The sequence below is a fragment of the Roseibium sp. QJM3NY_11 genome (genome assembly GCF_056173175.1).
Genome location: NZ_CM149660.1, coordinates 1,299,421 through 1,355,704, shown reverse-complemented (window position 1 = coordinate 1,355,704; position 56,284 = coordinate 1,299,421). Strand labels below are relative to the sequence as shown.

54 protein-coding genes and 2 pseudogenes (1 of these 56 cut by a window edge) are annotated in these 56,284 nt (G+C 62.3%); 21 read left to right on the top strand and 35 right to left on the bottom strand.

The features are described 5' to 3' along the window. From AC0VX3_RS06205 to AC0VX3_RS06195, 3 genes are all read left to right on the top strand, one after another. Positions 1-582, top strand: the 3' portion of a protein-coding gene (locus AC0VX3_RS06205; protein ID WP_475523975.1) for a tetratricopeptide repeat protein. It extends 528 nt beyond the left edge of the window; only the last 582 of its 1,110 coding nucleotides appear in the window; its start codon lies beyond the left edge, outside the window; its stop codon occupies positions 580-582. Between the two features lie 240 nt (positions 583-822). Further along, on the top strand, positions 823-1,386 hold the full coding sequence (gene efp, locus AC0VX3_RS06200) for an elongation factor P (RefSeq protein WP_342893015.1): 564 nt from the start codon (positions 823-825) through the stop codon (positions 1,384-1,386). Positions 1,387-1,459: 73 nt separating this feature from the next. Continuing rightward, positions 1,460-2,266, top strand: coding sequence for an inositol monophosphatase family protein (locus tag AC0VX3_RS06195; protein ID WP_475523974.1), 807 nt, complete (start codon positions 1,460-1,462; stop codon positions 2,264-2,266). Positions 2,267-2,892: 626 nt separating this feature from the next. On the opposite strand, the gene AC0VX3_RS06190 is transcribed toward AC0VX3_RS06195, so the two are convergent. From AC0VX3_RS06190 to AC0VX3_RS06165, 6 genes are read right to left on the bottom strand one after another with little or no spacing between them, the layout of a single operon-like run. After that, positions 2,893-3,789: a DMT family transporter gene (locus tag AC0VX3_RS06190; RefSeq protein WP_475523973.1), complete on the bottom strand. Its 897-nt coding sequence runs from the start codon at positions 3,787-3,789 to the stop codon at positions 2,893-2,895. Next, on the bottom strand, positions 3,786-4,580 hold the full coding sequence (locus AC0VX3_RS06185) for an ABC transporter permease (RefSeq protein WP_475523972.1): 795 nt from the start codon (positions 4,578-4,580) through the stop codon (positions 3,786-3,788). The genes AC0VX3_RS06190 and AC0VX3_RS06185 overlap by 4 nt, the downstream gene beginning before the upstream one ends. After that, the gene (locus AC0VX3_RS06180) at positions 4,573-5,508 is read right to left on the bottom strand and encodes an ABC transporter permease (protein ID WP_475523971.1); all 936 of its coding nucleotides are present in this window, start codon (positions 5,506-5,508) and stop codon (positions 4,573-4,575) included. The genes AC0VX3_RS06185 and AC0VX3_RS06180 overlap by 8 nt, the downstream gene beginning before the upstream one ends. After that, positions 5,505-6,230: an ABC transporter ATP-binding protein gene (locus AC0VX3_RS06175; RefSeq protein WP_475523970.1), complete on the bottom strand. Its 726-nt coding sequence runs from the start codon at positions 6,228-6,230 to the stop codon at positions 5,505-5,507. Before AC0VX3_RS06175 ends, AC0VX3_RS06180 begins: the two co-directional genes overlap by 4 nt. Then, entirely contained in the window at positions 6,224-6,907 is a 684-nt protein-coding gene (locus AC0VX3_RS06170; RefSeq protein WP_475523969.1) for an ATP-binding cassette domain-containing protein, read from the bottom strand. Before AC0VX3_RS06170 ends, AC0VX3_RS06175 begins: the two co-directional genes overlap by 7 nt. Next, positions 6,904-8,427: an ABC transporter substrate-binding protein gene (locus AC0VX3_RS06165; RefSeq protein WP_475523968.1), complete on the bottom strand. Its 1,524-nt coding sequence runs from the start codon at positions 8,425-8,427 to the stop codon at positions 6,904-6,906. The genes AC0VX3_RS06170 and AC0VX3_RS06165 overlap by 4 nt, the downstream gene beginning before the upstream one ends. Positions 8,428-8,911: 484 nt before the next feature. On the opposite strand from AC0VX3_RS06165, the pseudogene AC0VX3_RS06160 reads away from it, so the two are divergent. Next, positions 8,912-9,115: pseudogene (locus AC0VX3_RS06160) on the top strand (inositol monophosphatase family protein); the annotation flags it as partial. 51 nt (positions 9,116-9,166) lie between these two features. On the opposite strand, the gene AC0VX3_RS06155 reads toward AC0VX3_RS06160, so the two are convergent. The 9 genes from AC0VX3_RS06155 to AC0VX3_RS06115 form a co-directional block, all read right to left on the bottom strand. Further along, entirely contained in the window at positions 9,167-9,868 is a 702-nt protein-coding gene (locus AC0VX3_RS06155; RefSeq protein ID WP_475523967.1) for an ABC transporter ATP-binding protein, read from the bottom strand. Beyond that, the gene (locus AC0VX3_RS06150) at positions 9,865-10,611 is read right to left on the bottom strand and encodes an ABC transporter ATP-binding protein (protein WP_475523966.1); all 747 of its coding nucleotides are present in this window, start codon (positions 10,609-10,611) and stop codon (positions 9,865-9,867) included. Before AC0VX3_RS06150 ends, AC0VX3_RS06155 begins: the two co-directional genes overlap by 4 nt. After that, positions 10,611-11,585 (bottom strand): branched-chain amino acid ABC transporter permease, encoded by a 975-nt coding sequence (locus AC0VX3_RS06145; protein WP_475523965.1) that lies wholly within the window; start codon positions 11,583-11,585, stop codon positions 10,611-10,613. The genes AC0VX3_RS06150 and AC0VX3_RS06145 overlap by 1 nt, the downstream gene beginning before the upstream one ends. 5 nt (positions 11,586-11,590) lie before the next feature. Beyond that, positions 11,591-12,538 (bottom strand): branched-chain amino acid ABC transporter permease, encoded by a 948-nt coding sequence (locus AC0VX3_RS06140; RefSeq protein WP_475523964.1) that lies wholly within the window; start codon positions 12,536-12,538, stop codon positions 11,591-11,593. Between the two features lie 42 nt (positions 12,539-12,580). Beyond that, on the bottom strand, positions 12,581-13,762 hold the full coding sequence (locus AC0VX3_RS06135) for an ABC transporter substrate-binding protein (protein WP_475523963.1): 1,182 nt from the start codon (positions 13,760-13,762) through the stop codon (positions 12,581-12,583). Positions 13,763-13,889: 127 nt separating this feature from the next. Continuing rightward, entirely contained in the window at positions 13,890-15,125 is a 1,236-nt protein-coding gene (locus AC0VX3_RS06130) for a flavin-dependent oxidoreductase (RefSeq protein ID WP_475523962.1), read from the bottom strand. Beyond that, positions 15,122-15,586 (bottom strand): cupin domain-containing protein, encoded by a 465-nt coding sequence (locus AC0VX3_RS06125; protein WP_342893023.1) that lies wholly within the window; start codon positions 15,584-15,586, stop codon positions 15,122-15,124. The genes AC0VX3_RS06130 and AC0VX3_RS06125 overlap by 4 nt, the downstream gene beginning before the upstream one ends. A gap of 63 nt (positions 15,587-15,649) precedes the next feature. Further along, positions 15,650-16,501, bottom strand: a complete 852-nt coding sequence (locus tag AC0VX3_RS06120; protein ID WP_475523961.1) for an alpha/beta hydrolase — start codon at positions 16,499-16,501, stop codon at positions 15,650-15,652. A 114-nt stretch (positions 16,502-16,615) separates the two neighbouring features. Continuing rightward, positions 16,616-17,056, bottom strand: a complete 441-nt coding sequence (locus AC0VX3_RS06115) for a cupin domain-containing protein (protein ID WP_475523960.1) — start codon at positions 17,054-17,056, stop codon at positions 16,616-16,618. 233 nt (positions 17,057-17,289) lie between these two features. Here AC0VX3_RS06115 and AC0VX3_RS06110 point away from each other — a divergent pair, with 233 nt between their 5' ends. The 7 genes from AC0VX3_RS06110 (at position 17,290) to ptsP (ending at position 25,969) form a co-directional block, all read left to right on the top strand. Further along, entirely contained in the window at positions 17,290-18,228 is a 939-nt protein-coding gene (locus AC0VX3_RS06110) for an AraC family transcriptional regulator (RefSeq protein WP_475523959.1), read from the top strand. Between the two features lie 277 nt (positions 18,229-18,505). Continuing rightward, the gene (locus tag AC0VX3_RS06105; protein WP_475525151.1) at positions 18,506-19,495 is read left to right on the top strand and encodes a flagellar motor protein MotA; all 990 of its coding nucleotides are present in this window, start codon (positions 18,506-18,508) and stop codon (positions 19,493-19,495) included. A 35-nt stretch (positions 19,496-19,530) separates the two neighbouring features. Beyond that, on the top strand, positions 19,531-20,565 hold the full coding sequence (locus tag AC0VX3_RS06100) for a peptidoglycan -binding protein (RefSeq protein WP_342893027.1): 1,035 nt from the start codon (positions 19,531-19,533) through the stop codon (positions 20,563-20,565). 316 nt (positions 20,566-20,881) lie between these two features. Then, entirely contained in the window at positions 20,882-21,727 is an 846-nt protein-coding gene (locus AC0VX3_RS06095) for an MIP/aquaporin family protein (RefSeq protein WP_475523958.1), read from the top strand. Continuing rightward, positions 21,724-22,791: a dihydroxyacetone kinase subunit DhaK gene (gene dhaK / locus AC0VX3_RS06090; protein WP_475523957.1), complete on the top strand. Its 1,068-nt coding sequence runs from the start codon at positions 21,724-21,726 to the stop codon at positions 22,789-22,791. The genes AC0VX3_RS06095 and dhaK overlap by 4 nt, the downstream gene beginning before the upstream one ends. A gap of 2 nt (positions 22,792-22,793) precedes the next feature. Beyond that, complete coding sequence (gene dhaL, locus AC0VX3_RS06085; protein ID WP_475523956.1) at positions 22,794-23,453, top strand: dihydroxyacetone kinase subunit DhaL; 660 nt, start codon at positions 22,794-22,796, stop codon at positions 23,451-23,453. Continuing rightward, entirely contained in the window at positions 23,450-25,969 is a 2,520-nt protein-coding gene (gene ptsP, locus AC0VX3_RS06080; RefSeq protein WP_475523955.1) for a phosphoenolpyruvate--protein phosphotransferase, read from the top strand. The genes dhaL and ptsP overlap by 4 nt, the downstream gene beginning before the upstream one ends. A 40-nt stretch (positions 25,970-26,009) precedes the next feature. Here the strand turns inward: ptsP and AC0VX3_RS06075 are convergent, their stop codons facing one another. Continuing rightward, positions 26,010-26,930 (bottom strand): DMT family transporter, encoded by a 921-nt coding sequence (locus AC0VX3_RS06075; protein ID WP_475523954.1) that lies wholly within the window; start codon positions 26,928-26,930, stop codon positions 26,010-26,012. A gap of 86 nt (positions 26,931-27,016) precedes the next feature. On the opposite strand from AC0VX3_RS06075, the gene AC0VX3_RS06070 reads away from it, so the two are divergent. Both AC0VX3_RS06070 and AC0VX3_RS06065 read left to right on the top strand, forming a co-directional pair. Then, positions 27,017-27,391: a winged helix-turn-helix transcriptional regulator gene (locus AC0VX3_RS06070; protein WP_475523953.1), complete on the top strand. Its 375-nt coding sequence runs from the start codon at positions 27,017-27,019 to the stop codon at positions 27,389-27,391. Between the two features lie 31 nt (positions 27,392-27,422). After that, positions 27,423-28,100: a M50 family metallopeptidase gene (locus tag AC0VX3_RS06065; protein ID WP_475523952.1), complete on the top strand. Its 678-nt coding sequence runs from the start codon at positions 27,423-27,425 to the stop codon at positions 28,098-28,100. Positions 28,101-28,232: 132 nt separating this feature from the next. On the opposite strand, the gene AC0VX3_RS06060 is transcribed toward AC0VX3_RS06065, so the two are convergent. The 11 genes from AC0VX3_RS06060 to AC0VX3_RS06010 form a co-directional block, all read right to left on the bottom strand. Continuing rightward, positions 28,233-28,556 carry a TOBE domain-containing protein gene (locus AC0VX3_RS06060; protein WP_475523951.1) on the bottom strand — a complete coding sequence of 108 codons (324 nt, stop codon included), beginning with the start codon at positions 28,554-28,556 and terminating at the stop codon, positions 28,233-28,235. A 4-nt stretch (positions 28,557-28,560) separates the two neighbouring features. Continuing rightward, complete coding sequence (locus AC0VX3_RS06055; protein ID WP_475523950.1) at positions 28,561-29,340, bottom strand: ABC transporter ATP-binding protein; 780 nt, start codon at positions 29,338-29,340, stop codon at positions 28,561-28,563. After that, a complete protein-coding gene (locus AC0VX3_RS06050; RefSeq protein WP_475523949.1) occupies positions 29,337-30,131 on the bottom strand; it encodes an ABC transporter permease in 795 nt (264 codons plus the stop codon). Before AC0VX3_RS06050 ends, AC0VX3_RS06055 begins: the two co-directional genes overlap by 4 nt. Continuing rightward, positions 30,128-31,135: an ABC transporter permease gene (locus tag AC0VX3_RS06045; protein WP_342893036.1), complete on the bottom strand. Its 1,008-nt coding sequence runs from the start codon at positions 31,133-31,135 to the stop codon at positions 30,128-30,130. Before AC0VX3_RS06045 ends, AC0VX3_RS06050 begins: the two co-directional genes overlap by 4 nt. A gap of 274 nt (positions 31,136-31,409) precedes the next feature. Beyond that, the gene (locus AC0VX3_RS06040; RefSeq protein ID WP_342893037.1) at positions 31,410-32,516 is read right to left on the bottom strand and encodes an ABC transporter substrate-binding protein; all 1,107 of its coding nucleotides are present in this window, start codon (positions 32,514-32,516) and stop codon (positions 31,410-31,412) included. Positions 32,517-32,592: 76 nt separating this feature from the next. Next, positions 32,593-33,687, bottom strand: a complete 1,095-nt coding sequence (locus AC0VX3_RS06035) for an NAD/NADP octopine/nopaline dehydrogenase family protein (protein WP_475523948.1) — start codon at positions 33,685-33,687, stop codon at positions 32,593-32,595. Positions 33,688-33,698: 11 nt separating this feature from the next. After that, on the bottom strand, positions 33,699-34,286 hold the full coding sequence (locus AC0VX3_RS06030; protein ID WP_475523947.1) for a peroxidase-related enzyme: 588 nt from the start codon (positions 34,284-34,286) through the stop codon (positions 33,699-33,701). Beyond that, positions 34,283-34,780, bottom strand: a complete 498-nt coding sequence (locus AC0VX3_RS06025) for a hypothetical protein (RefSeq protein ID WP_342893039.1) — start codon at positions 34,778-34,780, stop codon at positions 34,283-34,285. Before AC0VX3_RS06025 ends, AC0VX3_RS06030 begins: the two co-directional genes overlap by 4 nt. Continuing rightward, entirely contained in the window at positions 34,777-36,264 is a 1,488-nt protein-coding gene (locus AC0VX3_RS06020; protein WP_475523946.1) for an NAD(P)-binding domain-containing protein, read from the bottom strand. The genes AC0VX3_RS06025 and AC0VX3_RS06020 overlap by 4 nt, the downstream gene beginning before the upstream one ends. 35 nt (positions 36,265-36,299) lie before the next feature. Beyond that, positions 36,300-37,535, bottom strand: a complete 1,236-nt coding sequence (locus tag AC0VX3_RS06015) for an MFS transporter (RefSeq protein ID WP_475523945.1) — start codon at positions 37,533-37,535, stop codon at positions 36,300-36,302. Positions 37,536-37,614: 79 nt separating this feature from the next. Further along, positions 37,615-39,120, bottom strand: coding sequence for an aminotransferase class V-fold PLP-dependent enzyme (locus AC0VX3_RS06010; protein ID WP_475523944.1), 1,506 nt, complete (start codon positions 39,118-39,120; stop codon positions 37,615-37,617). An 88-nt stretch (positions 39,121-39,208) separates the two neighbouring features. On the opposite strand from AC0VX3_RS06010, the gene AC0VX3_RS06005 reads away from it, so the two are divergent. Further along, positions 39,209-39,685, top strand: a complete 477-nt coding sequence (locus AC0VX3_RS06005; RefSeq protein ID WP_475523943.1) for an Lrp/AsnC family transcriptional regulator — start codon at positions 39,209-39,211, stop codon at positions 39,683-39,685. Positions 39,686-39,744: 59 nt separating this feature from the next. Here the strand turns inward: AC0VX3_RS06005 and AC0VX3_RS06000 are convergent, their stop codons facing one another. The 4 genes and pseudogenes from AC0VX3_RS06000 to AC0VX3_RS05985 form a co-directional block, all read right to left on the bottom strand. Continuing rightward, positions 39,745-41,538 (bottom strand): TRAP transporter permease, encoded by a 1,794-nt coding sequence (locus AC0VX3_RS06000; RefSeq protein ID WP_475523942.1) that lies wholly within the window; start codon positions 41,536-41,538, stop codon positions 39,745-39,747. Between the two features lie 93 nt (positions 41,539-41,631). After that, positions 41,632-42,588, bottom strand: a complete 957-nt coding sequence (locus AC0VX3_RS05995) for a TAXI family TRAP transporter solute-binding subunit (RefSeq protein WP_475523941.1) — start codon at positions 42,586-42,588, stop codon at positions 41,632-41,634. A gap of 372 nt (positions 42,589-42,960) precedes the next feature. Beyond that, positions 42,961-43,680 (bottom strand): annotated as a pseudogene (locus tag AC0VX3_RS05990) (DUF1013 domain-containing protein); the annotation flags it as partial. A gap of 154 nt (positions 43,681-43,834) precedes the next feature. Continuing rightward, a complete protein-coding gene (locus AC0VX3_RS05985) occupies positions 43,835-44,839 on the bottom strand; it encodes an NAD(P)H-quinone oxidoreductase (RefSeq protein ID WP_475523940.1) in 1,005 nt (334 codons plus the stop codon). Positions 44,840-44,987: 148 nt separating this feature from the next. Here AC0VX3_RS05985 and AC0VX3_RS05980 point away from each other — a divergent pair, with 148 nt between their 5' ends. Beyond that, positions 44,988-45,185, top strand: coding sequence for a DUF1192 domain-containing protein (locus tag AC0VX3_RS05980; protein WP_342893047.1), 198 nt, complete (start codon positions 44,988-44,990; stop codon positions 45,183-45,185). A gap of 411 nt (positions 45,186-45,596) precedes the next feature. Further along, on the top strand, positions 45,597-46,136 hold the full coding sequence (gene rcdA, locus AC0VX3_RS05975) for a protease adaptor protein RcdA (protein ID WP_475523939.1): 540 nt from the start codon (positions 45,597-45,599) through the stop codon (positions 46,134-46,136). Between the two features lie 546 nt (positions 46,137-46,682). Here rcdA and rpmE read toward each other — a convergent pair. After that, the gene (gene rpmE / locus AC0VX3_RS05970; RefSeq protein WP_094074805.1) at positions 46,683-46,907 is read right to left on the bottom strand and encodes a 50S ribosomal protein L31; all 225 of its coding nucleotides are present in this window, start codon (positions 46,905-46,907) and stop codon (positions 46,683-46,685) included. Between the two features lie 524 nt (positions 46,908-47,431). Between rpmE and AC0VX3_RS05965 the strand changes: the two genes are divergently transcribed. Continuing rightward, complete coding sequence (locus AC0VX3_RS05965) at positions 47,432-49,135, top strand: ABC transporter transmembrane domain-containing protein (RefSeq protein WP_475525150.1); 1,704 nt, start codon at positions 47,432-47,434, stop codon at positions 49,133-49,135. A 58-nt stretch (positions 49,136-49,193) separates the two neighbouring features. Here the strand turns inward: AC0VX3_RS05965 and AC0VX3_RS05960 are convergent, their stop codons facing one another. Together AC0VX3_RS05960 and AC0VX3_RS05955 are read right to left on the bottom strand one after the other, a co-directional pair. After that, on the bottom strand, positions 49,194-49,985 hold the full coding sequence (locus AC0VX3_RS05960; protein WP_348151963.1) for an SDR family NAD(P)-dependent oxidoreductase: 792 nt from the start codon (positions 49,983-49,985) through the stop codon (positions 49,194-49,196). Positions 49,986-50,119: 134 nt separating this feature from the next. Beyond that, a complete protein-coding gene (locus tag AC0VX3_RS05955) occupies positions 50,120-52,027 on the bottom strand; it encodes a propionyl-CoA synthetase (RefSeq protein WP_475523938.1) in 1,908 nt (635 codons plus the stop codon). A 202-nt stretch (positions 52,028-52,229) separates the two neighbouring features. On the opposite strand from AC0VX3_RS05955, the gene AC0VX3_RS05950 reads away from it, so the two are divergent. Both AC0VX3_RS05950 and AC0VX3_RS05945 read left to right on the top strand, forming a co-directional pair. Further along, positions 52,230-52,991, top strand: coding sequence for a sulfite exporter TauE/SafE family protein (locus AC0VX3_RS05950; protein ID WP_475523937.1), 762 nt, complete (start codon positions 52,230-52,232; stop codon positions 52,989-52,991). A 206-nt stretch (positions 52,992-53,197) separates the two neighbouring features. After that, positions 53,198-54,832: an acyl-CoA synthetase gene (locus AC0VX3_RS05945; protein WP_475523936.1), complete on the top strand. Its 1,635-nt coding sequence runs from the start codon at positions 53,198-53,200 to the stop codon at positions 54,830-54,832. A gap of 63 nt (positions 54,833-54,895) precedes the next feature. Here AC0VX3_RS05945 and AC0VX3_RS05940 read toward each other — a convergent pair whose 3' ends face one another. Next, entirely contained in the window at positions 54,896-55,075 is a 180-nt protein-coding gene (locus AC0VX3_RS05940; RefSeq protein ID WP_342893054.1) for a YdcH family protein, read from the bottom strand. A gap of 354 nt (positions 55,076-55,429) precedes the next feature. Between AC0VX3_RS05940 and AC0VX3_RS05935 the strand changes: the two genes are divergently transcribed. Further along, positions 55,430-55,636 (top strand): YdcH family protein, encoded by a 207-nt coding sequence (locus tag AC0VX3_RS05935; protein WP_342893055.1) that lies wholly within the window; start codon positions 55,430-55,432, stop codon positions 55,634-55,636. A 143-nt stretch (positions 55,637-55,779) separates the two neighbouring features. Continuing rightward, entirely contained in the window at positions 55,780-56,271 is a 492-nt protein-coding gene (gene purE, locus AC0VX3_RS05930; protein WP_475523935.1) for a 5-(carboxyamino)imidazole ribonucleotide mutase, read from the top strand. The last annotated feature ends 13 nt before the right edge of the window (positions 56,272-56,284 follow it).

Sequence of the window (56,284 nt, the reverse complement as noted above, 5' to 3'; positions counted from 1 at the left end):
GCCGCCGAAACCGGCAATCCATCCGCGCTCTACAATCTCGCGCTGCTGTACCAGGAAGGCGAAGGCCGGCCGTTTGACGAGAAAAAGGCCCGGGAGCTTCTGGAGGAAGCAGCCGGTCTCAACGATCCGGAAGCCCAATATGCGCTCGGCCTGTCCTATATCGAAGCCCAGACCGGATTGAACGACCCCGGTCAGGGGGCCTTCTGGATGGGCCGCGCGGCCCGGCGCGGGCATACCTCCGCGCAGGTCTATTACGGAATTCTGAGGTTCCAGGGCAAGGGGGTCGATCCGGACGAGGCCGAAGCGTCCGACTGGTTCGAGCGGGCCGCAACGGCGGGCAATCCGGTCGCCATGAACCGGCTGGCGCGGGTCTACGCCTATGGGCGCGGCCGGCCTCAGGACTTTGCCGCGGCCGCCGGCTGGCACCTGATCGCCAGAACCCTCGGCGTCTCGGACCACAATCTCGACCGGATCGTGGAGAGCCTCGACGAGACCACTCTGGCCGAGGCGCGCAAGCTCGCCGAGTATTACTCGGCCACCCTGATGGCACCGACAGAGGATCCTGAGCGGGAGTCTCCCTGAGATCGCTTCAGACGGACCCCAGTCGCCGAGACCCGTGGATCCGGCCCGTTCCTGACGATCTGCGTTCCTGGAACGGTGGCAGCAGCCCCCGGTGGCGGCCCTATTTGCGCACTGAATCGCCTTTTTCCTTGAACTTGACGGACATTTGTGGTGGACAGGCGCGAACAAATTTCCGGCGCTCCGGCCTTTGCAGGCATCCGCGCCGCTTGTGATCCAAACCAATCAAAAGTCGGTCGTTCCATGAAAATCAACGGAAACGAAATCAAACCCGGTAACGTGCTTCAGCATCAGGATACGCTCTGGGCGGTTGTCAAGGTCCAGCATGTCAAGCCGGGCAAGGGCGGTGCCTTCGCGCAGGTCGAGATGAAGAACCTGATTGACGGCCGCAAGCTCAACGAGCGTTTCCGCTCCGAGGACAAGGTCGAGCGCGTCCGCCTGGAACAGAAGGACTTCCAGTACCTCTACACCCAGGACGACATGCTGATCTTCATGGACACGGAAACCTACGAGCAGCTTGAATTGCAGGCGGACTTCGTCGGCGACCGCGCCGCCTTCCTGCAGGACGGCATGATGGTCACCGTGGAAATGCACGAGGACCGGCCGATCGGCATCACCTTGCCGCAATTCGTCACCTTGCAGATCAGTGAAGCCGATGCGGTCGTCAAGGGACAGACCCAGTCCTCGTCCTACAAGCCAGCGCTGATGGAAAACGGCGTGCGCGTCATGGTGCCGCCGTTCATCAAGGCAGACGAGAAAATCATCGTCGACACCGGCACGCTGGAATATGTGCGCCGCGCGGACTGATCCGCGGCACTGAAAAAATCAATTTGGCGCGCCCGGACACCTTCGGGACCCGCCCAACAACAAGAGACAATCGATGGCCCGCACGGCAATCCTCAATGTGATGGTACAAGCAGCGATCAAGGCCGGCCGGTCTCTGGTGCGCGATTTCGGCGAAGTGGAAAACCTGCAGGTCTCGCGCAAGGGGCCCGGAGATTTCGTCTCCGCCGCCGACCGCCGCGCCGAGGAAATCGTGAGCGCCGAATTGACAAGGGCGCGCCCGACCTTCGGTCTCGTGATGGAAGAAAGCGGCGAGGTCAAAGGCACCGACGGCCAGCACCGCTGGCATATCGATCCGCTCGACGGCACCACCAACTTCCTGCACGGCATTCCGATTTTTTCGACATCCATCGCGCTTGAGCGTTCGGGCGAGATCGTCGCCGGGGTGATCTTCAACCCGGTCATGGACGAGCTTTACACCGCCGAACGCGGCCGGGGCGCCTTTCTCAACGACCGCCGCCTGCGGGTTGCGGGCCGCGCCAACTTGCCTGACATGGTGTTCGCAACCGGCCTCCCCTTCATCGGCCAGGGCGACCACGGCCGCTCCTTGCGCGAATTGCGCTACATCATGCCGGAAGTGGCCGGCATCCGCCGCGCCGGTGCCGCCTCGCTCGACCTTGCCTGGACCGCCTCCGGCCGCTTCGACGGCTACTGGGAGCGCAATCTCAATTCCTGGGACATCGCAGCGGGCCTTCTGATGGTGCGCGAGGCCGGCGGTTACGTCAGCGATCTTCAGGGCCGAGCCAAGATGCTGGAAAGTGGCAACGTCGTCGCCGGCAACGAGGACGCCCACAAGCATCTCCTGCGGCTGCTGAAGAAAGCCGAGGCCCCGGCGGAGGGGTGAGGCAAATGGCAGCGTCGGGAGGACTGCCCGGGGCTGAACGTCACGACGTGTCGAGATCCAGGACAGCCTTCGCCCTTGTCCTGAGGAAAACCGCATTCGCCACGCACGGTCCCGCCGGATCGGGCTGCAAGTACCATGGCGCACACCTCTCTCCTGCACTCACCAACGCATCGTTCGGCACCAGGGGCACAGCGATGTCTCCCCGGACGCGGCGCAGCAGAGCGCTCGGGCCCACACATTCCCGCAGCGCCTGAAGGAAACCGCGACCACCCCCGACCTCGTCCCCGCCGCTTCCGCAACCGGCCCGGCGGGTGGGCCCCTGTTCTCCCTGCGGTCGGCCGGGGTGACGCTCGGGGGGTGGCACGGCTCCCACTATCTGCTTTCATTTTCCCAGAGCTCTGCCTTACCCCGGATGCCGCCCTCCCACACACAGCGTCACCCCGGACAAGCGCAGCGCAGATCCGGGGCCTACTCGCATCGCAAACTGCTGAAGCGAATTTCTGTTTCGGCTCAGGGCTGCCGAAACCGCTGGCTTCGGTGCGCGATGCGCTCGTCCTCAATCCGCAGGCTTGTATGGTCTGTTCGACGCTGTTGAAAACCCAGTCTCTTGCGATCGACGTACAGTGTCAGGCTGCGACCCGTTTCAGCCGGTTGCGCTCCATCGCCGCCAGCGCCGCGCCCGAAAGAACCAACGGCAGAGCCCAGAAGAACGCCGGCGCGACGGGAAGGCTGAATATGAGAAGATCGGCCATGATGGGCCAGATCAGAGCAAGATACTCGATTGGCGCAAGGCGCGATGCTTCAGCATAGCGGAAGGCAAGGGTCATTGCGATATGGGCCGCGCCCCCAAGCAACCCCGCCAACACGAGGAGAAAGAGCATGAAACCATCAGGCCAGACCCAGCCCAGGGGAATTGTCGCCATGCCGCCGATCATGGAAGCCGCGACAAAATAAAGTGCAATCGCCCCGGGGCTTTCCGTGCGGTTCAACGATCTGACCATCAGAAGGGCACATGCCGTGAGGACGGCCGTTAACAGGCCGAGACCGTATCCGACGAGCTGGGTCCTGTTCATCTGGCCTCCCCCAAGCTCCGGCCAGACCAGGACGACAACGCCGCATACTCCGAGCAGGATCCCACCGACCCGCCACACCGTCAGACGTTCCGACAGAAATGCCGCGCCGGCGAGCGCCATGATCAGCGGAGCCATATTGGCGATCAGGGTCGCTTCCGCCATTGGCAGGCGTGCCACCGAGGCGAACGACGTGAACATTGCCGCAGCTCCAATGCCCGAACGCAGCAAGTGTCCGAGAGGGCGCTTCGTGCGCAGACCGTACGGAAACTCCGATCTCAGCCAGAGAAAGACAACCAGCGGGACAAAAGCGAACAGGGAGCGAAAAAAAACGATTTCGCCGAGTGGAACCGCTTCACTCGTTGCCTTCACACAGACAACCATGGCCGCAGAGAGAAATCCGGACAGAATGCGAAGCCCGATCCCGTGATAGGGGCGATCCACCTGTGTCACGCTTCGGCTTCTCCTTGCGCGACGGCATCACGCAACGCGTCGCCGGCGAGATTGATCGTCAGGACCGTGAACATGATGGCAAGGCCCGGCCACACCATTTGCAGGGGCGCCGAGCGCAGATGCACCCTGGCATCGAGCAACATGGTGCCCCATTCCGGGGTTGGCGGCTGGACACCGAAGCCCAGAAAGCCGAGCGCTGAAATGCCTAACACTGCTCGTGCGAACATACCGGTCCAGACGACTGTCAGAGAGGGAAGAAGCGCGGGCATGTAATGCCATCCGGCCATTTCCATCGAGGACAGGCCGGCAAGCCGGGCCTGCACGACATAACCACGATCGGCCACGGAAAGGCCTATGCCTCTTGCGACGCGCGCATAGCGCATCCAGCCGGTGACGGACAGGGCAAGGATCAGACTGCCGGTCCCCGCGCCGAGGACACCGGCAATCACCACCGCGGCGACGAGATCCGGAAAGGCAAGAAACGTGTCGGTCACCCTCATGATTGCCCAATCGGCGCCACGCCCGCCCAATGCGGCCACGAGGCCTGCGGCACTGCCGACGACCAGGCCGATGACAGAGACCAGGAAGGCGAGCCCGAGCGACCAGCGCGCACCGTGAAGCAAACGCGAGAGGATGCATCTGCCCATCGCGTCCGTGCCCAGCAGATAGTCTCTTCCGGGTCCGGAAAGACGGTTCGGAATATCGATGGCCGACGGGTCGTATGGTGCAAGATACGGCCCCAGCACGGCGAGAGCCGCGAAGACAACGGTGATGATCACGCCACTACGCATCGCGCGCGCCCATGCGTGGATCGATCAGCCTGTAGGCGAGGTCCACCAGAAGATTGACCGACACGAACAAAAGCGCCGTCAACAGGACAACCGCCTGCACTTTCGGAAAGTCCCGCGCGGACACCGCATGGATCAGAAACCCGCCGAGACCCGGCCGCGCAAAAATGACCTCGACCATGACGGCTCCCTCAAGAAGGAACGCAAGTTCGAGGCTGAATACGGTGATAACCGGAATGGCGGCATGGGGAAACACATGCGCGATGGCGATTTCTCGGCGCGAAACACCCCTGCGTGCCAATGCGGGCAGGAAAGCCGTGCTGCGGGATTCCAGAATTCCGGACCGCAGGATGCGCGTGAAAACCGCGGCAACCCCAAGTCCGAGCGTTAGGGCCGGCAAAACCAGGTGTGCGGATGTGCGCGCGCCCATGGCAGGAAGCCAGGCCAGCTCGACAGCAAACAGCAGGATGAGCAGCAACCCAAGCCAGTATCCTGGTATGGCTGCCCCGAGTGTTGCCAGCGCAACCGCCCCCCGGTCGACAAGACCACGTGGTTTGCGGGTGGCAATCAGCGCGAGAGGAATGGCAACAGTCAATCCTGTTGCCAGACCGGCAAGCGCAAGCGGAACCGTGTAGGACATTGCGTCGACCAGTTCCGGCCAGACCGGACGTCCGGAAACGGACGAGTTGCCGAAGTCCCCGCGCATGATCGGCTCGAACCAATGATAGAAGGCGGGCCAAAAACCCGCATCCAGCCCCGTTTCGGCCCGAATCCGGGCAACCACCTCCGGCGGCACCACGGAATCGTAGCGGGCGACGGCGATCGTCATTGCCGGATCACCCGGCGCAAACCAGAGAAGGGAAAACGTTGCAAGCGCCGTCCCCGCGAGCACAACGGCCGCACGAAGCAACAATCCGTAGAAAACCTTCATGCGGCACGCCCCAATGCCCCGAGCGACATCGCCGCATCGCGCAGCTGACGCCCGTAGCCGGACTGCGGCGCGCTGAAGAAAGAGCGTGTCGAAGCACGCTCCTCGATCCCACCCGACTTCAGGATGACCAGGTCGTCGGCGTGGGCGGCCGCGTAACCCAGATCGTGGGTCACAATCAGCGAGGCAAACCCTTCTTCCGCCTGAAGACGGCTGATCAGCCTCGCCGTGTGTTTCTGGGTCACCGCATCAAGCGCGGACAAGGGTTCGTCAAGGAGAATGAGCGGCGGGCTTGCGATCAGGGCACGCAGGATGCCCACCCGTTGCGCCTGACCGATGGAGATCTGGCCGGGGCGTCGATCGAGAATGCCCGGATCGATTTCGAGGCCTTCACACAGGCGCTCCAACCGCTCGGGGCTGAGACCGGAGCGGTTGCGTGCCAGCGGCTCCATGACGGAGCGGCGCAGGTTCAAGGCCGGATTGAAGGCCGACCGCGGTTCCTGCATGACCAGGGCAGGCCCTGGCCTTTGCAGCGGTTTGCCGCACCAGGTGACTGTGCCGAGCTTTGCCGGAAGCAGTCCGAGTATGCCCGCTATCAGCGTGGATTTGCCGGCGCCGCTCTCACCGATGACGGCCAGGGCCCTGCCCTTGGAAACGGTCAGCGAGATGTCCTTGACAACAGGCTTGCCTGCCCTGTGCACCGTGAGATTTTCAACGCTCAGCACGGCAGGTCCACCCAGCTCTTGTGCGCGACCAGAGCGCGGGCCGCGCTGCTTTGCGGCCGATCGAGCAACGCTGCGGTCGGCGCGTTCTCCACGATCCGGCCACCGTCCATGACAAGCACCCGGTCCACCCGCGCGGCCGCAAGTCCCAGATCATGCGTGATCAGCAAAAGCCCCGTCCCCGTGCTCTTCAGAAAACGGCCGAGCAGGTCCATCGTCGAAGCGGCGATGACTGGATCCAGAGCCAACGTCGGTTCGTCCATTATGAGCAAGTCGGGCTGTCCGATGAACGCCATTGCAATCACGAAGCGCTGCAGCATTCCCCGGCTCCAGTTCGATGGTCTCGCACCGAGCTTGTCCGGGTCCAGCTTCATGGCGGCGAACACTTCATCGCGGCGAGCGGGCTCCGGCAGGACACCGAGGACCCGCTCCGCCTGGTGCCAGTGAAATGCAAGCGTACGCAGCGGGTCGAGCGCCTCATCGGGGCTTTGTGCGACATGCGCAACGGCGACACCTTCCGTGCGGAGCCTGTCGCACAGAAGGTGCCCCAATGTCGACTTTCCCGAACCGGACGATCCGACCAGGCCAACACGCTCGGACCGGTCCAGACGAAAATCGGTAGGATGCAGGATGGTGCGGCCCGCCCGCGTTGCGGACAGGCCTTGAACTTCTATCGTCATTCCGAACGGGACACCCCGCCGTTCATCCAGTAGGTCATCGCGGGATGGATCTGATAGCCCTTCAGATCCGGGCGCGCGACACTGACCTGCGTTCCGTGAAAGACCGGGATCAAGGGCGCATCTTGTTGAATGATGGATTGAACCTCGTCATAGACGGCCTTGCGCTCAGCGTCGTCGAAAGTCTGGCGGCCCTTTTCAAGCAGCGCGTCAAACGCGGCGTTGGAGTAGCCGCCGATATTGGAACCCGACCCTGTCTTCAGGACCGTTTCGGGGAAGTATGCCGGGTCACCTGAAGGGGCCACGCCCCAGGCCTGCAAATGCAGATCGGCTTCGCCCGAGGCAATCGCGTCGTTGTTGGCGCCCCATTCACCGATACGCACCTGGGTTTCAATTCCGATGGCGGTCAGATAGGCCTGTATCAATGCTGCCGTCGGCGGGAGCGCCGCCCGGGAGGAGTAGGTGACGATATCGAGTTTCAGAGGCGCTCCGTCCAGCGTCCATTTCCCGCCGGTCTTGACAGCACCGGCCTCGGCCAGGAGCGCCTCGGCTTTTGCCGGATCATATGTGGGCGCGATATCGGCAGCCCAGGGCATGAGCGCCGGATAGATCGAACCGGCGGGAACGCCTCCGACACCGGACAGGGCGGCCTCTATGATGCCGGTTCTGTCGATGGCCAGCGAAACGGCCCGGCGGATGCGCCCATCCTCAAGCGGCCCGTGCACCTTGTCGATATCGAGCCAGTAAAGCTGAACGGTCGGCGCCGTCAGCCCCTGCGCACCCTGCGCGACAATGCGCTCATAGTCGGTTTCGGGGTAGTTGATGACAAGATCGACCTCACCGGCCTCGAACGCGAGCGCGGCTGCCGCCGGATCGGCGGACTTGACGACCCGCACTTCGGCAATGGCGGGCGGACCGTCACGATACTCCGGATTTGCCTCGACCCGGTAAGACTGGTCGGGGACGGCCTCACGAAACACAAACGGGCCGGTCGCATTGATCGGAAACGCTTCAGAAGCCGGCCCGAGCACAACGACACCCGGCTCTGTCAGGATCCAGGGAAAGGCCGCGTCCGGTGTCTTCGTTTGAAAGACAACCGTGTCGGCACCCTGCGCCGCCATGCTTTCCAGATTGAGCAGTCTTGCGTTGCGGGGATTATGCGCAGGGCTGTTTTCATCGATGATCGGCGCAAGACTGTCCAGCACCGACTGTGCGGTCACCGGGGACCCATCATGGAATGTCAGCCCCGGCCGCAGCTTGACCGCCCAGGTTGTCGCTGTCTTGCGCTCTATCGATTGAGCCAGACGCGGGTACAGCTCCATTTCGACCGTCAGCCCCATAAGGGTTTCGGTCACGCCGGCCTGGTTGGACAGCCACCCGTTGTAGCGCACGCGCGGATCGGGCGTTTCATTTGTGGGTCCTGTCAGATAGGCAATCGTCAGGCTGCCTTCCTGGGCAGCCACGGGCGTTAAAAACAAAAAGGCGAGGGAGAGTGCAATCAGGAAACGCTTGAAAACGACCATTTAGGTGTCCTTTTGAGAACCGGCAGCAGATCGGAACCACCACCACGCTGATGTTTGAAGCCCGCCTCATGTGTTTGGAAGCAGCTTTTGCAGGCGAATCTGTCTGCGCTGGCAGAGCCCCCGAACGACCACCTCACTCGAACGCCTTCGAACCGACTGAATGTTATAAAATAACATCTCATATCTCGATATATGTTATATTATTACATTTCAAGTGTTTTTTTGCACTGCAATGGAACCACCGCGCGCACAGGATCACCCCTTTCAGGCTATACGACCGGCCTAATACCAACCTCGACAAATAGGAACAGTGCCATCAGATGGGTTCTTATTTGTTGAGGTTGGTATGAAACCAACGGCCGCATTGCGGACCGGGACGCGATCTGGGAAATGAGCGGCTTGGGGTGGCGCGACATTGAAAAGACTTGGGGCCGCGCGTGCCGTCATCCTGCGCGGGACCCCGTGTGGGGCACACGGATTCCAGATGCACCGGGTTGCGGGTGACAGGGCTGTCTCGCTCGACCTTGCCTGGACCGCCTCCGGCCGCTTCGACGGCTACTGGGAGCGCAATCTCGATTCCTGGGACATAGCAACGGGCCTTCTGATGGTCCGCGAGGCCGGCGGTTACGTCAGCGATCTTCAGGGCAGAGCCAAGATGCTGGAAAGCGGCAACGTCGTCGCCGGCAACGGGGGACCAGCATCCACCTGGGCCGCCAGGTCCGCACTGTGCCCTTCCACATCAAAAATGCAGATACGTCTCCACATGCGCCCGATTGGCGTCAAACTCCTCGGCCGTGCCGCTCCAGACGATCTCGCCCTTTTCGACAACGTAGTACCGGTCAGAGATCCTTGAGAGTTCGTCCAGGTTCTTGTCGATCAGCAGGATGGACAGGCCGCCTGCCTTCAAGCGGGCAAGCATGGACCAGATCTCCTCGCGGATGAGCGGCGCCAGTCCTTCTGTGGCCTCGTCGAGGATCAGAAGGTTCGGGTTGGTCATCAGGGCCCGCCCGATGGCCAGCATCTGTTGCTCGCCGCCCGACAACTGGAAACCGAGATTACGTCTGCGCTCCGCAAGGCGCGGAAAGGCTTCGAAAACCTTCTCGACCGTCCAGCCGCCCGGTGTGGGACGCGCGGTTGCCAGCAGGTTTTCAACGACGGAGAGCGAGGGAAAGACCAGCCGCCCCTCCGGCACCAGCCCCAGCCCCGCCTGGGCAATCCGGTAGGGAGGTTCGCCCGTCAGGTCTTCGCCCTTCACGAGGATCCTGCCTTCGCTGGGCTTTAAAAGACCCATCAGGCATCGCACCGTGGTCGACTTGCCCATGCCGTTGCGGCCCATGAGCGTGGTCACCTGGCCTTCGGTCAGGTCGAGATCCATTCCGAAAAGGACTTCGGCATTGCCGTATCCGGCATGCAGGTTCGTAACGCTCACGAGCGCGCTCATTGTGCCGTGTCTCCGAGATAGGCCGCCCGGGCCGCAGGGTCGTTTCGCACGTGATCCGGGGCCCCCTGTGCCACGACCTTTCCATCGACCAGCACCGAAACCGTATCCGCCAGCTGAAAGATCGCATCCATGTCATGTTCCACCAGAAGCATCGGAACGCTGCGGCGTAGATCGGCCAGAATGTCGATCAACATGACACTTTCCACCCGCCCCAGGCCGGCCATGGGTTCGTCCAGGAGCAGGAACCTCGGAGCCCCCGCCAGTGCGATGGCCAGCTCCAGAAGCCGCCTTTCGCCGTGTGAAAGATCGGTGGCGGGCACAAATGCCCGCTCTTTCATTCCAAGGCGCTCCAGCATCGCCATGGCTGTTTCGTTCAGGTCCTTTTCCCGCGCGGCCGGGCGGAAAAAGCGGAAACTTGATCCGGACTTCGCCTGGGCCGCCAGCGCCACGTTTTCCAGAACGGAGAACGACGGCAGAACAGAGGTCAGCTGAAATGTGCGACCGAGACCGGCTTGCGCGCGCTGCCATGTCTTCCTGGTCGTGATGTTCTGTCCTGCAAGAACGACCTCGCCTGCGTCCGGCTGCAGGACGCCGGAAATCTGGTGGATCAGCGTTGTCTTGCCCGCGCCGTTCGGCCCGATGAGTGCGTGGCACTGACCATCCGGAACAGACAGCGAAATGTTCCGACTCACATGCACCGCGCCGAAGTGCTTGTTCAGATTGCGGATTTCCAGAACATTCATCACGCCTGCTCCCCGTTCGCCCGGGTCACGCCTGCCTTCTCGGTTCTGTTCGCCGGAAAAAGCAGGTGGCTCAACCCACCCTTGGCGTGGAGTGCCATGAGCACCAGCAGCGGGCCGTAGATCAGCCGCCATTCGTGAAGGAACGAACCAAGGACTTCTTCGACGATGACAAGGAACAACGCCCCGAGCAGCGCACCGTTGCGCGTGCCCAGCCCTCCCAGAACCACGATCACAAGGAGGTCGCCGGAGCGCTGCCAGGCAGCCATCGCGGGGCTGACGAACTCCGCATGCTGCATTGTCAGAAGGCCGGAGACGGCGGCGATCATCCCGGCGATGACATATGCGGTCAGGCGGAAGCGGAAGATCGAAAAGCCCATGATCTCCGTGCGGTCGGGATTGTCGCGCGCTGCGCGCAGCACCCGTCCGAACCGGGCATTGCTCAAGCGGTGAACGCCCCACCAGCTGGCCAGCAGCGTCAGCAGGATAATCAGGTAAAGCTGACCGCTGCCTTGGACCACATCGCTGCCAAAAAAGGTTGCCAGGGACCAGAGCGTCAAGCCGTCGTCTCCGCCGTAAGGGGCAAGGGACGTCAGCGTGAAATAGATCATCTGGCCAAAGGCCAGCGTGATCATCAGAAAGTAGACCCCGGTTGTTCTGAGCGCCAGTGCACCGGTGACCAGAGCACAGAGCCCGGAGACCAATAGCGCCAGCAGCAGCAGAACCAGGATGTTCTCGATGCCGCTTTCCAGACCGATGGCCGCCGTATACGCGCCAATCGCGACGAAGGCCGCATGGCCCAGACTGATCATCCCGCCGTGGCCGACCAGCAGATCGAGCGATATTGCGGCGATGGCCAGCAGCATCGCCTTGATCAACAGGCTCAACAGGTAGCTTTGGCCCAATGGCGGCAGGACGAACGGAGCGGCCAGCAACAGCACGAAGACAAGCGCCATCACCAGGAGGCTGCGATCCATCCGCATCAATGAGCTCCCTTCGCCGGCAGCAGACCTTGCGGACGGACAACCAGCACGGCCGCCATCAGGATGTAGATCAGCATCGACGCCAGCGCAGGCCCCACCTGATTGGAGAAGGACGGCGGGAAGACCACCTCCAGCCCCTCGGTCAGGAGTGTGCGCCCGACCGTGTCGAACAGGCCCACCATCAGGGCACCCAGGAAAGCGCCCCGGATCGATCCGACACCGCCAATGATGATGACCACGAAGGCGATGATCAGGATATTGTCTCCCATGCCCGGCTCGATCGCAAAAATCGGGGCGGCGATCACGCCGGCAAAGCCGGCAAGCATCGCGCCGACGCCGAAGACAATCATGAACAGTCTCTGGATGTTGACACCAAGCGCGGAAACCATCTCCGGCGTTGTTGCGCCGGCACGGATCAGCATTCCCACCCGTGTCCGGGTCACTGTGATGTAGAGCAGGACGGCAACGGCGAGGCCGGCCAGGATCGTGACGAAGCGGTACACGGGATAGCGCAATTGCTCTGTCAACTGGACAGACCCGGAGAGAACCTCGGGCGGTTCGATCGACAGCGTTCCAGGCCCGAAGATGACCTTGGCCAGCTCGTTGAGAAAGATGATGATGCCGAAAGTCGCCAGCACCTGGTCCAGGTGATCGCGCCCGTAAAGATGCCGGAAAACAAAATACTCCAGCAGCAGCCCGAGCAACAGCGCGGCGACCAGTGACAGGACAACCGCAACGAAAAAGTTGCCTGTCAGTTGGTGAAAGGCAAAGACCAGATAGGCTCCCACCATGTACTGCACGCCATGGGCCAGGTTGATGAACCCCATGACCCCGAAGACAAGCGTCAATCCGGCTGCGATCAGAAACAGGAGCGTTCCGTACTGAAGCCCGTTCAGGCACTGGATCAGAAAGAGGGTCAAGGACACCGCGTCTGCCTTTCCATACATCGAACTCGCCCGCTCCCTGACGGGGCGGGCGCAATCCGGATCCTACATTTTGCACTCGGAATGGAAGCTGTCGGCGTAGTCGGTGACGATGGTCTGCTTGGCCGTGGTCCAGAACTTGCCGTCGTCGCGTTTCGCCACTTCCAGCAGATGGAAATCCTGAACCGGATAATGGTTGTTGCTGAAGGCGAAGGATCCGCGAACGGATGTGAAGTCCGCGGCCTCGAGGGCTGCGCGCGTTGCGTCCTTGTCGCCCATGTCGCCGCCGGTCTTTTCCAGCGCGCTGGCAATCAGGTTCGCCGTATCAAAGGCCTGGGCGGCATAGGACCCCGGCACATAGCCGTATTTTTCCTCGAAGGCCGAGACAAAGGCAAGATTGGCTTCATTCTTCATGTCCGGAGCCCAGGCGCCGGCCGACAGGAAGCCGACAGCCGCATCCTTTTGGCCCGGCAGCGTGGTCTCGTCGGTTGTGAAGACAGACGTGAACTTGACGCTTTCATCAAGGCCCGCAGCTTCGAACTGCTTGACGAGGCGCACGCCCATGCCACCCGGCATGAAAGTGAAGAGCGCGTCCGCGCCCGAGGTGGAGATCTGTGCCAGCTCGGACGAGAAATCCTGATGGCCGAGGGGGGTGAAAATCTCGTCAGCAACCGTGCCCTTGAAGGTCTGCTTGTACCCGGCGATGTTGTCGCGCCCGGCCTGATAGTTGGGCACCATCAGGACGACGTTCTCGAAGCCCTCCTCATTGGCGATCATGCCGCTCACTTCGGCGTTCTGGTTGTTTTGGTAAGAGGTGACAAAGAAATAGGGATTGCAGTTCTTTCCGGCGAAGGTCGACGGCCCTGCATTCGGGCTGATCAGGAAGGTGTCGGATTGGACGATCGGCTTGAAGATCGCCTGCAGCATGTTCGAGAAGACGGTCCCGACGACAAAATCGACCTCGTCACGCTCGACCAGCGACTTTGCCTTGAGCAGCGCCACGTCCGGCTTGAGTTCGTCGTCCTCGACGATCAGGGAAACGGACTGGCCGCCCAGTTTGCCGCCGTTCTGGTCCAGTGCGAGCTGGAAACCGTCCACGATCTGCTGGCCAAGCGCGGCCGGCGGACCGGACAGTGTCACGACCATCCCGATCTTGACATCCTCGGCAAGAGCCGCCGAACACAATGCCGTATTCATCGCCAGCATGGTCGCAAGGCTTGCAATCGTGAATTTCGAGTTTGCTTTCATGATCATTTTTCCTTTTCTGCCCCCCTCCGGGGCTGGTTGAGTGCGGATAGGCAATTGTCGGGACCGGCTTGTTTTTGTTTTCCCCTGATCCCGGACGGGCGTTCTTATACCATTAAGCGGTCATGCCTCAGGCGTCTTCCTTCGTGGCGAAACCGGCCATCTTCGCGTAGCCTTTTACTATCGCCTTGCGGTCTTCATATCCCAAAATGTCGTCCACGTTCTCAAAACGGCGCGGGCTCAGCTTCTCGACCTCGTCGATCACCCGTTCGGGCCCGCCGATCCGGTTGGTGCGCACGACTTCTGCGGTTTTGGGCAGGCGGTCCCGTTCGTACCGATAGAGTGCTTCGCGCGGATGTTCCGCGGCGGCCAGTTCGTCGGCCAGACAGCGTGCATCCAGAATGGCCTGCGCTGCGCCGTTGGAGCCTACCGGATACATCGGGTGCGCCGCGTCTCCCAGCAGCGTGACCCGCCCATGGGTCCAGCGCGGCAAGGGATCGCGGTCGGCCATCGGGTATTCGTAAATCGGCCCGCTGGCGCGTACGAGCGCCTCAAGGTCCATGCCGGGCACGTTGAAACGCCTGGCGTAAGGCAGCACCTTGGCAAGAGACGCCTGTTTCGACCAGCTTTCCGGCGGTGGCGGCGAAACCGAAGCGTCGGCCATGCGCACGTTCACCACCCAGTTCATCAACTGCCGTCCGTCCCTTGCGGGCGCGATCGGATAGAGCACCAGTTTCCCGCTCAAGCCCCCGGCGATGGCCATCGTCTCGCCATCCTCCCAGACCGGCCACTCCGCTGCGCCGCGCCACATCACGACACCGGCCCAGCTCGGCACGCCCTCGTCAGGATAGAACTGGCGACGGCCAACGCTGTGAATACCATCCGCGCAGATCAGCACTTCACTGCGTATCGTTGTCGAATTGAGCCCGTCAACCGTATTGGTGAAATGCGCCGTGACACCGGCCTCATCCTGAATGAAGCCGGACAGGCGCAGACCCGTCAGAACGGCATCCGGCCCCATGCGTTCGACCGCTGCATCGAACAACACCTTCTGCAGCCGGCCGCGATGAATGGAAAACTGAGGGTGTTCGTGCCCGGCATGAAGGCCGCGCGGCTCACGCCAGACCTCCTGACCGATGCGGGTCAGATACCTCAGTTCACGGGTCCGCAACCCCACCTCGTCCAACCGCTCCAGCAGGCCGAGTTCGGCAAGTTCGGCGATCGAATGAGGCAGCGTGTTGATGCCGACCCCGACTTCGCGAACCTCCGGAGCCTGCTCCACAACCCGGACCCTGATACCGCGCTTGTGCAGCATCAGGGCCGTGGCCAGCCCGCCGATCCCGGCACCCGCGATCAGCACGGTCATTGCGCCGTCTCGTCTTCGGGCGGCAGAAAGTCGATGGCATGGGCCGCGGAGACGGCCACGATCTCGGCGGGGTCTGCCTCGGGACCCAGATTGTGCAACGCCCAGAACAGGTCATAGAGCTGGGCGGACGGCGTCACCCAGAACAGCGTTTTTATCGTGTTCCCGGATTTGTTGAAGATGCCATGCGGAATACCGCGCGGCAGTTTCACCAGGTCTCCAGGCTCACCTATGGCTTCCTGCCCGTCCAGAAGGAAGTCGAAACGGCCTTCCAGAATATAGAGAAATTCGTCCTGGTCCGGATGGATATGCGGCGGCACGAAGGTTCCCGGAGGCAGGGTCGCATGCCAGGAAAAGCACTCCTCGGTCATCTGCTTGGGCACATAAGTCTGACCCAGGATGTTCCAGCTGATCTCATCGAGACCGTGACGGGACTTGACGATCCCGGGAGCCATGGCTGTCATTTTGTTTCCTCCGTCTCTCGACCGGCTGCAGGTTGAAATTCGAGCGCTCACGCAAGCTTACCGTCACGGTCCCTCTTGCGGAACAGGACCGACAAAGGCGGTCGTGATCGGCGAGCCCGGTTGCTTGAGGCCTTCAAGAATCGTGAAGTGGTTGTGATTGCCGTCAATTTCGCAACGCACAGGCACGTCCAGTCCCGTCCACATGTCGCTCAGGAGGCGTGCCTGGCGGATGAACTCGGGCCGTTCACCGCCCCCGACCCAGCAGGTCAGCGGCGCGGCTGCCGCCGGCTGCGCCAGAACCGCACTTTCAGCACGGGCCTCCTCCAGATCCAGGTTGAGTGTCCGGTTCATCCCGGTATGCATCAGCGGCCGCAGGTCGTGAAGACCGCTGATTGACAGGGTATGGGCGATGCGCTCGGAAACGCTGCCCGACAGCGGGCTGTCGGAGCAAAGCATGCGCGTTGCCAGATGACCGCCTGCGGAGTGCCCGGACAGGCGGATGGGGCCGTCCACCAGTCCGGCCGCAGTCGATATGGCCTGGCCGATCTGCGCGGTGATCTCATGGATGCGCGCCTCCGGCGCCAGGGTGTAGCTGGGCACGCAGACGGCCCAGCCTTTCGCCCGCGCGCCTTCGGCGAAATCCGTCCAGTGTGCTTTCTCCAGCCGCATCCAGTAGCCGCCGTGTATGAAGACCGCAAGTCCCTTCGGTGTGCCGTCCGGCCAGACAATGTCGAACTTTTCCCGCGGATGACTGCCGTAGGCGATATCCAGGTCCAGCCGGTGTCCGCTCCTCGTCAGGTCTGCCCTGTAGCCGGCGGCGCGCGCGGCCCAGAAGTCTGGCAACTCTGCGGAATTTTTCACATGTTTCATGTTCGCGAAGGCGTCGTCCCAATCGCACAGAGGTGACAAACTCATTCTGGCCTTCCTGCCGGGCGCGCGGCCTTGTTCTTGTGTTTCGCACGGTTGACCAACCGCAAGGCACCCGGGCCAATTTCAGGCCCGGTGCCGGTGTTGAAAGAGTGACCGGGATCAGCCGGCATCCGGGGGCGGCAGGAAGTTGACTTCGCGCAATGCGGAAAGGCGCACCAGTTCCTGCGGGTCGCTCACGCCATCCAGTTCGGTGAACAGCTTGTAGAGTTCACGCGCCGGCGACACCCCGAACATACATGCCGCAGTCGCGCCGGAACGGTTGAAGATGCCATGGGCGATGCCTCGCGGCATCCTGATCGTGTCGCCTGGCCCGGCCTTGCAATGCTCATCGGGAAATTCGATTTCCAGTTCGCCTTCCAGGAGATAGATCCACTCATCCTGTGTCGGGTGGATATGCGGCGGCACGAACGTGCCCTCGGGAAGGGTCGCGTGCCAGACGAACGCATCTTCCGTCAGCAGCTTGGGGACATAGGTCTGCCCCACGACGTTCCATGTCAGACCGTTCATGCCGACATCGGCCTTCAAGACGCCTTTTTCCATTGTCCGGGTTCCTGTTGTTGCAGTTCGGGACTTGATGCCCGGACTACACTGCAATGATTTAGCTCAATCAGTTATCCGAAAAACGAACCCGTCTTCCGGTATAAATTTTAAGCTTGAAGCAAATTGGCAGTCATGCACTAAATCGAGTTGGATCAACCTTGAACCGCCCTGCAGGGAAATCGATGGCCCCACACGAGGCTTTGCCAACGAAAGAATATTTTGCGCAGAATCCGGTGGTTCGAACCCGCGATCTGGATGAAGCACGGCACATCACGTCCGCAAAGCTCTGTGATCACAAGCTCGAGCTCGTCGGCGGCCGGTCCGATCTCTTCGTCCGCCACAATGCGGTACGCGGGCAGAGCATCTCCGCGAACTACCTGCACTATGGAGCCGATGTGACGGTCAATCCGGGACAGCTGGGCTCTTTCTATCTGTTTCAGGTGCCGCTGTCCGGATGTGCGAAAATCCGGCACCGGGGCGAAGAAATGACGGCCACCACCCAGATGGGCACCATTTTGAACCCGGATCGGGGCGCGCTGCTGCATTGGACGCGCGACTGCAGCAAGCTTTTGCTCCAGGTCGACAAGAACCAGCTGGAAGCGGTTGCCCGGTCGATAACGGGTGCGCCCCTGCCCGGCCCCATACGCTTTGAAATGCAGGTCGATCTGACCAATGGAGCGGGACGCCAGCTGAAGCGGTTGGTCATGGCCTGCGCCCAGGGCATTGAGAACGGCGACCTGTTCCAGGGTCAACTGGCGGCACGGGACCTCAGGGCGGAGGAGGATCTGGCGCACGCGTTGCTGACCCTTCAGCCAAGCAACATCTCGCACATCATCGCGCGTTCGGACCGTCGGGCAAACTTGCGGGAAATCCGGATCGCGCTTGAGTATATTCACGCCAATCTGGCAGAACCCATCACCCTGGCCGACATCTCGAAGGCGGCGCGCATGAATGTGCGCACACTTCAAAAGGGCTTCCAGCGCATTTACGGCCAAAGCCCGATGCAGGTCCTGCGCAATGCACGGCTGGATACGGCGCATTACCTGCTGGCGGCGCGGCGGAATCCACCCAGCGTGAGCGAAGCGGCCTATTCCTGCGGCTTCTCCCATCTTGGCCGGTTCTCCAGCTTCTACAAGGAGCGCTTCGGACATTTGCCAAGCGAGCAGCGCTGAATTGCTGCCCGGCCTCCGCATACACCGATCCTTCCGCTTGCACCCACATGCAAACCATGGGCGGGAGATCCGTGCCCGTGCAAAGTGAATGCCCCCTGAGCGCGTACGGGACCGAAGTCCGCCCGTCCGGTAACGGCCCCCGGTTCCCGCCCAGCAAACGCTCCTCTTCCCCCTTTCCCACCTTTATTCCCGCTTTCCCTCCGATAAGAGGTTTCCAAGGCGTTAAAAATCACGCTATCAATCGGTTAGCTCCTCAACAGGTGACTGATTGCGCAATATGGCCCGTGAATTCGACCCCTACAGCCTGTCCAGCCCCAGGGCGTATCTGACCTTCATGATCATCTTCCTGGTGATCGTCGCCTTTATCGCCTTCATCCTGTTTCCGCAGATCTCCACCGCCTTCATGAGCAATCCGGGCCTCAACGGGCTGATTGTCCTGGTCGGCGTTTTCGGCGTGCTGCTGCTGTTCGGACGGGTGATCCGGCTGTTTCCGGAAATCACCTGGGTCAATTCCTTCCGGATCGGCGATCCGGCGCTGGACACGCGCGCGCCCGTTCTTCTGGCCCCGATGGCAGCCCTCCTCGGCAACAAGGCCGGCGACATGGCGCTGACCCCGACCACCGCCCGCTCGATCCTCGACAGTATCGGCATGCGCCTTGAGGAAAGCCGCGAGATGTCGCGCTACCTGACCGGCCTGCTGGTGTTCCTCGGCCTGCTCGGCACCTTCTGGGGCCTGCTGCAGACCGTCAGTTCGGTCGGCGCCACCATCCAGTCGCTGGATGTCGGCTCGGGCGATGCCAACGTGATCTTCGAGGATCTCAAAGCCGGGCTGGAAGCCCCGCTCTCGGGCATGGGCACGGCGTTCTCGTCCTCGCTGTTCGGTCTGACCGGCTCGCTGGTCCTGGGCTTCCTCGACCTGCAGGCGGGTCAGGCCCAGAACCGGTTCTACAACGAACTGGAGGACTGGCTGTCCACGGTCACCGACATCGATCCGGAAGAAGGCCTGCTCGGCGGGTCGGAATCTTCCGGTGTCGAACAGATCCGGGCCTCCCTGAGCTCGCTGCAAAAGAGCGTCGAGGAAGGCGGCAGCAAGAACGCCTCGCAGGCCATGGCCAATCTCGCCGAGGGCATCCAGGGCCTCGTCAAGCATGTGCGCTCCGAACAGCAGATGATGCGTGACTGGGCCGAGTCCCAGGGCGAACAGCAGAAGCGGATCGAGAGCCTGCTGACGTTTATTTCGGCGGCCTTCGACCGGGCCAAGGAGTAGGCGCGGTGTCTCAGGCTGATCAGGGAGCGGTTTGAATGGCTGGAGGACTGCGCGCCCGACGCCGGGGACAGACGACCGACTACTGGCCCGGCTTTGTCGATGCCATGGCGACGCTGCTGCTCGTCATCATCTTTCTGCTGTCGATCTTCATGATCGCCCAGTTTTTCCTGTCCCAGCAGCTCTCCGGCCGTGACACGGTGCTCAACCGTCTCAACATCCAGATCAGCGAACTGACCGAGTTGCTGGCGCTCGAGCGCGCCAATTCCGGCGAGCTGGAAGACACCATTCTCGGCCTTCAGGCAAGCCTCAGCGATGCCCAGTCCGAACAGACCCGCCTGCTCGGCCTGCTGGAAAACAGTGCCGGAGCGGCCGATGCCGCGGGCGGGCGCGCGACCCGACTGGACAATCTGCTCGACGACGAACGCCAGATCAGCCAGGAAGCACTGGCGCAGGTCGAACTGCTCAACCAGCAGATCGCCGCCCTGCGCCGTCAGATCGCCGCCGCCAATGCCGCCCTCGAAGCCTCGGAAGCCAAGGAAGCCGACAGCCAGTCCAAGATCGCCAGCCTGGGCAAGCGCCTCAACGCGGCCCTGGTGCAACGGGTCCAGGAACTGTCGCGCTACCGGTCCGACTTCTTCGGCCGGCTGCGCGAGATCCTGTCCCAGCGCTCCGACATTTCCGTGGTCGGCGACCGCTTCGTGTTCCAGTCCGAGGTGCTGTTCGACAGCGGCCAGGAGGACATCAATCCGGACGGCGAGCAGGAACTCGACAAGCTCGCCGCCGCGATCCAGGAACTCAGCGCCCAGATCCCGGACGAGATCAACTGGGTGCTCCGGGTCGATGGCCACACCGATGCCCGGCCCCTTTCCGGCACCGGCCGCCTGCGCAACAACTGGGAACTGTCGGCAGCCCGTGCCATTTCCGTTGTCCGCTACCTGATCGAAAAGGGTGTCGACCCCAAGCGCCTCGTCGCCGCCGGCTTCGGCGAATTCCAGCCTCTGGAAGACGGCGAGACGCCCGAGGTGCTGGCCAAGAACCGGCGCATCGAGCTGAAACTGACGGAACGCTGACGCGGGTCGCCGCCGCCCCCCTGCCCACCTGATGCCCATCCTTCGCCGCCCTGCCATGGCATGACCCGTTGCTGACCGGTCAGGTGGCAGTCTCATCCCTGATCAGGCACCCGCCGCCGGCGGCCGCGCCAGGGACCGCAGGGCCCACCGCCCCCAAAACTAAGAAATTTTTACAGTGTTGATCGGGATCAACTCGCTGCCCGGCCTACCTGTTACTGTTTCTGCGAGCAGCATTGCTTCCATCAGAAGCGGCTGCTCCCGGCTGAAACATTCGGCCCCAGAACACGAATTTCATAGTCAATGGGAGCAGGAAGCAATGAGCAAGGGTATCATTCCTGAAATGGTTGCCGAGGGCATAGGAACGTTCATTCTCGTTCTCTTCGGCGTGGGATCTGTCGCGGTGTCCGTGTGGACCGGTGGCCTCAGTCTTTGGCCGGTATCGATGATGTTCGCGCTTGGCGTGGCGCTCGGCGTCTATGCCTCTGGCAAGGTCTCCGGCGGCCACATCAATCCGGCGGTCACGCTCGCCCTGGCCGTCTTCACCGGCTTTCCATGGGCCAAGGTTGCGCCTTACATCGTCGCGCAGTTCATTGGCGCCATGCTCGCTTCCGCAGCCATCTACGGCTTTTATTCCGGCATCATCGAGAACTATGAACTCGGCGCCGGCCTGGTTCGCGGTGCTCCGGGCAGCCAGTTGAGCGCCATGGGTTTCGGCACCTATGCGCCGAACCCCGCCTTCTTCGGCACAACCCAAGAAGCCTTCACCCAGGTCTCCCTGACGAAATGGTTCCTCTCCGAGGCCTTCACCACATCGATCCTCGTGTTCGGCGTGCTGTTCCTGACCGACCAGCACAACACTTCCGCGCCGTCAGCCAATCTGGCCCCGTTCTTCATCGGCCTGCTGGTTGCGGCGCTGGTTGCCTATGAGGCGCCGATCTCCATGACCGCCATGAACCCGGCAAGAGATCTCGGTCCGCGTTTCATCTCGTTCATCTTCGGCTGGGGCGAGATGGCCATTCCCGGTCCCCGGGGCGGCTGGTGGATCCCTGCCGTTGCATCTGTTGCGGGCGGTCTGGTCGGCGGAGCCTTCTATCGCGGCTACTACCGCGCGGTCTTCCAGACCTACGATACGGAAACACCCGAATGGGAGAAGAGGCCATGAAAAAGCTGATCAACAATGCCGAGGACGTCACCGTCGAACAGCTCAGGGGCTTCGGGCTCGCCCATGACGACATCGACGTGAATTTCGACCCGAACTACGTGCGTGTGGCCGGCGGCGTGCAGGACCGTGTCGCCATCATGTCCGGCGGCGGATCCGGACATGAACCGCTGCACGGCGGATATGTCGGCGTGGGCATGCTGGACGCGGCCTGCCCCGGCCAGGTGTTCACCTCGCCGACCCCCGACCAGATGTTCGAGGCGGGCAAGGCCGTGAACGGCGGCAAGGGCATCTTGCAGATCGTCAAGAACTACACCGGCGATGTCCTGAACTTTCAGATGGCGGCAGACATGCTGCGCGATGAGGGAATAGAGGTGCGCAATGTCATCATCGACGACGATGTGGCGCTCAAGGATTCCCTTTACACGGCTGGCCGCCGCGGTCTCGGCACAACGGTGATCGCCGAAAAGGTCTGCGGAGCGGCCGCCCGCGAAGGTTATGATCTCGACCGGCTGGCCGCGCTCTGCAAGAAGGTCAATATCCACGGCAAGAGCATGGGCATGGCGTTGACGTCCTGCACCACGCCGCAGAACGGAACGCCAAGCTTCGACCTGCCGGAGGACGAGATGGAGATCGGCGTCGGCATTCACGGCGAGCCGGGCATCATGCGCGACAAGATTAGGAGTGCGGATGAAGTCGCCGGGATACTGACGGACCATATTCTGGATGACGAGGCCTACAAGCGCTCGTTGAGTGAATGGGATCCGGAAAAAGGCGACTGGGTCGATGTCGAAGTGACCGACATCACGCTGCAAAAGGGCGACGAGGTCATCGCCATCGTCAACGGAATGGGCGGCACGCCCCTGTCGGAGCTCTATACCGTCTACGCCAGGCTGGCCGAACTGACGGCACAGCGCGGCGTGAAGATCGTCCGCAATCTGGTGGGCAACTACATCACCTCGCTCGAGATGGCCGGCGTCTCCATCACGCTTGTGAAAACGGATGAGGAAATCCTGCGTCTTTATGATGCCCCGGTGAAAACGCCGGCGCTTCGGTGGGGAGTTTGATCATGACGGATCCGCTTGACGAGGCCGGAACAGTGACCGGTCCGATGGTGCGGGCATGGATCGAAAAATCGGCAGGCGTGCTCGCGGACAACCGCGCGCACCTCACCGAGCTCGATGGGCCGATCGGAGATTCCGACCACGGCAACAACATGGATCGCGGTTTCAAGGCCGTGGTCGAAAAACTGCCCGCAGGCGATGATATCGGCGCCCTGCTCAAATCGGTGGCGATGAGCCTGATCTCCAAGGTCGGCGGCGCCGCCGGACCGCTCTACGGCACCATGTTTCTCGATGGCGCCAAACCTCTGGTTGGCAAGACTTGCCTGACCGGAGACGACCTGGCGCAATTCTTCGATGACGCGGTCGCCGGCGTCATGAAGCGCGGCCGTTCGGAGGCCGGCATGAAAACGATGCTCGACGCACTTGTTCCCGCTTCGGAAGCGTTCAAGGCGGAAATCGCCAAGACCGACAACATCGCGGACGCCCTCAAGGCTGCGGCGGAGGCGGCCAAACAGGGCATGGAGGCCACCATTCCGATGCTGGCCCAGCGCGGGCGTGCAAGCTATCTCGGCGAACGCAGCATCGGCCACCAGGACCCGGGCGCGACCTCGAGCTACCTGATCCTTCAGGCCCTTTCCGACGCTGTTGATGAGGCGGCGAAGTGATCGGACTGGTTATCGTTTCCCATAGCGGCAAACTGGCCGAGGGCCTGAAGGACCTCGCCGACGCCATGAGCGGGCAGCCGGTGCCGATCGCCGCGGCCGGCGGCCTCGACGATCCCGAACAGCCGCTTGGCACCGATGGCATCCGGGTACTGGAGGCCATCCGCGAGGTCCTGTCGGATGACGGCGTCCTGGTTTTCGCCGACATCGGGTCGGCGCGCCTGAATGCCGAGATGGCCATCGACCTGCTTGAGCCTGACGAACAGGAAAAGGTCCGGTTCTGCGACGCCCCACTTGTCGAGGGTGTTCTGGCCGCCGCGGTCCAGATCGGCGCGGGCAGCTCCCTTGAGACCGTCCTGCGGGAAGCCCGCCAGGCAGTGCTGCAAAAGGCACCGGGCGAAGACCAGCCAGAGACCGCCGGGACCGCCGAAAGCGACGGTGTCACCCGCGAGTTCACAATTTCCAATCAGCTCGGCCTGCATGCCCGGCCGGCCGCGCTTCTGGTCACCGCGATGAACCGGTTCACCGGCGACATCCGTCTGGCCAATCTCAGCAAGGGCCGGCAGCCGGTCAATGCCAAGGGCATCAACGGCATCATGCTGTCCGAGGTCGCCGGGGGCGAGCGGATTGCCGTGACCGCGGACCCTGCCGAGGCCGACGCCGTGTTCGCCGCAATCGAGGACCTGATTGCCTCGAATTTCGGCGAGGAAGGTTCCGCGCCGGCCGCCCCGGTGCCGGTGCAACGAACCGCCCCGGCCAGTCCCCCGACGCCCTCCCGACCGGCCCGTCCCGTCGCGCCTGCGGGCCCCGGCGCGTTTGCCGGCATCCCGATCGCCGGCGGATATGCCCTCGGCCCGGTGCATCATGTCCGGCGCGATCTTCCGGAAGTCGAGCAGGTGGAGATCTCCGATCCCGCTGCCGAGATCGACCGTTTCAAGACAAGCCTGTCAGATGCAAAAAAGCAGATCGAGGACTCCCTTGCATCCGCTGGCACACGGATCAGCGCCTATGACCGCAAGATCTTCGATGCCCATGTCAGCTATCTCCAGGACCCCGAGATCATAGACACCGTGGCAGCGCGCATAGCCGGTGACCGCATTTGCGCGCAGGCGGCCTGGCGGGATGTCGTCGCGGACCTTGCCCGGACCTACGCGTCCCTCGAGGACCCCATGCTCAAGGCCAAGGCGGAAGACGTGATCGATGTCGGCCAGCGGGTCCTGAGCCTCCTGACCGGCGGCGGCCCGTCGGCCGACCATCCGTCCGGCCCCGCGATCCTGGCCTTTGAGGATCTGCGTCCTTCGGACATCCTCACCCTCGATGAAGACAACGTCCTGGGCATCTGTTCAAGCGCCGGCGGCAAGACCTCTCATGCGGCCATCCTCGCCGGAGCCCTCAACTTTCCGGTTGTCTTCGCCCTTGGCCCGGCGCTCGCGGGTGTCGCGGAAGGCACCCGGGTGCTGCTGGACGGCACGGCGGGAAAGATCATCGCGGCACCGGACGCCGAGACCGTCGCGGCCATGGAACAGGACCGCAAGACACTGGCAGATCGCCGTGCCCGGGCCGAGGCGGTCAGAACACTTCCGGCCGAGACATCGGACGGCCACCGTGTCCGGGCCGCCGCCAACATGGCGTCACTGGAGGAACTGGATGCCGTTGCCGGCAGCGGCGCCCGGGAAATCGGCCTGCTGCGCACCGAATTCCTGTTCATGACCCGCGACACGGCACCGACGGAAGACGAACAGTTTGAGGTCTACCGGACCATCGTCGACGGTCTCGACGGCCGCCCCCTGACCGTGCGAACCGCCGATATCGGCGGCGACAAGCCGGTTGCCTACCTGGACCGGCCTCAGGAGGCCAATCCCAATCTCGGCTGGCGCGGTCTGCGCTACAGCCTGGGCGTTCCGGAGTTCTTCGATCCCCAGCTTGCCGCGATCCTGCGTGCCAGCGCGTTTGGCCCGGTGCGGATCATGTTTCCCCTCGTCAGCACGCTCGACGAGGTGCTGGCGGCGAAGACGCACGTTCGCCGTGTCATGGACCAACTCCGCGCGCGCGGCCTTGCCTTTGACGAGGATCTTGAAATCGGGCTCATGATCGAGGTTCCGGCGGCGGCCGAAATGGCCGATGTCCTTGCCCCGCATGTCGATTTCTTCAGTATCGGCACCAACGATCTGACCCAATACGTCATGGCTTCGGATCGCGCCAACCGGAAGGTTCAGGATCTCTTCGATCCCTTCAATCCCGCCGTGCTGCGCATGATTGCCCGTGCGATCAAAGCCGCCCGCGCGGCAGGCATCTGGACAGGCATGTGCGGCGCCATGGCCGGCGATCCGGTGGCCGCCCCCATCCTTGTCGGCCTCGGACTGGACGAATTCAGCATGACACCTGCCGACATCGCCGAATTCAAGCTGACACTGCGGGGCCTGTCTTTGCCGGCGTGCCGCGACCTGGCGGCGGAGGTCCTGGACCTGACTTCGGCAAGGGCCGTCCGTGACCGGGCCACCGGTTTTCTCCGGCAGTGAGCCGCTGCCGGGTTTCCCGGAACCATGCCCCGGCACGAGTTCAACCGGAGCAACCACTTGGCTTTCGCCCGAGATTTCGAGCGGGCTTTCCTCCGGAATTACGCGTGACAAGATAGACGCCGAGAAGGATCGTCGGGATCGCGATCCAGGTGTTCCAGCCCGGTTTCTCTCCCAGGAACGCGATGCCGAGCAGCGTGCCCAGAACCGGAACGACATAATTCACCTGCTGCATGCGGCCCGCGCCGATACGCGGCACAAGGTAGAAATAGATGATGGCGGCAAGACCTGTCGAGCCGACACCCAGATAGATCATCGCAACGACCGGCGCGGTGGTCAGGTCTCCGAGGCCGCTTTCCCCTGATCCGCCCGCAAGCAGGCACGACACGGCAATCGCTCCGACGAGAACAGACGCCGCCGCGATCTGGAGAGGCCGGGGATAGGCGTATCTGCGCGAAAACAGCGTGGTGAAGGCATAGCACAGGGCGGCCAGCACAAGCGCGAGCTGTGCCTGAAGGCTGCCTGAGAAGCCCTGAGCCGCTTCCGGTCCGACCAGCATGCCCACGCCGGCGAAACCGGCCGCCGCGCCGGCCACCTTCAAGGGTCCCAGCGTCTCCTGCGCATGGATCAACGGCGCCACCGCCACCGTGACAATCGGTGCGATTCCCATGATCAGCGCGGCCAGACCCGACGTGACCTCCTGCTCGGCATAGCTGATCAGAAGGAAGGGAAAGACATTGCCGGTCAGCCCGACAACGGCTGCGATCCCCCAACCGGCCGCTCCCAGCCGGAGCCCGCCGTCCTTCACGAAGACAACGGCCAGCAGCAGAAGCGCGCCGATGATCATGCGCCCCGTGACCAGCGGCAAGGGCTCGAAGCCCCGCAGGGCGACGTTGATGGCCAGATAGGAACACCCCCACAGGAGTGTGAGCGACGTCCAGAGCCCGAATTCCTTTGCACTCACCCTTGCGCCCTCCTAGGGTCTGTGGACAATCAGGATTGCTATGACTTCAATAGCAAGCTATGAAAAACATAGCAACAGGAGACGCAGTGGCAGGCATTCCCGTCCCCGGAACAGCGGTGCGCGGATCGCGCAGCGGCAGTCCGATCATGGCGATGTTCGACCTGCTCGGCCGCCGCTGGGCCATGGGCGTGCTGTGGACGCTCGCCGAAAGGGGTCCGTTTACATTCCGCGCGCTCCAGGACGCCTGCGAGACAATTTCTCCAGCCGTCCTGAACGCCCGGCTGAAAGAATTGAAAAGCGCGGAGTTCGTTTGCCAGGGCCCTGGCGGCTATCAGGTGACGGACCTGGGGCGCGAGGTCTACCAGGCCTTGCTGCCGCTCTCCCGTGTCTCCGGAACCTGGGCGGAACAGCTTGCCCGGGCAAACAATGCGGAGAGGCCGGAGCGCGACGACAGCGCATGAACCGGACGGCCCCGGAGAGACAGGACCCCGAATGACCTTTCTGAAAGGCCACTGGCAGCTCATCGTGATCCTCTCGGTGCTGTTCCTGTTGTGGAACACGCCGGTCGCGATCCCGCTCAAGATTCTGATCGTCTATCTGCATGAACTCGCACACGGACTGGCCGCCGTCCTCACAGGCGGCTCCATCGTTGAAATTTCGCTGTCGCCGCAACAGGGCGGCCACGCCATCACCCGTGGCGGCAGCCGCTTCCTGACGCTGACGGCCGGATATCTCGGCTCGCTGCTTCTGGGCCTCGCGCTGCTGCTGATTGCATTGCGCACCGAAGCCGACCGGCTGGTGCTGGGGGCATTCGCCGTCGTCACCCTGCTGGTGGCCGCGTTTTACGTCCGGGATCTGTTTGCGCTGGCCTTCTGCATCGCCATGGGCCTCGCCATGCTGGGCATCGCCCGCTATCTCGATCATTCGGTCAGCGACATGGTGCTGAGGGTGATCGGTCTGGCGAGTATCCTCTATGTCCCCTACGACATTTTCGACGACACCATCCGCCGCTCGGACGCCCGCTCGGACGCCTACATGCTGGCGGAGGAATTCGGCGGCCCGACGATCTTCTGGGGCGGCCTCTGGCTGCTTGTCAGCCTCGCCGTGATCGTCTTCGCCGTGCGCTACGGCCTTGGCCAGGCCAGCAACATAAGCTTTCGAAAGACCTGACAGCGCCGGCTGCCCTGCTTGCTGCTTGATGCTTGCCGCGCACCGTTCGACTCACGTTTGCCCGGTGCACGGCTGGATTGGCCTGGGGTACGGACCCACAAATTCAAATGGGCCCGACTTACCGAGATTGGATCAGTCCCGCAGGACTGCCATAGCTTCCTGCGACCAGCTGGCCCAGACCGGCGCTTCGCCCAGTTCAGTTGCCAGCGCCGTTTCCACATAGGCGCGCATGGCGAAATCGGGAGCGTCTTCCGCACGCAGGTCCAGCTCGGTCCGGCTGCCCTTGAAGGTCCGTCCCGCAACCCGCACGGCGATCGAGTTGGGCAGGTCCCCGGGCCTCTCGAGGGACAGCTTGAGGCCTTCGAGACGGATTGAGGCTGCGACCTGCTTGCCGGGCTGCAAACCACCGGTCACGGGCGGTCGTCCCGCCAGCTTCAAGCCCTGCCAGTCAAGCATGACATCAGAACCACTGACCGCGTCGACACGCCCCTCGATCAGGTTGGTCTCTCCCACGAACTCGGCGACAAAGCGCGATGTGGGATGGAAATACAATTCTTCCGGCGTTCCGTCCTGTTCGACCATCCCGTTGTTCATGACCACGATCCGGTCCGACATGGTCAGTGCTTCGTCCTGGTCGTGGGTCACGAAAAAGAAGGTCTTTGACGTTCCGGCGCTGGATCGACTTCAGCTCCGCCTGAACCTGCCCGCGCAGCTTGGCGTCCAGCGCGCCAAGCGGCTCGTCAAGCAGCAGCAGCGCCGGGTCGGGAGCCAGCGCCCGGGCAAGGGCCACGCGCTGGCGCTGCCCGCCCGAAAGCTGGTCGGGGAGACGATCTGCAAGGGCCGAGAGTTCGAGAAACTCCATCAGTTCGTTGCAGCGCCGCACGATGTCCCCCTTGCTGAGCCCTTTCAGTTCCAGGCCGAAGGAGATATTGCGGCGGACCGTCATATGCGGGAACAGCGCATAATCCTGAAACACCATATTGACCTTGCGCCGGTTGGGCGGAAGCCTGGTGACGTCTTCGCCGTTGACGATCACCCGTCCGGAGGTGGGAGTCTCGAAGCCCCCGAGAATCCTCAAGGTGGTCGACTTGCCGCAGCCGGACGGCCCCAGGAAGGTGACGAATTCGCCCTCCCTGATCGTCATCGTCAAGCTTTTCAGAGCCTCCGTGTCGCCAAAGCGCTTGTTGACCGCTTCCAGGCGAACAATCTCCCCGGCACCGTTTTCTTGGGAGTCTGTCATGATTGTAATTTCCCTTGTTTCATCCGGCGCGTGGTCCGTTCGGCCCAGATGCCGAGGAGGCCCGTCAGAACCAGAACCACGGTCGCTATTGCGTTTATTTCCGGCGACATGCCCGAGCGGAGCTTGGCGAAGATGAGCACCGGAAGTGTCGGCTGGTAACCTCCCAGGAAGAAGGACCGGACGAAGTCATCGAAACTGATCAGCATGCAGAACACGCCGCCGCCGATGAGAGCCGGCCGCAGATAGGGCAACGTCACCCGCATGAAGGCAATGATCGGATCGGCGCCGAGATCCTGGGCCGCGTCGAGATGGCTCCTGGGCAGAGTGCTCAGCCGGGCCGCGACGATCAGCACCACGAACGGAACATTGTGCACCGCATGGCACCAGATGATGGCGCCGGTTCCCGGCGGAATGCCCCAAAGCTGCGCATAGATGCGGAAGGAAATCGCCGAAATGATGCCGGGAATGAGCGCCGGCAGCAGCGTCAGTCCGTAAATGAGGCCCTTGCCGATGAAGCCGCGTCCGTTGAGAAGCACGGCGATCCACACGCCGACAGCCAGGGAAACGAGCGTCGACGAGATGCCGATCAGCATGGAATAGCCGAAGGCCGACAGGACTTCCGCGTTCTCGAACACTTCAAGGTACCAGTCCAGGGTCCAGGAGCGGATCGGGAAGCCGATGAATTTGGAATCCTTGAATCCCATCGTGACCATGAGGATCAGGGGAATGAAGATGTAAAGAACGAACGCCCAATAGATCATCGACATCACGAGACGTGTATGACGAGTCATTTGCGCACTCCCTTCTGCAAGCGGGTCATCAAACGCCCGAAGGCCAGGCTGATCGCCAGCGCCGTCACGAACATCAGGCACGCGAAGGCCGCACCGGTCGGCCACTCGTCGCCGGCCGTATGGAAGAAGCCTGCAATGGTTTCGGCAAAAACCGTCGTCGAGGGGCCACCCAGAAGAACCGGCGTGGCGTAATATCCCGTCGAGATCAGGAAGACGAGCGTCGCTCCGGAGGACACGCCCTCCAGCGACAGCGGCAACGTCACCTTCCAGAAGCGCGTCCAGGGGCCGGCACCCAGGTCGGCCGCGGCTTCCGTGTAGCTGCGCGGCAGCTTCTCGAGGGCCGAATAGAGCGGCAACAGCATGTAGAGCGCGCTGAGATAGATGATCCCGACCGACAGGGAAAAGCCCGTATACATGAAGGGAATCGGCCGGTCGATCAGGCCCAGCCACTTGAGAGCGAGGTTCACCGCGCCATTGTTGCCCAGAAGGATCATGATCGCGTAAGTCCGCACGATCTCGCCGACCCAGAATGGAATCAACAGCAGCAGCAGAAAGACCATCTGGTTCGAGCGTTTGACGTGGCGGGCCAGAAAATAGGCAACCGGATAGGTCAGCACAAGCGTCGCCAGGGTCAGTGTGGCGGCGAAGGCCAGCGTCCGGAAAAACGGCATGATGAAGATGGAGCTGCCGAAGAAGCGCCCGTAGTTGTCGAGCGTGAACTCATTTTCATAGCCGCGCGACACCGGATAGGCATCGACAAAACTGACGTAGAACATCTGCAGCATGGGACCCAGATGCTGGGTCAGGACCCAGAGCACGGGAAACGCAAGCAGTATGGCGAACTGGCGCCGCGGCGAACTCAGGAGCGCGTTCGAGAACGCTTGATAGAGCTGCGAGGCCGCTACCGCTCCCCAGAAGGATCGCCCGCCCCGCTCACCCGCCCGGTCCCCGGCGCTGCGCTCTCCCGCCAGTATCGCAGCGCTGGTTTGAACCTTTCCAGACATCGTTTTTCCTTCGAACAAGACTGCGGCACCCGGTCGGTGCCACGGTTGTTTCAATTTTATCCGGATTTCGAAAATTGCCGTAACCGATTGCGCGGCGCCTTCCCCTCGAAGGCTGAACGCAACGGCACCGGGGTGCCTGCCGGCAATGACATCCGGGGACGCGAAACGCGCCTCCGGATGCCCGTCCTGCCGGCACCCCGCCCCGGACAGTCTCGATCAGATGACCGGGACGGTGCACTTGTGTGTTGACAACCTGATAGCCGTTTGCCGGCAATCAGGCAGCCTTGATCTCTTCCACCGCCGGGTCAACAAGCTCGTATTTCATCTTGTTGGCTTCCGCACGGAAGAACTTCATGTTCGCAAGTTCTTCTTCCGGGAAGCTGGTCGAAGCCTTTTCCGCATCCGTAAGGTGCTGGGAGGCGTCCTTGTAGGTGGATATGAAACCGGACGCCCGGCTCATGGACGCGCCAATTTCTCCCGATGCGAGAATGGCGTTCAGGAAGGTATAGGCGTTGTCCTGGTTTGGAGCGTTGTTGGCGATGTTGTAGGTATAGACAAAACCGTAGCTGCCTTCCTTGGGAATGGACATGGCGACCGGGAAGCCGTCGTTCATGAGCGCCGCGATCGGACCGTTCCAGGCACAGGCAAGAGCGATGTCCTGGTTGACGAACATCTGCTGCACTTCGGCGCCGCCGTCATAGTATTTGCGCACGAGTGGCTTTTTCTCGATCAGGAAGTCCCGGGCTTCGGCCACGATCGCCGCGGCTTTTTCCGGATCGTCCAGATAGGCGACCATGTTGCCGTCGTAGCCCTTCATCAGCATGACGATGGACAACATGTCCTGAAGGACATAGGCCGTCTGACCGGCATATTTTTCAGAGAAAAGCGTGTCCCAGGTGGTCGCTTCCTCGGCCGAGACCAGTTCGGTGTTATAGGCGAACACTTCCATGCCCGAAAGGATCGGCGCGCCCCACTTGTTGCCGTTGATCGTCGACCAGTCGCTTTCCGAGTAAACCGGATTGATGTTGCCCCAGTTCGACAGGCGGGTCGGGTCCATCGGCGCCAGAAGATCGCTGTCGATGAACTGAAGGAACCGGTGGCCGGCGACAGTCATGATGTCGACGGTGGGATTGTCGGCTTCCGCGGCCAGCAGGTTGAACTGCTTGCCCTGATCGTCGACCAGCCGAACATTGACCTTGATCCCGGTTTCGCTCTCGAATTGCTCCTTGAACGCGTCCGGAACGAAGTTGGCATAGGTCCAGATATTCACTTCCCCGCCTGCGGCATAGGAGCTGCGCAGATAGGCCGGAGAAGCCAGAGTGGCTCCCGTTGCAGCCGCTGTACCAAGGAATGCTCTACGATTTAATATCAACTTTTTCATGCAGTTTCTCCACTGTTTGTCCACGTGATGATCTTTTATATTTTGTGGACCGATCCCCTCTAATGGCCGAAACGAACTATGCCCGCTCGCCCGCTTCCGACAGGTGGCCGGTCAAGGCCGCCTGACACAAGTCGTCCAGATTCATGTGCTCCAGGCCGATGGCCGGAAGCAGGTCATTCTCTCCAAAAAAGTCTCGCCCGTACATGGCGGAAAAAATTTCAACCCCCGCCTGGTGCAGCACCGCGGGACAACCCGCCATCCGACCCAATGCCACGGTAACCGCCAATCCGAAGGGAACGTCTTCGGTCACGTAGCGGCTGTCCGCCGTCGACGGGCCCATGCCCCCGCGGCCCTCTTCATGCATTTGCCGGTTCATTTCGCTGATGGACGCCACCGGCACGTGAAACGACAGGTGAAAGTGCTCGAAGATGGTCCTGACGGACAGGCCAAGCTTGTCTGCGATGGCAAGCCGTTCCTGATCGAGAGCTTCCAGAAGACGGCCGACGTTCGGCGTCACGTTGTCTCCCTGGCCCCAGGTTTCACCCTTTTCCATCCGTGTGGCATTCGCCAGGGCGATGCCCATGTGGTTTTGAGGATTGAGGTTGGAAAGCGTGATCGCCAGCAGCCCGTCGCGGAGATTGAAGCGCTCTCCGAACAGCTGCTCGCACAAGGCCTTGCCGGCGTCACTTTCCGCCGCCGGAACCGTACACAGGTCGACAAGCGAACGCACTGTGTTGACCTGAACATGATCCGCAGCCTGTTTGCGGCCCGTCACGACCGTGGTGCCCCATGCGGTAATCGGCAGATGGACGCCTCTTGCCCGCAGCCTGTCGGCGAGGTAGAGCGCACCGAAGGAGGCATGCGAGGAAATGATGACGGCCTGGCTGGTGCGCAGATGAGGGACCAGGCTGTCCATGACAGCCTTATGGCCATATCCCGGAATGGCCAGAACGATCACGTCGCTTGCCGCCGCAAGCTCGCCGGCATCACCGGCAATCGCCGGTGTGAATTCAGCCTCGATCGCACCCGTCGCCTTGAGCTTGCCGCCCGTGCGCAATCCTGCGGTTCCCTCGCCCGACGGCGACCAGAGCATCGGCTCATGTCCCGTCTGATGCAGCAGTGCCGCTGTTCCGAACGCAATCGATCCTGCGCCCGCTATGCCAACTTTCAATGGATTGCCTTTCATTGTTCGCTGCCTTTGCGGACCGGGTCGCCGAGAACATGCATGAGCCTGTTGGCCCAGCCGAACAGCGCGGAGGACAGGATGAGATCGAGAATTTCCGCATCGTCCAGCCCTGCGGCGCGCAGTGCCGACATCTGCTCCGGGCTCGCCTCGGACGGCGTCTGGGACAGGGCATGGGCGAAATCGAAAATCGCCCGGTTGCGTGGCGAAAGGTCGGCATTCGTTCCCTTCGCAAAGAGCTCGTCCGTAACGGCCGTCTCCTTGGCGATCTGAGCATGCCGGCTGGCGTGAACCGCCGCGCAATAGATGCAGTGATTGACCATCGAGGCCGCCAATGCACCAAGCTCGCGTTCCTCGCGGGACAGTCCACCCTTGTCGTACATGATGCCGTTGAACAGCGGCGAACGCACCTTCAGGGTCTCCACGTCATGAGCCAGTGTCAGCACATAGGCGGAGATTTTCGTGTTTGAGGGTGTCACCTGAAGCGCATCCAGCTGTTCCGGTGTCGCATCCTCCAGCTTGATCGGTTCGACCCTCGGCCGCCAGTCGGGAACGGAGCGGGTGAATTTGCGGATGACATCGCTCATGCCCGGGCCCCCTTCATCAGCCGGATGCCGGCCAGGACACGAACCTGATAGGCCATGAAGGCGTTGATTTCGCAGAGCCGGACAATATCGGCGTCCGACACGCCTGATTCTTGCAGCGACTTGATGTCGGGCGCGTCGACGTCGCGTGTCTGCACCGCCACCTTGTCCATGAAATCACATATCGTTTCGAGGCCCTGCGCTTTGCCGGAACGAAGAGGATCCGCCAGATCGGCGAAGCTGGCATCTTCAATAAGCGAGCAATAGCGGTCGACCAGGGCGGTCTCGCCATTCAATGCCGCGATACGCGCGGCAAGCGCGGCGCGGATATCGTGGGACCATGCCCCCGTCTCCAGCGGTTTGAGCACCGCGTCCTCGGTCGTCTGGGACAAGGCGATGATGTTGGCGCGCCCGTCGATGGCCTCCGCGACCGGACTGCCTGCCGGTATGCCCGACACTTCCAGAATGCTGCTTTTCGTCAATGTCTCACTGCTCACGATAGGGCCTCTGCGGCTTCCGGTTCGAGTTGCGGCAAGGGCTCGGGTGTCCATTCCTCGCCGGTCAGTTCCGGAGTGTCATAGTCCTGAAATGCCTGCCAGTGCGCGCCGATATCCTCGCGATAGAGTTCGGCGGCGATGGTTTTGGCCAGCCAGGCAGCTCCTTCCGATATGCCCGGAATGTCACCGGACACCTTGCCGAGGCTCGCCGTCGCACCGTAGTTGAAGCAGTAGACGCCGGACAGCCAGGGCGCATTGCCCGGTTTCTTTTCCTGGAAGGTGAAGTCCGGGTTCAGATAGGGGAACATTCCCAGATCCCGGTTTTCTTCCCCGGGAGGGGGCTGATAGACATCGCGCCAAAGCGCGATTTCGCCGGCTGCGGGACCGAATTCGGCGCGTGCCATGGGATCGACGCAAAACCCGGTCCCGAGGATCAGATAATCCGCATGGTAGACGGAATTCTTGCCGAGACTCAGCTTCAGGCCACCGCTTTCTTCCTCCACCTTGCGCACCGGCAAGTCGAAATGGAAATGCGCGTTCTCGTGGCGGGAAACCCGCAAGGTTGACCCGTGCGGAGGAGGCGTCTGGGTGACGAAGGAGTAATTCATGAAGCGCCAGCGCCATTCGTCCGGCATGGCGCCATAGCCGGCCGTGAACCCGAAGCTGCCGATGCCCATCATTTTGTTGATGGTAGGCATCTCCTTGCGGCGAACCAGGTGACGCACCTCTGCGGCGCCATGCTCGAGAGCCTCGGCGGCATTGTCCACGGCCGATGCGCCGACACCGATCACCACCACCTTTTTTCCCTTGAGTGCCGGAAAATCGATCTCGTCGGCGCTGTGGGCCCACAGCCCCCGGGAGATCCCGTCCATGAACACCGGGATGTTCGGAACGCCGGTGCCGTCCCGGCCCGTCGCCATGACGAGCTTGCGGGTCAGGATCGAGGTCGTCTCGGCACCGCCCAGGTGAAGGCGCAGCAGGTCCCCTTCCGGTTCCACGCGGTTCAGGGCAATCCCGTTTTCAACAGGAATACGGAGGGCTTTCCGGTACCATTTGAGGTAGTCCATCCACATGGGACGCGGCGCCTTGTCCAGAGTGTCCCAGGCCGCCGTACCGAATTGCGCCCTGTACCAGGCCTGGAAGGTGAGCATGCCGTGGCCGAAGGCCGGGCCTGTAAGTGTCTTGGGCGAACGCAGCGTTTCCATCCGGGCATAGTTCAGCCAGGGGCCCTCGAACCCTTCCGGATTGCGGTCCAGAATCCGTATGTTGGCCACACCACCGGTGCGCAGCGCCAGCCATGCCACCATTCCACACATTCCGCCGCCGATGACGACCACATCTTGCACCCGCTCACCGTCCACCTGTTTCGGTGGCACCCAGGACTTGCCCGGCCAGCACAGGTATTCCAGGTTTTCCCGCAAGCGTTCTTCCAGCACCGTGAGGCCGGCACCGTCCAGGGGAAACGCGGAACTCGATTCAGACATCAATCAATCCTTCAATACGCCGAAAGGCGTGGTTTTCAGGCATCCCAACGCGGATGCAGTTCGTCGATATAAAAGGGATGGGCGTGGACGCCCCGGTGAGAACTCACGATATGCGGATGATCCCGCGGAAGATTCGGGTGGCTGTGTTCACGCAGATCCGGATCCTTTGCCGGCCACACCGCCAGACCGGCGATTGTCACCAGTGTGGCCAGGATCGCCAGCATGACCAGGGCTGTCGCGGGAGCAAACACCGCACCCAGCCAGCCCGCGAGGGGATAGGCCACGAGCCAGCCGGCATGGGACAGGGAAAACTGCGCCGCGAACACGGCCGGCCGGTCGGCATCTGAGGCCGAACGCGTCAGCACCAGCCCGCCGGGGGTCAGGGTCAATGTACAGGCAGCCCCGAATGACGCCCAGAGCACCACCAGTCCGGGAAGGGACGGTTGCAGCAGGATAAGCGGCGACAGTATGGCAAAGGTGAAGGTTCCCGCCGCCATGACCCGCCGCTCCGGAAAAGCGCGCAGCAGGGACGGCAGCGCGACGGCCGCCAGGGCGGCGCCAGCGCCATAGCCTCCCATCAGCCAGGGGAAGACCTGCTCGGCATTTTCGAACCGGGTACCGGCATAGACGATGGTGTTGACCAGTATCCAGGCCATGATCAGGGACAATCCGAAATTCATGACGAACAGGCCGCGCAGCCGCGGCGTCCCGGCATAGATCCAAAGACCGCGCACCGCCCGCGTCAGGAACGGGTCCTGGTTCTGGGCATGCACGTCATGGACACCGCGGCGAGACAGCAGCAGACAGAGCGCGGATCCGGCGAAACCCATCGCCGCAAGGACGAACAGGTATTCCGTGTGCATGAACATCAGCGCCGCTCCGACCAGTATGGGCGTCAGAATACTCTCCAGCGTATAGGCAATCCGGGAGAGGGAAAGCGCCTCCGAATAGGTTTCCTTGTCCGGCAGAACAGAGGGAATCAGGGCCTGAAAAAGCGGCGTGAAGGCGGAGGAAACCGCGAAGAACAGAAAAGCCAGCACCGCGATCGTCCACCAGGACGACACGAAGGCCAGTGGCACCATGAACAAGAGCCGGGCGGCGTCCAGACCGATCAGGGCGCGCACTCGCGGCAGCCGCGCCAGCGCGGCCTGAGCCAGGGGCGAAAAGCCGACATAGGCAATCATCTTGAGGGCGAAGATCAGCCCGAGTATCGGTCCGGCATGACTCGCTCCGCCGATCTGCCACGCCGCCAGCGACAATCCCGCCGTCATCAGTCCCACGCCCGTAAGAGACAAGACCTGTGATGCGAAGAGGAAGCGGAAAGTGGTGTGACGGAGCGGGTTCAGCATGTCAGGGCCCGGCCTTTTCAAGCAGCGTCGCGGAAAACCGGCCGTTTGAGATGTCGGCCACATAGTATTTGGAGAACGCTGCCTGTTCCCGGGCCAGCCGATCCACCGATGCAATGACGAAATCGACTTTTTCATCGCACATCAACGGCGACAAGTTTAGCCGGACCCATCCCGGCTTTTCAATCTCTTCACCCGCATCCAGGGACGCCCTGATTGCGACGGAGGCCGCCAGGTCGATGTCAAGGAGCGCATGGGCATAGGATCCGGCGCAGGCGCATCCGCCGCGCGCCTGGATCCCGTAAACATCTGAAAGCATCCGCGTGAACAACTGATGATGCACCAGCTTCCCGTTCGCATCGCGCACCTGGAAAGAAAAAATGGGCAAGGCCTTCGCATTCTGATGGCCAAGCAGGTCGAGATGCGGATTGTTGCGCCAGACGGACAACGCACGCACGCGCATTTCTTGCTGACGTTCGGCCAGCCACGCCGGGTCGATCGCATCCTTGACCATCAGGGCAAGGCCCGCCCGGATGTCTCCCAGAACATTTGGCGTACCGCCTTCCTCGCGGTGCACCAGGCTGGTGGAATAGATGTGGTCCCAGGGAGACACGAAGGACACGGTACCGCCGCCCGGCAGAGTCGGTGTCAGGCGCCGCGCGATTGCATCGCGAATGATCATCACGCCGGACCCGCCCGGACCGCCCGGAAACTTGTGCGGCGAGAACACGATCGCGTCTTTGGCGGCATCCGAGCCCGCCTCCATGCGCATCGGCACATAGGGGGCCGCACAGCCATAGTCCCAGACCGCCAGAGCACCGTGTGCCTTCAGCAAACGGGTGACAGCAAGGTCGTCGGTCAGTATTCCGGTAACGTTTGAGGCGGCCCCGAACGCACCGACAATGAGTTCGGCGCCGACATTCTCGCGCAAACGGATTTCGAGAGCCTCCAGATCCACGCCGCCACCGGGACCCTCCGGAACTTCGACCACCTCTGCCCCGCTTTCGCGCCAGGGCAACAGGTTGGAGTGATGTTCATAGGGGCCGATCAGAACCACGGCGCGCTTGCCGGACGCAACGATCTTCGGAATGTCCAGGAGCATGACGATCCGGTTCAGCCCGGCGGTTGATCCAGCCCCCGTGAAGACGACGGAATAGCCCTCGCCTGCCCCGGTGATGCGCGCGATTTCCGCCCGGATCCCGGCCCTCAATTGCGTGACAAACGCGCCGCAAAAGGAAGCCTGCGTATGGCTGTTGGCATAGTAGGGAAGCACCCTGTCGCGAATGAAGTCCTCAACCTGGCCCAGAGCACGGCCAGAGGCGACATAATCCGCGTAGACGAGTTTCTTCGGACCACCGAGACCTGGGACGAGGGCATTGTCCCCAATCAGGCCTTCCCGAAGCGACTCGATGAGGTTCGGGTCACAAAGCGTGCGCCGAAACCCATCCAGCACATCCTCTCGGTGCAGGATGGCGGACCTTGATTCCGGGGTGTGTAAAATTTCGTTCATGAATGCAATCTTGACATTCGGAATGAATGAATTCATCACATATTTTTAGCAATATCGCTTCCATATTGGGTCATTGAATCGAGAAAACATGATTAAACTAGATCAAATCGATTGCCGGATTCTCGAGGAACTGCAACGGGACGCGGCCCAGTCGCAACGGGAACTGGCAAACCGGGTCGGCCTGTCCCAGAACGCTTGCTGGCGGCGCCTCAAGGCGCTGGAAACCGCCGGCGCGATCCGCAACCAGACAGTCCTGTTGAACCGGGAGAAACTGGGGGCCGGGCTTGTGGTCATCATGATGATCCGGACGCGGCATCACTCCTCGAGTTGGCTGGCAACGTTCCGAGAGCATGTCTCCTCGATCCCCAACGTCGTCGATTTCTACCGGATCGGCGGGGACTACGACTACCTTATCAAGGTCGTGACACGCGACATGACCAGCTATGACGCGATCTACCAGCACCTTATTTCAGAGGTCGAACTGGAAAATGTCACCTCCTACTTCGCCATGGAAGCGATCGCGGAACAGCGTCCGTTTCCGGTTTGCCGAACGGACGCGCCGTAGGGTCCGAGGACCGGCAGCATGTCGCTTTCAAGCAGGGCTCCCGGCAGCTTCGCTCCAGCCTAAATAAGCGTGCCACCCAGGAACATTACGGCCAGACCAACGCCGGCGGACAGGAGCCGTTTCCAGGGCTTCCTGAAGCCGATGATGCCGAAGGAGACGAGACCGAGACCAGCACCGATTTTGACTGCGGACCCGACCGCAGCGACCGGCGAGGACGCCAACCCGATGACAGACGGATTGGCGATCATGGCCAGCGGAATGACATAGAGGCCGACGCCGAGCGCCATCGCCGTTCCCGCGACCTTGAGCCAGTTCTCGCCGACCATGCCTGCGGCGATGAAGACAGCGCCGCACACCGGCGGCGTGATGGTGGAGATCAGGGCGAACCAGAACACGAACAGATGCGCCTGTAGCGGCTCCAGCCCCTGCTGTATCAGCGCTGGACCGGCAACGGAGACACAAATGACATACGCGGCGGTCGTCGGCACTTCCATGCCCAGAAACAGACAGGCCAGCGCGGTCAGGAACAGCGATGGCCACAGATACCCGCCCGACCCCGACAGGATCAGTGACGTGATCTTCACACCCAGGCCCGTGATCGCGAGAACGCCGATGATGATCGAGGCACAGACAATGATCGCGGCGATGACGGAGACCTGGCGCGCCGCGGTCAGGAATGCGCCTTCCATCCGGCGCAGGATCTCGGCGGGATCGAACGTGCCTTTCGCGTTGAAGAACAGCAGCACGAACCCGGCCAGAATGGCGAGGCAGGCCGCGTATTGCGGCGTGTAACGCACGACGAACATACCATAGAGCAGGACCAGAAACGGCACCAGGAAAAAAGCGGACGTGATGGCGACCTGCTTCATCTGCGGCTGGTCCTCGCGGGCGATCGAGGCAAGGTCGTAGCGGCGGGCATAGGCATTGATCCCGACCCAGACGGCAAAGAAATACAGGACGGCGGGAAGCAGCGCGGCCGCCATGATCTGTGTGTAAGGAACCCGTGTCAGCTCGACCATGACAAACGCGCCCGCGCCCATCAGCGGTGGCATGATCTGCCCGCCTGATGAGGCCACGGCCTCAACCGCCCCGGCCAGCCTCTTTGGATAGCCGAGCCGGGTCATCGCCGGCAGGGTGATCGCCCCGGTTGAGGCGACATTTGCGGAAGCAGACCCGGAAATCGATCCGAACAGCGCCGAGGACAGGACCGACACCTTGGCCGCTCCCCCCTTCAGACGGCCCGCTGCGGCGGCGGCAACATTCATGAAGCCCTGCCCCGCCTCTCCCGCGTTCAGCACTGCCCCGAAGATCACGAAGATCGCGACCACATCGACCGAAACCCCGGTCAGGCTTCCCCAGATGCCGCCTTCCGCGATGGTCAGCGTTCCCAGAAAGCTTGCAATCGGCGTTCCGGAATGGCCGAACTCGCCCGGTATGTGCTGGCCCAGAAGGCCGTAGGCCAGTGCAAGCGCGGCAACAATCGGCAGCGGCCAGCCGATGGCCCGCCGGGCACCTTCCAGAACGGTCACCAGCAGGACGACCGCAACCACCCGCTGGAAGCTGCCTTCCAGAAATCCGTACTGATCGGACAGGGCCGACTGGTTGACGGCGACCCAGAGGCAGGCCGCGATGCCCGCGCAGCAAAACACCACGCCGCTTGCCCTTTGAAGACCGCTACCGCCTGCGAACAGGAAGATCCAGGGCAGCGCGAGCGCAAGATGCAGCGGCCGGCTGACGAGATTGGGAACGAGCCCCGAAAAGATCAGCCCGAGATGAAAGGCGACGAGCGCGATGGCCAAAAGGAGCATCGCCGCGCGCCATGGCGGCGTGGCGGCCTGTTCGCTGGAAATCATGGAGTGCTCGTGTGACGGTATCTGATTGAAAAGGGATCGGCGCCGGCCCCTCTGGTAGGGGCCGGCGCCGACCGATATCGACCGCTGCGGCGTTTACTTCTGCGCGTCGGTCAGGTCAAAACCCGCTTCGGTGTAATAGCGGACAGCTCCCGGATGCAGCTTGCCGGTGATGTTTGCCATCAGCGCTTCATCGACACCGTTCCACCACGGCGCGTCGGCCCCCATAGCGGCCTTCTCGTCCCAGAAGGTCTTGGTCAGAGCATAGGCGGTGTCATCGTCCATCGCCGTGGTCGTGAAGGCGGCGACCGGAAGCGACGTGGTCACGATGTCTTCTTCCTGACCCGCATATGTGCCTGCCGGAATCACCAGTTTCGCGCGTTTGGTCTGTGCAATCTGGTCATCGTTCAGCGACAGCACCCGGACGTCGGAGGAAGCCGCCGCCTCGATGACATTCGGCGCCGGCCACGAACCGGCGGTCACGAAACCGTCGATCTGACCGTTTTTCAACGCTGCGACGGCGTTCGAAAGTTCCACTTCGGCAAGATCGACCTTGCCGTCAAGATCGAACAGCTTGAGGTATTTCGCGCCTTCATTGGCACCGAACGAGCCCTTGCCGAGCAGCAGGGTCTTGCCTTCAAGATCGGCGAAGTCGGTCACGCCGCTCTTGGCCGACATCACGAAATGCATGGTCAGCGACGGGATCGGAAACAGAGCACGGATTTCGTCGAATTTCGGATCGCCCTTGCCTTCGAACATCGCCTTGCCACCCTGGGCGAGGGCGACGAGCACCGGCGGCGTGGTGAAGACATAGTCGCCGCCCCGCACGCGGGCTTCCATCACGTTCTGGACGGAGCCCTGGCTTTCCTCGACGGTCACGATGATCCCGCCATCGCTGCCGGCCTTCACCGCCTCTGCGATCTGAACACCCATCTGGTAGTAGGATGAGGTGGATTTCGCTGATTTGTAGGTAATGCGCGTTTCGGCCTGTGCCTGTGTGACACCGAGGGCGAGCGCCAGGGTCAAGCCCAGCCTTGTCAGTTTGTTCGACATTTTTATACTCCCAGAAAAGGCCGGAAGACTATGTCGTCCGCCGCTACCTGGCAACGCGTATTCGTCTCCCGAACAGGATTCCGAGACCCGCAACGCAAAACCGCCGGCTGTGGCCAGCCGGCGGTCGGGCAATTCGTCAGGCGAGCGATCGAACGCTTATTTTTCCACGGGGTCCGTGGCTTCGTCCGCTTCAGCCGCCTCGCCGGCTTCAACATCGCCGTCAGCTTCGAGCACTTCACCCGATTCCACGGCTTCGACAGCCTCGATCACGTCGTCGGCGTCGACACCTTCACCGGATGCCGTCTCCGCCTCAGTCGGGTCTTCAACGGGAGCATCAACGGGGGCGTCAAACGTGACTTCCGCGTCGGCAGCTTCTTCCGCCTCGACACTCACGTTTTTCGGCAGGCCGATGTTTGCGAAGACCGCTTCCGCATCGATTTCCTCTTCTTCCTCGCGCTTGATCGGCTTGCTCGTATCAAACGAGAAGGCCGCGGCAATTGCATCGTCGCTGGTGCTGTCCTCGACCGGCATCAACGTCTCGACAGGACCGCCGACGACCGCCTGCGGCGCGTTCTTGGCACCCTTTTCGACTTCGATATCCAGTTCAAGCTGGCTGCACAGGCCAAGGGTAACCGGATCGGACGGCGTGAGGTTCGCCGAGTTCCAGTGCGTCCGGTCGCGAATCGCCCCGATGGTCGGCTTGGTGGTGCCGACGAGACGCATGATCTGCGCGTCCTTGAGTTCGGGATGATTGCGGACCAGCCACAAGATGGCGTTCGGGCGGTCCTGGCGGCGGGACACCGGCGTGTACCTGGGGCCCTTGCGCTTGGTTTCCGGCACGACCACCTTGGATCCCTGCAGCTTCAGCTGATAGTTGGGATCTTTCTGAGCCTTCTCGACTTCTTCGCGCGTGAGCTGACCGGTCAGGATCGGGTCCAGGCCCTTGATCCCCTGAGCGGCTTCGCCGTCGGCAATCGCCTTGACCTCAAGCGGGTGCAGCCTGCAGAAGGATGCGATCTGCGTGAAGCTCAGCGCGGTGTTGTCCACGAGCCAGACGGCGGTTGCCTTCGGCATCAGCGGCGTGTTCGCCATCGGATAAATTCCTCTCGTCTGCTCCCTCGCCCGGCGGGGCAAAAAAGCGGTGTCCTAACTAGGTTTCCTGGGAAGTGGCGGGAATATAGGAGAATTCGGGTTGAAACGCAATCGGGAACACCGCACCTGCGCACCGCCACGACCGCCCCGGCATTCAGTCCTCAACGGTCAGGACGATTTTGCCAATGTGGCCAGAGCTTTCCATGCGTCTGTGAGCCTCCGCCGCCTGCCCCAGCGGAAACACCGAATCCATCACGGGCCCGATCCGGCCGGTCCCGATCAGCGGCCAGACCCTCTCCAGCAGGGTCTCGGCAATCGCCGATTTGAAGGAATCACTGCGCGGCCGCAAAGTCGATCCGGTATGGGTCAACCGCTTCACCATGAGCCGGGAAAAGTTCACGCTCTCCGACACGCCGTTCAGCGTCGCGATCTGGCAGATGCGTCCTTCAACGGCCGCCGCTTTCCAGTTGCGCTCCACGTAGTCACCGCCCACCATGTCCAGGATCACGTTGACGCCCTCGCCGCCGGTGATGTCCAGAATGGCCTTCTCGAAGGCCTGCTCCCGGTAGTTGATCACATGGTCCGCGCCAAGCTTGCGGGCGGCGTCCGCCTTTTCCCCGGAGCCGACCGTGGTGAAGACCTCGGCCCCGAAAGCCTTGGCGAGCTGGATGGCCGTTGTGCCAATTCCGGACGTGCCGCCATGAACGAGGAAGCGTTCGCCTGTCGCAAGTCCGCACCTGTCGAAGACATTCGACCAGACAGTGAAGAAGGTTTCCGGCAGCGCGGCGGCCTCCACCATGGTCAAGCCCTCCGGTACAGGCAGGGCATGTCCTTCCGGGACCTTGCAATAGGCCGCATATCCGCCACCGGGAGCCAGGGCCGTGACCCTGGCGCCGATTTCATGCCGTCCGGCGCCCTCCCCGCGCGCCACCACCTCTCCGGACACCTCCAGGCCAGGCAGATCCGACGCGCCGGCGGGCGGCGGGTAGGCGCCCTTGCGCTGCAGCACATCCGGCCGGTTCACGCCCGCCGCCGCGACACGGATCAGGATCTCGCCCGGTCCCGGTTCGGAAACGGGCCGTTCCTCCATGCGCAGAACATCCGGGCCACCGGGTTCCTGGATGGCGACAACCGTCATGCTGTCCGGCAGTTTCTGCATGGGAACCTCCCTTCGTGGTTCATTTTGGGACTGGCTAGGTCAACTGTGCCTGGCTTAAGGTAAACCGGCCCCGACGTGAGTGCCGGGCGGCGGCGCGACCAGGCATCCCCGTCAGGGACCTGACTGACACATGCCAGGAAATGAGACAATGGGCTTATTTGATGACGATGTCCCCAGAAAACCCGGCACGGGCGCGATCTCCGTCGGAGAAGATCTCTCGCAATTATCAGAGGCCGACCTGAGAGATCGCATCGAGGCTCTGACCGGCGAAATTAAGCGTACGCAAGGGGAGCTGGAGCAACGCGGCACTATTCGCCATGCGGCGAACGCTATTTTTGACAAGTAGGCTCCCAAATTATTCCAATATCTGCGGAAATTTCAGTATCCACACGGCAACTATGGTAAATATCATAGCTCAGAATTTAATCATTTACTTCTTGTTAATCTTTCCAAAGTATAAATTTTCATATCCAGTCATCTGGATGTGAGTGGCTCCTGTCCACTCTGTTTGACGCCTCCCTGTTAAAGACTCAGAGCCGCCCTTCGCGGCTCTTTTTTTGCGCCCGCCTCATAGTATCCTGTCCGGGTTCTGGTTAACCGCCGTATTCCATCCGACTGGCACGCGCCTTGCTGGATAACAGGCATGAAGACCGGCATCGTTCCAAAAAGGAACACTTGAAACGGGATGTCATATCCCGGGACAGCTCAGGAAGAGATGCGGGTCAACCGGAAAGTGTAACTGAGGCGTAGCAATCCAATGACGGAAGACACAAAAAAAGCCGGCGAACCCATTGGCGCAGTGCATATCGCGCACCATCTTGCCAGCTCCGACAACTTCCAGACCCTGTTTCAGGAAGGCATGTCGCTGGTTGAGGAAACCGCGATGTACCTGGATGGCGGCGGCCGGGACGAGGCCAAGCAACTTCCGCGGCCCGCCTCGCTCTCCTATGCAACCGAGTCCATGCGCCTGACGACGCGCCTGATGCAGCTTGCCTCATGGCTGCTGCTGCAGCGCGCGGTGAACGAAGGCGAAATGTCGCGCGAACAGGCCGGCAGCGACAAGAACAAGGTGCGCCTCGACAAGCTCTCAAGCGCAACGGGCGGTCCGTCCTGGGACGAGCTTCCGGAAAACCTGCGCGAGCTGATCGAACGGTCCACCCGGCTTCAGGAGCGCATTGTTCATCTCGACACGATGCTGTACCGCAAGTCCGAGGAACCGATGGAAGAGGCCAACAACGACAATCCGGTGGCCTCCCAGATCAGCAAGCTGCACGCAGCTTTCGGCAACCTCGCCTGAGCTGACCGGATCATCGAATTGCGAAGCCGCCCCCGGGCGGCTCTGACTGCTGACAAACTCACCGGGTCATTCCGGCCGGTCTGCAGCGAAAGCTGCATGGCCAGAGCCGGGATTCAGCGGTTACTTCACGCCGCAGGCGCGTCTTTATCCAAAATTTCAGAGCCTTGTTTGGTTTTGTGCTCGCTTGCGCTCGCGCTGACACGCTGGGTCCCGGATCAGCGCGCAGCGCCGCTGCACTTGTCCGGAAGGACCAACTGAGAGTTTGTCAGCAAGCTGAGCCGCCCCCCGGGCGGCTTTTTGCTTGCCGGGTTCCACGCCTTTTTCCTGCAAAGCAGCGCCATTCGAGACGAAAGGCGGGCTGTCATCGGACGGATACATCACACCCGTGCCTGATCTCAGCGGTGCGGGAGGTCAATCGTCCCGTCCATGACACCAGCAGGGACGACCAGCCATGGATACTCGGAGAGAGTTGAAGCGCGTTGCCTTCAAACAAAAAACCCGGCCGCGAGGCCGGGTTTTCGTGTTGAACTGTCGCGTTTCGAAGGCTCAGGAGCCCAGGAAGCCTGCAAACTTGTTCTTGAAGCGGGACACGCGGCCGCCGCGGTCCATCAACTGACGGTCACCGCCGGTCCATGCCGGATGAGACGTTGGATCGATATCGAGCGTCAGGGTATCGCCTTCCGATCCATAGGTGGAGCGGGTGGTGTATTCGGTCCCATCGGTCATGACGACCTTGATGGTGTGGTAGTCGGGATGGATATCCGCTTTCATGGCCGGTCCTCTCAGGCGCTTCACAGCGGCTTTCCGAAAATCCGGAAAAACCGTCAGGTCAACGCGAAACGAAATGAAGGCCGCCGGTCCGCGCACGGACGCCGCCTTCAGAAACATGAGGCGGGGATATACCCCAAGGAAGCGGGCAAGACAAGGGGCTAAATCCTCCAATTTGGACCTGTCCTCGGCAGACGGACCAGGGTCGGGCCGCGGGCCGCCGCCTCGGTGGAGCATGACAGGCCCGCAGGCGGGCGGAAGCGGTCTCTGCAGCGCCCGCTCCGGTGTCCGGACTGGCCCTGGCTGTTCGCGCTCAGGCGTAGAGCGTCCGGTCAGCGGACAATTGAACGCAGGCCTGCCTCGGCCATTGAGTGCGGACATGAACGTGCTAAAGACGGAGAAAGAACGACGAGGAGAGCCCTGTGGCCGACGCCCCACTATCAGATCAGCCGTCCACCCCGAACCCGGCACGCGGATCGCTGCGGCCGCTGACCCGGCTGCTGCCCTACCTGCTCCGGCACAAGCTCATGGTGGCAGCCGCCATCGCCGCCCTGTTTTCCGCCGCGATCATAACCCTGTTGCTGCCGGCGGCCGTCCGCAGAATGATCGACTACGGCTTCGGCGCCGACGATCCCGCACTGGTGAATTCCTATTTCGCCGTGCTGATCGTGGTCGTCTGCGCCCTCGCGCTGGCCAGCTCGATCCGCTATTTCCTGGTCATGTGGCTCGGCGAACGGGTGGTCTCCGAAGTGCGGACCGACGTTTTCGCCCACATGACCCAGCTCAGCCCGGCCTTCTACGACAGCGCCCGGTCCGGAGAGATCCTGTCCCGGCTGACCGCGGACACGACCCAGATCAAGGCCGCCTTCGGCGCCAGCGCCTCGCTGGCGATGCGCAACCTGATCATGTTCGCCGGCGCGGCGGTCATGATGGTCGTCACGAGCCCGCGCCTGTCCGTAATCGTTCTGGCCGCCATCCCGGTCATTCTTGTTCCCATTCTGGGATTCGGCCGGCAGGTGCGCAAACGGTCGCGCTTCGCGCAGGACACGCTTGCCGACGCGTCCGCCTATGCCAGTGAGATGCTGGGTTCGGTCAGAACCCTTCAGGCCTTCACCCATGAGGCCAGAAGCGCGGGCCACTACGCCAGCGCCGTCGAGCAAGCCTTCCAGGCCGCGCGCAAGGCGATCGTCGCCCGCGCCGCCCTGACCGGCTTTGCGCTCATGGTCATCGGCGGCAGCATCGTCGCTGTTCTGTGGATCGGCGCGAGCGACGTGTTCGCCGGCCGCATCACCGGCGGCGAACTCAGCCAGTTTCTGCTCTATTCCATTCTGGCCGCCGGGTCCCTTGCCGCCCTGTCCGAGGTCTGGGGCGAGCTGTCCCAGGCGGCGGGCGCCGCGGAACGCCTGTCCGAACTCCTCGAGATCCAGCCGGAAATCGGCGCGCCGGCTTCTCCGGCCCCCTTGCCGGAAAACCCGCGCGGTGAAATCGTCTTCGACCGCGTTTCCTTCGCCTATCGCAACGCCCGGCACATGCCGGTGGTGCAGGAGCTGGACCTGACCGTAGCTCCGGGAGAGACCGTCGCCGTTGTCGGTCCCTCCGGTGCCGGCAAGTCGACCCTCTTCAGCCTGCTGCTGCGCTACTACGATCCCGACACCGGCGAGATCCGCCTGAACGGCGTCGGCCTGACCCGGCTCGATCCCCGGGACCTGCGCCGGCATATCGCCATCGTTCCCCAGGACACTGCGATCTTCGGCGCCAGCATTGCCGAGAACATCGCCTACGGGCGGCCCGACGCAAGCCGCGACGAGATTGTTGCCGCCGCCCGTGCGGCGCTCGCCGCCCCGTTCATCGACGCGATGGCGAACGGCTACGACACGATGGTCGGCGAACGCGGCATCACCTTGTCCGGCGGCCAGCGTCAGCGGATCGCGATCGCCCGCGCCGTTTTGAAGGATGCACCCGTCCTGCTGCTTGACGAGGCCACCAGCGCCCTGGACGCGGAAAGCGAGCGGCTTGTCCAATCCGCTCTCGATCAGCTGATGGAAGGCCGCACCACTCTGGTGATCGCCCACCGGCTGGCAACCGTCCTCAAGGCGGACAGGATCGTCGTCATGGAAGATGGTCGGATCGCCGAAACCGGCACCCACGCCGAACTCAGCGCCGCCGGCGGGCTTTATGCCAAGCTCGCCCGGCTTCAGTTCGGCGCCGAACAGGCGGCCGAGACGGTCTGAACCGGCATCCCCGGCCTGAAGCCTGGGCTACGGCCCGCGTGACGCGGCGGCCGCGAACTCAGTCCTCGTCGGGAACCGCGACCGTGTAGTTGAGCGGCATGCGGCCGCCATCGGCAAAAATCGTCTGTCCGGTGACGTAGCTGGCGTCACTGGACGCCAGGAACGCGGCCACGCCGGCGATTTCGGCCGGCTCGCCGATCCGGAGCATCGGAGTGCGCGACATGATCCGGTTCTTCGCGGCCGGATCGCTGTTCACCGAGGCCAGCATGTCCGTCATGATCGAGCCCGGACCGATGGCATTCACGCGGATGCCGTATTGCGCCAGTGACAGCGCGCTTGTCTTGGTCAATTGCGACATCCCGCCCTTGGAGACGCAGTACGGAATTTGATTCGGAATGGCGAGCACCGAATTGATCGAGGACATGTTGATGATGCAGCCCGGCTCGCCGCCGCCCTCCACCTTCTCGACCATGTGCCGCGCGACCGCCTGCGAGCACAGGAAGGCGCCCTTGAGATTGACGGACAGGACGCGATCGAAATCCTCTTCCTCGAGGTCCAGAAAGTCGGCGCCCGCGACGATACCGGCATTGTTGACCAGAACGTCGATGTCGCCATGGGCATTCAAGGTCGCGGCGACCAGATTGCGCACGTCAAGGCGCTCGGCGACATTGCAATGCACATACATGGCCTCGCCCAGGCTTTTCAGATCCGCGGCAGCGGCCTCACCGGCGTCATCGTCCACATCGGCGATGACGACTTTCGCGCCGTCCTCGACGAAACGCCTGGCAACGGCAAACCCGATTCCACGGGCTGCGCCGGTAATGATGGCGACCTTATTCTCCAAAGACACGGAACCCTCACGGCTGCTGAATTATGAACGTGCCGCGCCATTGGCACGGGCCGCGCTGCGGCGGCCCGACATTAATTTGCAAAACCCGCCATGTCGATGGCCGATATCGGCCACCGGCAGGGTCACGTCATTTTTCAGACGAAAATTCCGTGTGTTTTCAAGGCATCGCTGATTTCATCGAGGATCGCAGGGTCGTCGATCGTGGCCGGCATCTTGTAGGTCTCGCCGTCGGCTATCTGACGCATCGTGCCCCGCAGGATCTTGCCCGACCGGGTTTTCGGCAAGCGGTCGACCGTGATCGCGATCTTGAAGGCGGCCACCGGGCCGATCTTCTCGCGCACCAGTCTCACCAGTTCCTTCTCGATATCCTCATGGGATCGTTCCGCGCCCGACTTCAACACGACGAATCCACAGGGAAGCTGTCCCTTGAGCTTGTCGGCGATGCCGATCACGGCACATTCCGCTACGTCCGGATGGGTGGCCAGCACTTCCTCCATGCCGCCGGTCGACAGACGGTGGCCGGCGACATTGATGATGTCGTCGGTCCGGGCCATGATCGAGAGATAGCCGTCGTCGTCTATGATCCCCGCGTCCGCGGTCTTGTAGTAGCCCGGGAAGTCGGCGAGATAGGATTCGAAGAACCGCTCGTCCGCATTCCAAAGCGTCGGCAGCGCCCCCGGCGGCAGCGGCAGCTTGATCACGATGTTGCCGAGCGTGTTCGGCCCCAGCGGATGGCCGGCATCGTCCAGCACCTGCACATCGTAGCCGGGCATCGGCACTGTCGGCGAGCCGGGCTTCACCGGCAACTGGCCGAGACCGAGCGGATTGCCGACAATGCACCAGCCGGTCTCCGTCTGCCACCAGTGGTCGATGACCGGCACCTGCAGTTGCTCGATCGCCCAGTTGACCGTTTCGGGATCCGCGCGCTCGCCCGCCAGGAACAGCGAACGGAGCTGGGAGAGATCGTATTGGCCGATCAACGCGCCCGTCGGATCCTCCTTGCGAATCGCCCGGAAGGCGGTCGGCGCCGTGAACAGCGACACCACGTTGTGATCGGCGATCACACGCCAGAACACACCGGCGTCCGGCGTGCCGACGGGCTTGCCCTCGAACAGGATCGTGGTGCAGCCATGCAGCAGCGGTGCGTAGCAGATATAGGAATGGCCGACCACCCAGCCGACGTCGGAAGCGGCCCAGAACACCTCGCCCGGCTGGACGTCGTAAAGGTTCTTCATCGACCATTTCAGCGCGACCATGTGGCCGCCATTGTCGCGCACGACGCCTTTGGGCTGACCGGTCGTTCCGGAGGTGTAGAGAATATAGAGCGGGTCCGTCGCCCTGACCGGGACCGGTGCGATCCTCCGGCCCGCGGCGATCGCGTCCGCCTGCAGGGCGCCGAAATCGTGGTCCCGGCCGGCCACCAGATCCGCAAGCTGCTCTTCGCGCTGAAACACAAGGCAGCTTTCCGGCTTGTGCGACGCCAGCTCGATCGCCCGGTCGATCAGCGGCTTGTAGGCAATCACCCGGCCCGGTTCGATGCCGCAGGAAGCGGCGATGATCGCCTTCGGTGTCGCGTCGTCGATGCGGGTGGCCAGCTCGTTCGCGGCGAACCCGCCGAACACCACGGAATGGATGATGCCAAGCCGGGCGCAGGCCAGCATGGCCATCACCGCCTGCGGGATCATCGGCATGTAGATGATCGCGCGGTCGCCCTTGCGCAGCCCGAGGTCATCGAGGACACAGGCCAGGGCTTCGACTTCTTCCAGAAGCTCGGAATAGGAGTAGGTTGCGGTCCTGCCGGTGATCGGGCTGTCGTAGATCAGGGCGGGCTGTCCGGGCCGTCCCCGCTCCACGTGCCGGTCGAGGCAATTGTAGCAGGTGTTGCATTCCCAGTCCGGGAACCAGCTGCCGTATCGGCCCTGATCCGGATCGAAGACCTTGTCGGTTGTCGAAATCCAGTCGATTTCGTCGGCGGCCGTCTCCCAGAATCCCGATGGATCCTGCTTCCAGCTCTCATAGATCTCGCGATACCGGCTTGCCATGACCAATCCTCCCAATCACCGCGCGGACGTCCACCGGGCGTCTCCCGTACGCCGTCCTGACTTTTGCCGCATAGAGTGCTGTAAGCGAACCTGAAAAAGCAAGCCTCCCGCCTTAGGCAATTAGGAGGTCGGGACTTTACGTAAACCTTGCAACGTGATTGTCTGCCGGTCTTCTCAGTGTCCCCTCACACCCATTCCGGCCATGACCCCCATTACCGATCCCTGGTTTTACGCAGCCGCCATTCCGGCGGTCTTTTTCGTCGGCCTGTCGAAGGGCGGGTTCGGCGGCACCTTCGCCATGCTGGGCGTTCCCATCATGTCCCTGGTCATCTCACCGCTTCAGGCAGCCGGCATCATGCTGCCGATCCTGATCGTGATGGACGTGGTCGCCCTTCTCGCCTACCGCGGGCAAGCCGACTGGAAATGCCTTTCCCTGTTGCTGCCCGCCGCCATCCTGGGCATCAGCATCGGCTGGGCAACCGCCGCCTATGTCCGCGATGCCGTTGTGCTCTTCCTGATCGGCTTGATGTCGCTTGCCTTTGTCGCGGATTACGTCTTCAAGCAGCGCAAGGCCGTGCACGCCAGCAGCCACAACGTGCCGAAGGGCCTGTTCTGGGGAACCGTCGCCGGTTTCACCAGTTTCATCAGCCACACCGGCGGCCCGCCCTACCAGATGTACACGTTGCCGCTGCGGATGGCGCCGGTGCTCTTTGCCGGGACGGCGGTGATCTTTTTTGCCACGGTGAACGCGATCAAGCTCGTGCCCTATTTCTACCTGGGCCAGTTCGATACGACCAATCTGTCCACATCCGTGACCCTTTTTCCGGTCGCCCTCGTTGCGACCCTCATCGGCGTCAGGCTGGTGCGAATCGTCAATGTGAAGACCTTCTACGCCATCATCTATGTCTTCATGGGCCTGATCGGCGCCAAACTGACCTATGACGGGGCGGTCGGGCTGCTGTAACACGGCCAGAGAGTGTTGATCAGGTCCCCAATGACGACCCGTTCCCCGCTGCCGCCGTCGCTCCCTGCGGCGCGCGGCCGGCCGGATGCGTCACGATCAAAACGCTCCGACACAAACGGCCGACGACAGCGCTGTTCGCAATGAGGAATTGCGAAGGCGGACATTTCCGGTTTTCATACCGGAGCGACACACTCGGGAGGATGATCATGGATGCCGCAGTCAGCCCTTTCACACAGGACCTTGCCAAGACCACGGCCAATTATGCCGCGTTGAGCCCGCTGAGTTTCCTGGCGCGCGCGGCGGATGTCTTTCCCGAGACAACGGCGATCGTGCACGGCACCCAGCGGACCGACTACGGCACTTTTTACCGCAGGGCGCGCCGGCTCGCGTCGGCGCTCGCCGGCCTCGGCATCACCCGGAACGATACGGTCAGCGTCATGCTGTCCAACGTGCCGCCTATGCTGGAGGCGCACTACGGCGTGCCCATGGCCGGCGCGGTGCTGCATTCCATGAACACGCGTCTCGACGCGGCGGTCATCGCCTTCCAGCTTGACCATGCCGATTGCAAGGTGCTGATCACCGACCGGGAATACGCGAAGGTGGTCAAGGAAGCCCTGGCGCTCGCAACAGTGTCGCCGACCGTGATCGATTATTCGGATCCCGAGTTCCCGCAGGACGGAGAGCGTCTTGGCGCGCTCGACTACGAGGACGTCGTTCAATCCGGCGACCCGGACTTCTCCTGGTCGCTTCCGGACGACGAATGGGACGCCATCACCCTCAATTACACGTCCGGCACCACCGGAAATCCGAAGGGGGTGGTCTATCATCATCGCGGCGCCTATCTGCTGGCCCAGGCGAACGTGATCACCGCGGCGATGCCCAAACATCCGGTCTATCTGTGGACCCTGCCGATGTTCCATTGCAACGGCTGGTGCTTTCCCTGGTCGCTGTCCCTGGTGGCCGGGACCCATGTCTGCCTGCGCTGGGTCCGCCCGCAAACCATGTGGGACCTGATCGCGGACGAATCGGTCACGCATCTGTGCGGCGCACCGATCATCATGTCCACCCTGCTGAACGCCCCGGCGGACCAGAAGCGGACGCTTGACCACGAGGTGGAATTCTACACCGCCGCGGCACCGCCCCCCGAGAGCGTCCTGGCCGCCATGAAGACCGCCGGCTTCAACGTCACCCATCTTTACGGCCTGACCGAGGTCTACGGTCCGGCCGTCGTCAACGACTGGAAGCGCGAGTGGAACGATCTTCCGCCCGACCTTCAGGCACAGAAGAAGGCACGGCAGGGCGTGCGCTATGTCGCGCTGGAAGACCTGGCCGTGCTCGATCCGGAAACGCTGGAGCCTGTCCCGGCGGATGGCGAGACCCTCGGTGAGGTGATGTTCCGCGGCAATGTGGTCATGAAGGGATATCTGAACAATCCGGAAGCGACCGAAAAGGCCTTCCGGGGCGGCTGGTTTCATTCGGGCGACCTGGGGGTCATGTATCCAGATGGATATATTCAGCTCAAGGACCGGTCCAAGGACATCATCATATCCGGCGGCGAAAACATCTCCTCGATCGAGATAGAGGAGGTTCTTTACAAGCACCCCGACGTCCAGGCAGTGGCGGTTGTCGCCCGACCGGACGAGAAATGGGGCGAAACGCCCTGCGCCTTTGTCGAATTGAGACAGGACGCGAACACCGGCGAGAACGATCTCATCGCGTTCTGCAAGGGGCATCTCGCGGGCTTCAAGACCCCCAGGAAGATCGTGTTCTGCGACCTGCCCAAGACGTTGACCGGCAAGATCCAGAAATTCGCGCTGCGCGAACAGGCCAGGGCGCTTTAGGGTCTATAAACAAAAAGACGCCGCGCATTGCGCGGCGTTTCAAAAAACCTCAGGTCCGTCCGCCTAGTGAAGCGTCACGTCTTGCCGTATTCGCTCGATCTCGTCCTTGATCTTGAGCTTCTTTCGTTTCATGTTAGCCAATTCCAGCGAGTCAGTACTCGGATGCAACAGAGCGTCTTCAATCCTGCGTTCCATTTCCGCGTGACGGCGCTCGAGTTCTGAGAGATGCGACTGCATTGACATGGAAAAACCTCCTGTCTGTTGGCTCAACAAAATCATGCTGCCATAGAAATTCCGGGCTTGTCGATTGTTGATTCCACATAGTCCGGGCGATTTGCCGACGAATTATGCATTCCCGCGATTATCCTTACGAAACCCTGAAAAAATGCCCTGGGCTAACAGGCTCAAATCTCTCAAAAATTTCCCATGAAAGATTTGCCAGTTCACAACTTCTCCCAAGGCGAATCTTTTCAGGTGATTACCCGGCTTGTAATCCACCGCCCCGGGCGGTAACCAACCGCAGGCTTGCCAAAGATGTTATCTTGCCCGGTATCGCTGAAATGCATTAGGACTGATGTCCTGCTTTGGGGGACTTGAATGGCGCGACAGGACAGTGAGGCATTGCGGGTGGAACTCGCCCAGCTTCGTCAGGAACACCGGGATCTTGACGTGGCCGTGGAAGCGCTGGCCGCCACAGCCAACCTTGACGCCTTGCAGCTGCAGCGGCTGAAAAAGCGAAAGCTGATGATCAAGGACCGGATTTCGGTTCTCGAAGACCAGTTGTTCCCCGACATCATCGCCTGACGCCCCTCCGTTCACGCGGAAAACCGGACGCCGCCGCAAGCGAAACCGCATTTGCCGGTTCCGCCGAGATTCGCGCTTGCGATGCGCGGTCTCCTGCCTATACTCCGCGGCTCTTCCGGGCCGGCCGATAAATGGAGCGCACTATGGCACAAGCGGATGTCGCAATCCTCATGGGCAGTCAGTCGGACTGGCCGACAATGAAACACGCGGCGGATACGCTCGCCCAGCTTGGCATCGGCTACGAGGCCCGCATCGTGTCGGCCCACCGGACCCCGGACAGAATGTATGAATTCGCCAAGGGGGCGAAGGCGCAGGGTTTCAAGCTCATCATTGCCGGAGCCGGCGGTGCCGCCCACCTTCCGGGAATGACGGCGGCCCTGACCTCCCTTCCCGTATTCGGTGTTCCCGTCGAAAGCCGGGCTCTGTCGGGCGAGGACAGTCTTCTGTCGATCGTCCAGATGCCGGCCGGGATTCCTGTCGGAACCCTGGCAATCGGCAAGGCCGGCGCCACCAATGCCGCGCTCCTGGCAGCGGCCGTCCTGGCGCTGACAGACCCCGACATCTCGACCGCCCTGGACGCGTATCGCGCCGAGCGCACCGCCGCGGTCGCGGAAACCCCTTCGGACACCGACTAGATTCTCCAGCCAA

Excerpts from the sequence above, each read along its gene's own strand:
- AC0VX3_RS06065 (WP_475523952.1), top strand. The coding sequence starts at position 27,423 with ATGACCTTTCTGAAAGGCCACTGGCAGCTCATCGTGATCCTCTCGGTG.
- AC0VX3_RS06040 (WP_342893037.1), bottom strand. The coding sequence starts at position 32,516 with ATGAAAAAGTTGATATTAAATCGTAGAGCATTCCTTGGTACAGCGGCT.
- dhaK (WP_475523957.1), top strand. The coding sequence starts at position 21,724 with ATGAAAAAGCTGATCAACAATGCCGAGGACGTCACCGTCGAACAGCTC.
- AC0VX3_RS05985 (WP_475523940.1), bottom strand. The coding sequence starts at position 44,839 with ATGCAGAAACTGCCGGACAGCATGACGGTTGTCGCCATCCAGGAACCC.
- AC0VX3_RS06055 (WP_475523950.1), bottom strand. The coding sequence starts at position 29,340 with ATGACAGACTCCCAAGAAAACGGTGCCGGGGAGATTGTTCGCCTGGAA.
- AC0VX3_RS06150 (WP_475523966.1), bottom strand. The coding sequence starts at position 10,611 with ATGAATGTTCTGGAAATCCGCAATCTGAACAAGCACTTCGGCGCGGTG.
- AC0VX3_RS06020 (WP_475523946.1), bottom strand. The coding sequence starts at position 36,264 with ATGTCTGAATCGAGTTCCGCGTTTCCCCTGGACGGTGCCGGCCTCACG.
- AC0VX3_RS06010 (WP_475523944.1), bottom strand. The coding sequence starts at position 39,120 with ATGAACGAAATTTTACACACCCCGGAATCAAGGTCCGCCATCCTGCAC.
- AC0VX3_RS05945 (WP_475523936.1), top strand. The coding sequence starts at position 53,198 with ATGGATGCCGCAGTCAGCCCTTTCACACAGGACCTTGCCAAGACCACG.
- purE (WP_475523935.1), top strand. The coding sequence starts at position 55,780 with ATGGCACAAGCGGATGTCGCAATCCTCATGGGCAGTCAGTCGGACTGG.
- AC0VX3_RS05955 (WP_475523938.1), bottom strand. The coding sequence starts at position 52,027 with ATGGCAAGCCGGTATCGCGAGATCTATGAGAGCTGGAAGCAGGATCCA.
- AC0VX3_RS06165 (WP_475523968.1), bottom strand. The coding sequence starts at position 8,427 with ATGGTCGTTTTCAAGCGTTTCCTGATTGCACTCTCCCTCGCCTTTTTG.
- AC0VX3_RS06105 (WP_475525151.1), top strand. The coding sequence starts at position 18,506 with ATGGCCCGTGAATTCGACCCCTACAGCCTGTCCAGCCCCAGGGCGTAT.
- AC0VX3_RS05950 (WP_475523937.1), top strand. The coding sequence starts at position 52,230 with ATGACCCCCATTACCGATCCCTGGTTTTACGCAGCCGCCATTCCGGCG.
- AC0VX3_RS06155 (WP_475523967.1), bottom strand. The coding sequence starts at position 9,868 with ATGAGCGCGCTCGTGAGCGTTACGAACCTGCATGCCGGATACGGCAAT.
- AC0VX3_RS06045 (WP_342893036.1), bottom strand. The coding sequence starts at position 31,135 with ATGTCTGGAAAGGTTCAAACCAGCGCTGCGATACTGGCGGGAGAGCGC.
- AC0VX3_RS06130 (WP_475523962.1), bottom strand. The coding sequence starts at position 15,125 with ATGACCGTGCTGATCGCGGGTGCCGGGATCGGCGGGCTGGCCACGGCC.
- AC0VX3_RS05940 (WP_342893054.1), bottom strand. The coding sequence starts at position 55,075 with ATGTCAATGCAGTCGCATCTCTCAGAACTCGAGCGCCGTCACGCGGAA.
- AC0VX3_RS06050 (WP_475523949.1), bottom strand. The coding sequence starts at position 30,131 with ATGACTCGTCATACACGTCTCGTGATGTCGATGATCTATTGGGCGTTC.
- AC0VX3_RS06005 (WP_475523943.1), top strand. The coding sequence starts at position 39,209 with ATGATTAAACTAGATCAAATCGATTGCCGGATTCTCGAGGAACTGCAA.
- AC0VX3_RS06170 (WP_475523969.1), bottom strand. The coding sequence starts at position 6,907 with ATGACGATAGAAGTTCAAGGCCTGTCCGCAACGCGGGCGGGCCGCACC.
- AC0VX3_RS06120 (WP_475523961.1), bottom strand. The coding sequence starts at position 16,501 with ATGAGTTTGTCACCTCTGTGCGATTGGGACGACGCCTTCGCGAACATG.
- AC0VX3_RS06185 (WP_475523972.1), bottom strand. The coding sequence starts at position 4,580 with ATGCGTAGTGGCGTGATCATCACCGTTGTCTTCGCGGCTCTCGCCGTG.
- efp (WP_342893015.1), top strand. The coding sequence starts at position 823 with ATGAAAATCAACGGAAACGAAATCAAACCCGGTAACGTGCTTCAGCAT.
- AC0VX3_RS05980 (WP_342893047.1), top strand. The coding sequence starts at position 44,988 with ATGGGCTTATTTGATGACGATGTCCCCAGAAAACCCGGCACGGGCGCG.
- AC0VX3_RS06100 (WP_342893027.1), top strand. The coding sequence starts at position 19,531 with ATGGCTGGAGGACTGCGCGCCCGACGCCGGGGACAGACGACCGACTAC.
- AC0VX3_RS06140 (WP_475523964.1), bottom strand. The coding sequence starts at position 12,538 with ATGTATGGAAAGGCAGACGCGGTGTCCTTGACCCTCTTTCTGATCCAG.
- AC0VX3_RS05935 (WP_342893055.1), top strand. The coding sequence starts at position 55,430 with ATGGCGCGACAGGACAGTGAGGCATTGCGGGTGGAACTCGCCCAGCTT.
- rpmE (WP_094074805.1), bottom strand. The coding sequence starts at position 46,907 with ATGAAAGCGGATATCCATCCCGACTACCACACCATCAAGGTCGTCATG.
- AC0VX3_RS06115 (WP_475523960.1), bottom strand. The coding sequence starts at position 17,056 with ATGGAAAAAGGCGTCTTGAAGGCCGATGTCGGCATGAACGGTCTGACA.
- rcdA (WP_475523939.1), top strand. The coding sequence starts at position 45,597 with ATGACGGAAGACACAAAAAAAGCCGGCGAACCCATTGGCGCAGTGCAT.
- AC0VX3_RS06060 (WP_475523951.1), bottom strand. The coding sequence starts at position 28,556 with ATGCTTGACTGGCAGGGCTTGAAGCTGGCGGGACGACCGCCCGTGACC.
- AC0VX3_RS05965 (WP_475525150.1), top strand. The coding sequence starts at position 47,432 with ATGGTGGCAGCCGCCATCGCCGCCCTGTTTTCCGCCGCGATCATAACC.
- AC0VX3_RS06015 (WP_475523945.1), bottom strand. The coding sequence starts at position 37,535 with ATGACGGCGGGATTGTCGCTGGCGGCGTGGCAGATCGGCGGAGCGAGT.
- AC0VX3_RS06135 (WP_475523963.1), bottom strand. The coding sequence starts at position 13,762 with ATGAAAGCAAACTCGAAATTCACGATTGCAAGCCTTGCGACCATGCTG.
- AC0VX3_RS06145 (WP_475523965.1), bottom strand. The coding sequence starts at position 11,585 with ATGGATCGCAGCCTCCTGGTGATGGCGCTTGTCTTCGTGCTGTTGCTG.
- AC0VX3_RS05995 (WP_475523941.1), bottom strand. The coding sequence starts at position 42,588 with ATGTCGAACAAACTGACAAGGCTGGGCTTGACCCTGGCGCTCGCCCTC.
- AC0VX3_RS06095 (WP_475523958.1), top strand. The coding sequence starts at position 20,882 with ATGAGCAAGGGTATCATTCCTGAAATGGTTGCCGAGGGCATAGGAACG.
- AC0VX3_RS06195 (WP_475523974.1), top strand. The coding sequence starts at position 1,460 with ATGGCCCGCACGGCAATCCTCAATGTGATGGTACAAGCAGCGATCAAG.
- dhaL (WP_475523956.1), top strand. The coding sequence starts at position 22,794 with ATGACGGATCCGCTTGACGAGGCCGGAACAGTGACCGGTCCGATGGTG.
- AC0VX3_RS06030 (WP_475523947.1), bottom strand. The coding sequence starts at position 34,286 with ATGAGCGATGTCATCCGCAAATTCACCCGCTCCGTTCCCGACTGGCGG.
- AC0VX3_RS06000 (WP_475523942.1), bottom strand. The coding sequence starts at position 41,538 with ATGATTTCCAGCGAACAGGCCGCCACGCCGCCATGGCGCGCGGCGATG.
- AC0VX3_RS06125 (WP_342893023.1), bottom strand. The coding sequence starts at position 15,586 with ATGACAGCCATGGCTCCCGGGATCGTCAAGTCCCGTCACGGTCTCGAT.
- AC0VX3_RS06180 (WP_475523971.1), bottom strand. The coding sequence starts at position 5,508 with ATGAAGGTTTTCTACGGATTGTTGCTTCGTGCGGCCGTTGTGCTCGCG.